The 55,738-nt window shown below is 71.3% G+C and carries 55 protein-coding genes and 1 pseudogene (1 of these 56 running past the window's edge); 30 read left to right on the top strand and 26 right to left on the bottom strand.

What is annotated here, in order from left to right; genetic code table 11:
• From hisG to IE195_RS20270, 3 genes are all read right to left on the bottom strand, one after another.
• Window positions 1-442: the 5' portion of an ATP phosphoribosyltransferase gene (gene hisG / locus IE195_RS20280; protein WP_191273941.1), read on the bottom strand. 413 nt of this gene lie to the left of the window's left edge; only the first 442 of its 855 coding nucleotides appear in the window; the start codon lies at window positions 440-442; the stop codon falls past the left edge of the window.
• A gap of 91 nt (window positions 443-533) precedes the next feature.
• A complete protein-coding gene (locus IE195_RS20275; protein ID WP_191273940.1) occupies window positions 534-797 on the bottom strand; it encodes a phosphoribosyl-ATP diphosphatase in 264 nt (87 codons plus the stop codon).
• Window positions 798-903: 106 nt separating this feature from the next.
• Window positions 904-1,734 (bottom strand): SDR family NAD(P)-dependent oxidoreductase, encoded by an 831-nt coding sequence (locus IE195_RS20270; RefSeq protein WP_191273937.1) that lies wholly within the window; start codon window positions 1,732-1,734, stop codon window positions 904-906.
• 172 nt (window positions 1,735-1,906) lie between these two features.
• Here IE195_RS20270 and IE195_RS20265 point away from each other — a divergent pair, with 172 nt between their 5' ends.
• The 7 genes from IE195_RS20265 (at window position 1,907) to IE195_RS20235 (ending at window position 12,024) form a co-directional block, all read left to right on the top strand.
• Window positions 1,907-2,623, top strand: a complete 717-nt coding sequence (locus IE195_RS20265) for a class I SAM-dependent methyltransferase (protein ID WP_191273935.1) — start codon at window positions 1,907-1,909, stop codon at window positions 2,621-2,623.
• A gap of 513 nt (window positions 2,624-3,136) precedes the next feature.
• Window positions 3,137-5,515 carry a trehalase-like domain-containing protein gene (locus tag IE195_RS20260; protein ID WP_229826338.1) on the top strand — a complete coding sequence of 793 codons (2,379 nt, stop codon included), beginning with the start codon at window positions 3,137-3,139 and terminating at the stop codon, window positions 5,513-5,515.
• 118 nt (window positions 5,516-5,633) lie between these two features.
• Window positions 5,634-6,740, top strand: coding sequence for a winged helix DNA-binding domain-containing protein (locus tag IE195_RS20255; RefSeq protein WP_191273933.1), 1,107 nt, complete (start codon window positions 5,634-5,636; stop codon window positions 6,738-6,740).
• A 73-nt stretch (window positions 6,741-6,813) separates the two neighbouring features.
• Window positions 6,814-8,544, top strand: coding sequence for a hypothetical protein (locus IE195_RS20250; protein WP_191273931.1), 1,731 nt, complete (start codon window positions 6,814-6,816; stop codon window positions 8,542-8,544).
• 130 nt (window positions 8,545-8,674) lie between these two features.
• Complete coding sequence (locus IE195_RS20245; RefSeq protein WP_191273929.1) at window positions 8,675-9,637, top strand: DedA family protein; 963 nt, start codon at window positions 8,675-8,677, stop codon at window positions 9,635-9,637.
• A 126-nt stretch (window positions 9,638-9,763) separates the two neighbouring features.
• Window positions 9,764-11,170, top strand: a complete 1,407-nt coding sequence (lpdA, locus tag IE195_RS20240; RefSeq protein WP_191273927.1) for a dihydrolipoyl dehydrogenase — start codon at window positions 9,764-9,766, stop codon at window positions 11,168-11,170.
• 164 nt (window positions 11,171-11,334) lie between these two features.
• Complete coding sequence (locus IE195_RS20235) at window positions 11,335-12,024, top strand: hypothetical protein (RefSeq protein ID WP_191273925.1); 690 nt, start codon at window positions 11,335-11,337, stop codon at window positions 12,022-12,024.
• A 175-nt stretch (window positions 12,025-12,199) separates the two neighbouring features.
• Here IE195_RS20235 and IE195_RS20230 read toward each other — a convergent pair whose 3' ends face one another.
• On the bottom strand, window positions 12,200-13,792 hold the full coding sequence (locus IE195_RS20230) for an OmpA family protein (RefSeq protein WP_191273923.1): 1,593 nt from the start codon (window positions 13,790-13,792) through the stop codon (window positions 12,200-12,202).
• A 241-nt stretch (window positions 13,793-14,033) separates the two neighbouring features.
• On the opposite strand from IE195_RS20230, the gene IE195_RS20225 reads away from it, so the two are divergent.
• The 5 genes from IE195_RS20225 (at window position 14,034) to IE195_RS20205 (ending at window position 18,644) form a co-directional block, all read left to right on the top strand.
• A complete protein-coding gene (locus IE195_RS20225; RefSeq protein ID WP_191274636.1) occupies window positions 14,034-14,648 on the top strand; it encodes a fasciclin domain-containing protein in 615 nt (204 codons plus the stop codon).
• An 89-nt stretch (window positions 14,649-14,737) separates the two neighbouring features.
• Window positions 14,738-16,426, top strand: coding sequence for a molybdopterin-dependent oxidoreductase (locus IE195_RS20220; RefSeq protein ID WP_191273920.1), 1,689 nt, complete (start codon window positions 14,738-14,740; stop codon window positions 16,424-16,426).
• Window positions 16,427-16,523: 97 nt separating this feature from the next.
• A complete protein-coding gene (locus tag IE195_RS20215; protein ID WP_191273911.1) occupies window positions 16,524-17,174 on the top strand; it encodes a fasciclin domain-containing protein in 651 nt (216 codons plus the stop codon).
• A gap of 145 nt (window positions 17,175-17,319) precedes the next feature.
• On the top strand, window positions 17,320-17,910 hold the full coding sequence (gene sigK / locus IE195_RS20210; protein ID WP_191273902.1) for an ECF RNA polymerase sigma factor SigK: 591 nt from the start codon (window positions 17,320-17,322) through the stop codon (window positions 17,908-17,910).
• Entirely contained in the window at window positions 17,904-18,644 is a 741-nt protein-coding gene (locus IE195_RS20205) for an anti-sigma factor (RefSeq protein ID WP_191273899.1), read from the top strand. Before sigK ends, IE195_RS20205 begins: the two co-directional genes overlap by 7 nt.
• 140 nt (window positions 18,645-18,784) lie before the next feature.
• Here IE195_RS20205 and IE195_RS20200 read toward each other — a convergent pair whose 3' ends face one another.
• Entirely contained in the window at window positions 18,785-20,065 is a 1,281-nt protein-coding gene (locus IE195_RS20200; RefSeq protein WP_191273897.1) for an MFS transporter, read from the bottom strand.
• Between the two features lie 371 nt (window positions 20,066-20,436).
• Window positions 20,437-21,720: an MFS transporter gene (locus IE195_RS20195; RefSeq protein ID WP_191273895.1), complete on the bottom strand. Its 1,284-nt coding sequence runs from the start codon at window positions 21,718-21,720 to the stop codon at window positions 20,437-20,439.
• Between the two features lie 188 nt (window positions 21,721-21,908).
• Between IE195_RS20195 and IE195_RS20190 the strand changes: the two genes are divergently transcribed.
• The 3 genes from IE195_RS20190 to IE195_RS20180 all read left to right on the top strand — a co-directional run bounded on the left by IE195_RS20190 (window position 21,909) and on the right by IE195_RS20180 (window position 25,150).
• The gene (locus IE195_RS20190) at window positions 21,909-22,397 is read left to right on the top strand and encodes an Lrp/AsnC family transcriptional regulator (protein WP_191273875.1); all 489 of its coding nucleotides are present in this window, start codon (window positions 21,909-21,911) and stop codon (window positions 22,395-22,397) included.
• A gap of 198 nt (window positions 22,398-22,595) precedes the next feature.
• Complete coding sequence (locus IE195_RS20185; protein ID WP_191273873.1) at window positions 22,596-23,486, top strand: amidohydrolase family protein; 891 nt, start codon at window positions 22,596-22,598, stop codon at window positions 23,484-23,486.
• A 92-nt stretch (window positions 23,487-23,578) separates the two neighbouring features.
• Window positions 23,579-25,150 carry a long-chain-fatty-acid--CoA ligase gene (locus IE195_RS20180; protein WP_191273870.1) on the top strand — a complete coding sequence of 524 codons (1,572 nt, stop codon included), beginning with the start codon at window positions 23,579-23,581 and terminating at the stop codon, window positions 25,148-25,150.
• 61 nt (window positions 25,151-25,211) lie between these two features.
• On the opposite strand, the gene IE195_RS20175 is transcribed toward IE195_RS20180, so the two are convergent.
• Together IE195_RS20175 and IE195_RS20170 are read right to left on the bottom strand one after the other, a co-directional pair.
• A complete protein-coding gene (locus tag IE195_RS20175; RefSeq protein ID WP_191273868.1) occupies window positions 25,212-26,006 on the bottom strand; it encodes a VOC family protein in 795 nt (264 codons plus the stop codon).
• A 65-nt stretch (window positions 26,007-26,071) separates the two neighbouring features.
• Window positions 26,072-26,908 carry a VOC family protein gene (locus IE195_RS20170; RefSeq protein ID WP_191273866.1) on the bottom strand — a complete coding sequence of 279 codons (837 nt, stop codon included), beginning with the start codon at window positions 26,906-26,908 and terminating at the stop codon, window positions 26,072-26,074.
• A gap of 207 nt (window positions 26,909-27,115) precedes the next feature.
• Here IE195_RS20170 and IE195_RS20165 point away from each other — a divergent pair, with 207 nt between their 5' ends.
• Entirely contained in the window at window positions 27,116-28,054 is a 939-nt protein-coding gene (locus tag IE195_RS20165; RefSeq protein ID WP_191273864.1) for a PfkB family carbohydrate kinase, read from the top strand.
• 128 nt (window positions 28,055-28,182) lie between these two features.
• Window positions 28,183-29,556, top strand: coding sequence for an alpha/beta hydrolase domain-containing protein (locus tag IE195_RS20160; protein ID WP_191273862.1), 1,374 nt, complete (start codon window positions 28,183-28,185; stop codon window positions 29,554-29,556).
• A 61-nt stretch (window positions 29,557-29,617) separates the two neighbouring features.
• Here the strand turns inward: IE195_RS20160 and IE195_RS20155 are convergent, their stop codons facing one another.
• Window positions 29,618-29,932, bottom strand: coding sequence for a hypothetical protein (locus IE195_RS20155; protein WP_229826335.1), 315 nt, complete (start codon window positions 29,930-29,932; stop codon window positions 29,618-29,620).
• An 88-nt stretch (window positions 29,933-30,020) separates the two neighbouring features.
• Window positions 30,021-30,443: a hypothetical protein gene (locus IE195_RS20150; RefSeq protein WP_191273857.1), complete on the bottom strand. Its 423-nt coding sequence runs from the start codon at window positions 30,441-30,443 to the stop codon at window positions 30,021-30,023.
• 163 nt (window positions 30,444-30,606) lie between these two features.
• On the opposite strand from IE195_RS20150, the gene IE195_RS20145 reads away from it, so the two are divergent.
• Window positions 30,607-30,873 (top strand): GntR family transcriptional regulator, encoded by a 267-nt coding sequence (locus IE195_RS20145; protein ID WP_191273855.1) that lies wholly within the window; start codon window positions 30,607-30,609, stop codon window positions 30,871-30,873.
• 166 nt (window positions 30,874-31,039) lie between these two features.
• Window positions 31,040-31,279, top strand: a complete 240-nt coding sequence (locus IE195_RS20140; RefSeq protein ID WP_191273853.1) for a winged helix-turn-helix domain-containing protein — start codon at window positions 31,040-31,042, stop codon at window positions 31,277-31,279.
• A gap of 26 nt (window positions 31,280-31,305) precedes the next feature.
• Here the strand turns inward: IE195_RS20140 and IE195_RS20135 are convergent, their stop codons facing one another.
• Window positions 31,306-31,824, bottom strand: coding sequence for a GNAT family N-acetyltransferase (locus tag IE195_RS20135; RefSeq protein ID WP_191273851.1), 519 nt, complete (start codon window positions 31,822-31,824; stop codon window positions 31,306-31,308).
• A 149-nt stretch (window positions 31,825-31,973) separates the two neighbouring features.
• On the opposite strand from IE195_RS20135, the gene IE195_RS20130 reads away from it, so the two are divergent.
• Window positions 31,974-32,405 (top strand): DUF5946 family protein, encoded by a 432-nt coding sequence (locus IE195_RS20130; RefSeq protein WP_191273849.1) that lies wholly within the window; start codon window positions 31,974-31,976, stop codon window positions 32,403-32,405.
• A gap of 12 nt (window positions 32,406-32,417) precedes the next feature.
• Here IE195_RS20130 and IE195_RS20125 read toward each other — a convergent pair whose 3' ends face one another.
• The 5 genes from IE195_RS20125 to IE195_RS20105 form a co-directional block, all read right to left on the bottom strand.
• Window positions 32,418-33,527, bottom strand: a complete 1,110-nt coding sequence (locus tag IE195_RS20125; RefSeq protein ID WP_191273847.1) for a Kelch repeat-containing protein — start codon at window positions 33,525-33,527, stop codon at window positions 32,418-32,420.
• 282 nt (window positions 33,528-33,809) lie between these two features.
• Window positions 33,810-34,295, bottom strand: coding sequence for a hypothetical protein (locus IE195_RS20120; RefSeq protein ID WP_191273845.1), 486 nt, complete (start codon window positions 34,293-34,295; stop codon window positions 33,810-33,812).
• Window positions 34,292-34,621, bottom strand: coding sequence for a plasmid mobilization protein (locus tag IE195_RS20115; RefSeq protein ID WP_191273843.1), 330 nt, complete (start codon window positions 34,619-34,621; stop codon window positions 34,292-34,294). The genes IE195_RS20120 and IE195_RS20115 overlap by 4 nt, the downstream gene beginning before the upstream one ends.
• A gap of 70 nt (window positions 34,622-34,691) precedes the next feature.
• Window positions 34,692-34,943 (bottom strand): Smr/MutS family protein, encoded by a 252-nt coding sequence (locus tag IE195_RS20110; protein ID WP_191273841.1) that lies wholly within the window; start codon window positions 34,941-34,943, stop codon window positions 34,692-34,694.
• Window positions 34,880-35,914 carry a hypothetical protein gene (locus IE195_RS20105; RefSeq protein ID WP_225942290.1) on the bottom strand — a complete coding sequence of 345 codons (1,035 nt, stop codon included), beginning with the start codon at window positions 35,912-35,914 and terminating at the stop codon, window positions 34,880-34,882. Before IE195_RS20105 ends, IE195_RS20110 begins: the two co-directional genes overlap by 64 nt.
• 102 nt (window positions 35,915-36,016) lie before the next feature.
• Between IE195_RS20105 and IE195_RS20100 the strand changes: the two genes are divergently transcribed.
• On the top strand, window positions 36,017-36,643 hold the full coding sequence (locus IE195_RS20100) for a MerR family transcriptional regulator (RefSeq protein WP_191273839.1): 627 nt from the start codon (window positions 36,017-36,019) through the stop codon (window positions 36,641-36,643).
• Between the two features lie 72 nt (window positions 36,644-36,715).
• On the opposite strand, the gene IE195_RS20095 is transcribed toward IE195_RS20100, so the two are convergent.
• Together IE195_RS20095 and IE195_RS26725 are read right to left on the bottom strand one after the other, a co-directional pair.
• Window positions 36,716-37,183: a GNAT family N-acetyltransferase gene (locus tag IE195_RS20095; protein ID WP_191273837.1), complete on the bottom strand. Its 468-nt coding sequence runs from the start codon at window positions 37,181-37,183 to the stop codon at window positions 36,716-36,718.
• Between the two features lie 10 nt (window positions 37,184-37,193).
• Window positions 37,194-38,030: pseudogene (locus tag IE195_RS26725) on the bottom strand (TIGR02452 family protein).
• Window positions 38,031-38,161: 131 nt separating this feature from the next.
• Between IE195_RS26725 and IE195_RS20085 the strand changes: the two are divergent.
• The gene (locus tag IE195_RS20085) at window positions 38,162-38,704 is read left to right on the top strand and encodes an RNA 2'-phosphotransferase (RefSeq protein ID WP_191273835.1); all 543 of its coding nucleotides are present in this window, start codon (window positions 38,162-38,164) and stop codon (window positions 38,702-38,704) included.
• A 10-nt stretch (window positions 38,705-38,714) separates the two neighbouring features.
• Here IE195_RS20085 and IE195_RS20080 read toward each other — a convergent pair whose 3' ends face one another.
• The 3 genes from IE195_RS20080 to IE195_RS20070 form a co-directional block, all read right to left on the bottom strand.
• Window positions 38,715-39,539: a class I SAM-dependent methyltransferase gene (locus IE195_RS20080; RefSeq protein ID WP_191273833.1), complete on the bottom strand. Its 825-nt coding sequence runs from the start codon at window positions 39,537-39,539 to the stop codon at window positions 38,715-38,717.
• 24 nt (window positions 39,540-39,563) lie between these two features.
• Window positions 39,564-40,460: an SURF1 family cytochrome oxidase biogenesis protein gene (locus tag IE195_RS20075; RefSeq protein ID WP_191273831.1), complete on the bottom strand. Its 897-nt coding sequence runs from the start codon at window positions 40,458-40,460 to the stop codon at window positions 39,564-39,566.
• Between the two features lie 176 nt (window positions 40,461-40,636).
• Window positions 40,637-41,680: a chaplin gene (locus IE195_RS20070; RefSeq protein WP_191273829.1), complete on the bottom strand. Its 1,044-nt coding sequence runs from the start codon at window positions 41,678-41,680 to the stop codon at window positions 40,637-40,639.
• A gap of 871 nt (window positions 41,681-42,551) precedes the next feature.
• Here IE195_RS20070 and IE195_RS20065 point away from each other — a divergent pair.
• Complete coding sequence (locus IE195_RS20065; protein WP_191273827.1) at window positions 42,552-43,673, top strand: CapA family protein; 1,122 nt, start codon at window positions 42,552-42,554, stop codon at window positions 43,671-43,673.
• Between the two features lie 76 nt (window positions 43,674-43,749).
• Here the strand turns inward: IE195_RS20065 and add are convergent, their stop codons facing one another.
• Window positions 43,750-44,784 (bottom strand): adenosine deaminase, encoded by a 1,035-nt coding sequence (gene add, locus IE195_RS20060; RefSeq protein ID WP_191273825.1) that lies wholly within the window; start codon window positions 44,782-44,784, stop codon window positions 43,750-43,752.
• 55 nt (window positions 44,785-44,839) lie between these two features.
• On the opposite strand from add, the gene IE195_RS20055 reads away from it, so the two are divergent.
• A complete protein-coding gene (locus IE195_RS20055; protein ID WP_191273823.1) occupies window positions 44,840-45,490 on the top strand; it encodes a hypothetical protein in 651 nt (216 codons plus the stop codon).
• 45 nt (window positions 45,491-45,535) lie between these two features.
• Here the strand turns inward: IE195_RS20055 and IE195_RS20050 are convergent, their stop codons facing one another.
• Window positions 45,536-46,996, bottom strand: coding sequence for an aldehyde dehydrogenase (NADP(+)) (locus IE195_RS20050; RefSeq protein WP_191273821.1), 1,461 nt, complete (start codon window positions 46,994-46,996; stop codon window positions 45,536-45,538).
• Window positions 46,997-47,446: 450 nt separating this feature from the next.
• Here IE195_RS20050 and IE195_RS20045 point away from each other — a divergent pair, with 450 nt between their 5' ends.
• The 3 genes from IE195_RS20045 to IE195_RS20035 all read left to right on the top strand — a co-directional run bounded on the left by IE195_RS20045 (window position 47,447) and on the right by IE195_RS20035 (window position 49,746).
• Window positions 47,447-48,037, top strand: coding sequence for a TetR/AcrR family transcriptional regulator (locus IE195_RS20045; protein WP_191274631.1), 591 nt, complete (start codon window positions 47,447-47,449; stop codon window positions 48,035-48,037).
• A complete protein-coding gene (locus IE195_RS20040; RefSeq protein WP_191273818.1) occupies window positions 48,031-48,909 on the top strand; it encodes an alpha/beta hydrolase family protein in 879 nt (292 codons plus the stop codon). The genes IE195_RS20045 and IE195_RS20040 overlap by 7 nt, the downstream gene beginning before the upstream one ends.
• Before the next feature lie 204 nt (window positions 48,910-49,113).
• Complete coding sequence (locus IE195_RS20035; protein WP_191273817.1) at window positions 49,114-49,746, top strand: HD domain-containing protein; 633 nt, start codon at window positions 49,114-49,116, stop codon at window positions 49,744-49,746.
• A 12-nt stretch (window positions 49,747-49,758) separates the two neighbouring features.
• Here the strand turns inward: IE195_RS20035 and IE195_RS20030 are convergent, their stop codons facing one another.
• From IE195_RS20030 to IE195_RS20020, 3 genes are all read right to left on the bottom strand, one after another.
• On the bottom strand, window positions 49,759-50,517 hold the full coding sequence (locus IE195_RS20030) for a sulfite exporter TauE/SafE family protein (RefSeq protein ID WP_191273815.1): 759 nt from the start codon (window positions 50,515-50,517) through the stop codon (window positions 49,759-49,761).
• A gap of 145 nt (window positions 50,518-50,662) precedes the next feature.
• Complete coding sequence (locus IE195_RS20025) at window positions 50,663-51,589, bottom strand: SPFH domain-containing protein (protein ID WP_191273813.1); 927 nt, start codon at window positions 51,587-51,589, stop codon at window positions 50,663-50,665.
• 268 nt (window positions 51,590-51,857) lie between these two features.
• Complete coding sequence (locus tag IE195_RS20020; protein WP_191273811.1) at window positions 51,858-52,643, bottom strand: ABC transporter ATP-binding protein; 786 nt, start codon at window positions 52,641-52,643, stop codon at window positions 51,858-51,860.
• 56 nt (window positions 52,644-52,699) lie between these two features.
• Here IE195_RS20020 and IE195_RS20015 point away from each other — a divergent pair, with 56 nt between their 5' ends.
• The 3 genes from IE195_RS20015 to serB all read left to right on the top strand — a co-directional run bounded on the left by IE195_RS20015 (window position 52,700) and on the right by serB (window position 55,518).
• Window positions 52,700-53,455: an Rv1486c family protein gene (locus IE195_RS20015; protein ID WP_191273809.1), complete on the top strand. Its 756-nt coding sequence runs from the start codon at window positions 52,700-52,702 to the stop codon at window positions 53,453-53,455.
• A 139-nt stretch (window positions 53,456-53,594) separates the two neighbouring features.
• Window positions 53,595-54,215 carry a DUF1707 SHOCT-like domain-containing protein gene (locus IE195_RS20010; RefSeq protein WP_191273806.1) on the top strand — a complete coding sequence of 207 codons (621 nt, stop codon included), beginning with the start codon at window positions 53,595-53,597 and terminating at the stop codon, window positions 54,213-54,215.
• Window positions 54,216-54,306: 91 nt separating this feature from the next.
• Entirely contained in the window at window positions 54,307-55,518 is a 1,212-nt protein-coding gene (gene serB, locus IE195_RS20005) for a phosphoserine phosphatase SerB (protein ID WP_191273804.1), read from the top strand.
• The last annotated feature ends 220 nt before the right edge of the window (window positions 55,519-55,738 follow it).

The raw sequence follows: 55,738 nt of genomic DNA, 5'->3' as shown, positions 1-55,738 counted from the left end.
GCACCGAGCTCTCGACCGCGCCGTCCAGGTGGATGACGCGCGCGTCGACGCCCTGCTGGTCCAGGTAGGCGGTGAGCAGGCCGTCGAAGGAGGTGGCGATGCGCTTGCCCTCCAGGTCGGAGACCTTCATCCGGCCGCCGCCGGGGGCCGCGAAACGGAAGGTGGATCCGCCGAAGCCGAGCGGAAGGACCTCGTCCACCGGGGCGCCGGAGTCCAGCAGCATGTCGCGGCCGGTGATCCCGGCCTGGAGGATGCCCTCGCCGACGTAGACGGCGATGTCCTTCGGACGCAGGAAGAAGAACTCGGTGTTGTTGTCGGGGTCGACCAGGACGAGGTCGCGGCTGCTCTTGCGCTGCCGGTATCCGGCCTCGCCCAGCATCTGGACGGCGGGTTCGGAGAGCTGGCCCTTGTTGGGCACGGCGATTCTGAGCATGTCGGGCATGGTGGGTTCCTTGGTTGTTCCTGCTGCTTCGGGGACGTCCGGTGGGCCGGTCCGCGTCCGCGCCCGGGAGGGGCGGCGGCGGGAGGCGGCCCTAGAGATGCTTGTAGACGTCCTCGAGGCGCAGCCCACGGGCCAGCATCAGAACCTGGAGGTGGTAGAGGAGCTGCGAGATCTCTTCGGCGGCCTGCTCGTCCGACTCGTACTCGGCGGCCATCCAGACCTCAGCGGCCTCCTCGACGACCTTCTTGCCGATGGCATGGACGCCGGCGTCGAGTTGGGCGACGGTCCCGGACCCCTCGGGGCGGGAGCGCGCCTTCCCGGACAGCTCGGCGAACAGCTCTTCGAAGGTCTTCATGGTGTCTTTCCTCGACCGACAGTGCGGTACCAGAGTAGGCGCATCCGACTCCCCGTGACCAACCGGGGACCGGAAGTCTCAGCATTCGAGAGGTCCTGGGCGCCTCTCAGGCCATCCGGCGGGCGAGCGCGCGCACCAGCGAGCGGGGCAGGACCCGCAGGACGCCGTCGGCCACCTTGTACTGGCCGCCGGGGACGACCGCCGAACGCCCCGCGGCCCAGGCGGCCAGCGAGTCGCGGACGATGCGCTCCCTGGGTACGAAGGCGAACTCCGGCAGCCCCTGGTCCTGGACGCCCCGGGTCATGTCGGTGCGCACGAAGCCGGGCAGGACCGCCGTGACGTGGACGCCCTGTCTGCGCACCTCCGCGGCGACGCTCTCGCTCCACAGGGTGACGAACTTCTTGCCCGCTCCGTAGACCGAGCCGCCGGGGTTGGCGGGGACCTCCCCGGCCATCGAGGACACGTTCAGGACGCCGAGCCTGCCCTCGTACCCGGCGGCGCGGCGGGCGATCTGGACGGGCAGCACGGCGCGGGCCAGGTGGAGGACTGCGCGGACGTTGAGGTCGATCATGGCGTCGATCTCGCCGGGGTCCTGCTCGGCGAAGGTGCCGCCGTCGCCCCGCCCCGCGTTGTTGACCAACAGGTCGATCGGGGCCGCGCTCCCGGTGCCGTCGGCGGCCAGGCGCTCGGCGACGGAGGCGAGGCCCTCGGGGGTGCCCAGGTCGGCGGCGAGGACCTCGACCCCGTTCCCGAAGCGTTCCCGGAGGTCCTGCGCGAGGTCCGTCAGGAGCTCCTCCCTGCGGGCGACCGCGACGAGGTCGTAGCCGCGCTGGCCGAGCCTGCGGGCGTACTCCTCACCGATACCGCTGGAGGCCCCGGTGACCAGTGCGGTCCTGGGGTGGTCGGGGGCGGCGGGGGCCTTCTCGGTGTCGCTCATGCCCCTCAGCGTAGGCTGTCCGGTTCCGGCTACCGGAGGCCCGCGTGCCCCGGCGGAGGGCTCGAAGGGGTGCGGGGTTCCCGCCCGGGCGGTGGTGATGGCCACGCGGTGTTTCCCGGACAAAGGGCCGCACGGACTCCCCCGGGCAACACTGAGGCGTTAGCGTTCACTCATGTCCGAGATCCAGAGCCCCGCCGGACCCTTTGCCGCCCTCAGGCTGGACGAGCGTCTGCGTGACACCAGACTCTTCTTCAGCCAGGCGCTGCGTACCTTCCATGCGACGGGTTCCATCGTGCCCAGCAGTAGCGCACTGGCGCACGCCATGGCACACCACGTCCGTTTCCGCACCGATCCCGACCAGCCCCTGCGCATCCTGGAGGCGGGTGCCGGGACCGGCGCCATCAGCCGCGGGATCGCCGCCGCGATGCGCCCGGGGGACACCGCGGACCTCGTGGAGGCCAACCCCGAGTTCGCGTCCTACGTCGAGAGCCTCCTGGAGAGCGATCCGGTGCTGTCGGCGGTCGCCGACAGCACCGAGGTGCACGCCTGCCTCGTGGACGAGATGGGCACCGACCGCGCCTACGACGTGATCGTGTCGGGCCTGCCGTTCGCCAACTTCACCGCCGACCAGGTGAAGGGGATCCTCGACTACTACTTCACGGTGCTCCGCCCCGGCGGCACCCTGTCCTTCTACGGATACCTGTACACCAAGGAGGTCAAGGCGGTGATCGCCCGGCGGGAGGACTATCTGCGCCAGGCGAGGACCAGTTGGCTGGTCCAGGACTGGATCGACCGCTACGGGGTCGGTTCGGAGAAGGTGTTCGCCAACATCCCGCCCGCGTGGGTGCACCACCTGCGCAAACCGGAGTGGGAGTCGTCCAGCTCCTGAGCCGCGGAGCTTCGCCCCCGCGGTCCCGGACCGCCCCGCCGCACCGGCCGTGAACGGACGTTCGCGCCGGGGCGGTGTCCGTTGTGCGCGGAGTGTCCCAACACACGTCGCCTGACGCGGAGCGCACGCCCTGACCCGCGGGCGCCGGGAACCGCCGTGGAGGCGGCGGCCCGGACGTCCTGTGACCGGCGCGGACCTCGTCCAGTTTCGGACATTCCGTTATTGGTGACCTGCATCACACAAAACTCGTGTCCCACCTGCCGCGGGGCGCGGGTAGTCTCGCGTTGACTTCTGGGGTACCTGACTTTTTCCAGAACAGCCGGAACAACCGGTTCGTCCGCTTGTACGTTAAATGTTCCTTAAGTCTGTTCAAAGTCCCCCGAGGCTCATCCCGCGCCACCATCCCTGGATCTACGTTCGACACACCGAACCCGTGTGAACCGGACCTATGTGCGCGGAGTCCTGAATCTCACCTATTTCCCAGGTCGGCAGTGGACCAGTGGAGGAGGCAACGTGACGCTCACCCAGATGGTCGAGACGGCTCCGGCGGACCCGCAGGGGTCCGACACGACCCTTGAGGCCATGCCCCTCGACGTCCGGCAACGTGTCTCCGCCCTCGCCCGCACCTCACGCCTGCTCGTGGCCTGCGACTACGACGGCGCCCTCGCACCGGTCGACTCCGACCGCAGGGGTCCGCTGCCCGAGGCCGTCCGCGCCCTGCGCGACCTCGCGGACCTGCCAGGCACCGTGTGCGCGGTCATCTCCGCCCGCCCCCTGCGCGACCTGGCCGCGCTGTCCCGGCTGCCCGCCGAGATCCGCCTCGTGGGCGCCTACGGCACCGAGTTCGACACCGACCTCACCATCGACCCGCACCACTCCGGCACCGGCCCCGACGCCCCGCCCGCGGACAAGGCCGCCGCCCTGGAACTGCTGCGCGGACAGGTCGAGGCCACCGCGATCCTCTACATCGGCGGCGGCGACGGCGAGGAGCCGGTCTTCGCCAACCTCAACGCCGGCGCCGACGCGGGCGTGCGGGTCGGCGAGGAGCCCACCGCAGCCGCGCACCGCGTCCCGGACACCCCGACCGCCGCGACCCTGCTGTCCCTGCTCGCCACCGAACGGCGCTCCTGGGTGTTCGGTGAGCGCCCCACCCCCATCGAGCGCATGTCCATGCTGTCCAACCAGGCCTCCGTGGCCCTGTTGGGCCCGGACGCGCGCCTGTCCTGGTTCTGCCACCCCGAACCGGACTCCAACGCGCTCTTCGCCGAGGTCCTCGGCGGCCGCCAGGCGGGCGTCTTCGCGATCTCCCCCGCGCACGGCGGCCTGCCCCTCGGCCAGCGCTACCTGCCCGGCACCATGGCCGTGCGCACCCGCTGGTCGCGCCTGGAGATCACCGACTACCTGGCGCACGGCACCGGACCCGGCCGCACCGACCTGGTGCGGGTGATCGGCGGAGTCACCCCCGCGACCGTCGAGTTCGCCCCGCGCCCCGACTTCGGCCGCGCACCGATCCGCATCACCGTGGAACCCGAGGGCCTGCGGATCCAGGGCGCCGACTTCCCCATGGTCCTGCGCTCCCCCGGCGTGGAGTGGCACGTGGACCACGACGGCACCGACGACGTCGCCCGGGCCACCGTCCACCCGCGCTCCGAGCGCCCGGTCGTGCTGGAGATGCGCTGCGGCACCGACTCCCTGGCGGTCGGGGAGCACACCGAGGCCGAGCGCCAGGAACAGGCCGCACGGCACTGGTCGTCCTGGTTGGAGACCCTGGAGCTCCCCCTCACCGAGAAGTCCCTCGCCGCCCGTTCCGCGCTGACCCTGCGCGGCCTGTGCACACCGACCGGGGGTGTGATGGCCGCGGCCACCACCTCCCTGCCCGAGGAGGTCGGCGGCGTCCGCAACTGGGACTACCGCTACTGCTGGCTGCGCGACGGCGCCCTGACCGTCCAGGCCCTGGTCTCACTCGGTTCGACCGCCGAGGCGGAGGCCTTCCTGGACTGGGTGCACCGGGTCGTGGAGTCGCTGCCCGGCCCCGAACTGCTGCGCCCGCTGTACAGCCTGCGCGGTACCGGTCTGGGCCCGGAGGAGGTCATCGAGTCGCTGTCCGGCTACGCGGGTTCTCGGCCGGTCCGCATCGGCAACCTCGCCGACCACCAGGTGCAACTGGACGTGTTCGGCCCCGTCGTCGAACTCGTCGCGCAGCTGGCCGGTGTGCGCGGCGAGCTCTCCGACCGTGACTGGGACCTGGTGCGCTCCATGGCCGAGGCGGTGGCCCGCCGCTGGCACGAGCCCGACCACGGCATCTGGGAGGAGCGCGACGAGCCCCGCCAGCGCGTCTACTCCAAGGTGATGTGCTGGGTGACGCTGGACCGCGCCCTCGCCCTGGCCGAGCGGTACGGCCGCACCGTGGACCCGACCTGGGCGGGCCTGCGCGCGCGGATCGCGGAGGAGGTCCTGGAGAAGGGCTGGAACGAGCAGGCCCAGGCCTACACGACCGCCTACGACGGCGTGGACCTGGACGCCGCCTCGCTGCACATCGGCCTGTCCGGGATGATCGACCCCTCCGACGAGCGCTTCCAGGCGACCGTCACCGCGGTGGAGGCCGAACTGCGCAGCGGCCCGACCGTCTACCGCTACCACCGCGACGACGGCCTGCCCGGCGGCGAGGGCGGCTTCCACCTGTGCACCACGTGGCTGATCGAGGCGTACCTGCTGACCGGGCGCCGCGCGGAGGCCGAGGAGCTGTTCAAGCACCTGGTGGACTGCGCCGGGCCGACGGGGCTGATCCCGGAGGAGTTCGACCCGGTCACCGAGCGGGCGCTGGGCAACCACCCGCAGGCCTACTCGCACCTGGGCCTGATCCGCTGCGCACAGCTCCTCGACCGCTTCTAGGACCCGACCGCTCCCGGGCACGGGGCGTGCGTCCCGCGCCCGGTCCGGGAGGCCACCGCCCCGTCCGACCCTGCCGGTAGGGTTCCGGCACACTCCGGAACCACGGGAGGGACCCCTCGTGTCCGCGACCCTCGGCCGACGCGCGCTCAACCGCGCCACCCTGGACCGCCAGCTCCTGCTGAGCCGCGTGGACTGGTCGGCGGCGGACGTGGTCGGCCGCCTGGCCGGACTCCAGGCGCAGACCACGCACAGCTGGTACGTCGGACTGCAGAGCCGGATGGAGGACCCGGACCCGCACGGGGTGGGGCGGCTGCTCACCGACGGGACCCTGGTCAGGATGCCGCTGATGCGCTCCACCCTGCACCTGGTCTCCGCCGAGGACGCCCGCTGGCTGCGGCCGACCACCCAGGAGGTCGTCGAGCGGGACCTCGCGCACAGCACGCACGGCAGGGCCACCGCCGGGGTGGACCGGGAGGCACTGGTGGCCCTGGGCCGGGAGCTGTTGGAGGAGCGCCCGCTCACCACCAGGGAGCTGGGAGAGCGGCTCGGCGAACGGTGGGAGGGCGTACCCGGGAACCACCTGTCCTACATGGTCCGCTGCCTGCTGCCGGTCGTGCAGGTACCGCCCCGCGGTGTGTGGGGCGCCTCGGGTCCTGCGGCGCTGGCCCCGGCCGACACCTGGACCGGGCGGCCGATGGCACCCGGACCGGACCGGGAGGCGCTGGTCCTGCGCTACCTGGCGGCCTTCGGCCCGGCGAGCGTGCGGGACGCGCAGGCCTGGTCGGGGCTGACCCGGTTGAGGGGCGTACTGGAGGGCCTGCGCGAACGGCTGGTCTCCTTCCGCGACGAGGAGGGCACGGAACTGTTCGACCTGCCCGACGCACCGCGTCCCGCGCCGGACACCCCGGCGCCGGTGCGTTTCCTCTACGACTTCGACAACCTGCTGCGCGGCCACGCCGACCGGAGCCGGGTGATCTCCGCGGAGAACCTCCGGCGCATCTCGGCGCGCAACGGGATGCCGCCCGCCACGGTGCTCGTCGACGGCGAGGTCGGCGCGGCCTGGCGGGTGGACCGGAGCCGCCGCGCGCCCTCCCTCGGCGTCACACCCTTCCGGCCGTTGAACAGCTTGGAAACCGAGGAGATCACCGCCGAGGGGATTCGTCTTCTCGCCTTTCTCTCCCCAGGTCAGAAAGGCGGAGAGGTCCGTTTCACCGACCCCGCCTGAGTTTTCGTCCGCCCGTTTTGTGCACGTGCGTCCTGACCACGGAGAGCACGGGCGGGTATGACAGGATTCTGGGGTGACTGAAGAGTTCCGCGCCGCGTTCCAACGTGTGCTCGACACCGCCGCCAGCCAGGCACCCGACTTCCCGGAGGCCGTACACGACGTGTTCCGGCTCTCCTCCGAAGTGCCCCGGGAGGAACTCACCATCGCGTTGGAGGCGCTGACTCCGGTCCTCAGCGACTGCGAACCCCACTCGGGTGTCGCGGCCGACCTGTCGGTCCTGGCCGGAGCCCTCGTGGAGTCCGGCGCCCCCGCTGGCCAGGTGGGCCTGGAGGTGCTGCGGCAGCTCGGCAGCTACGGCCAGGCCGCCGCGGCCTTCATGCACGCCTGGGAGAAGACCGGCGGCGGGCCGCTGCCCGCCCCGAACGACGCGGGCGAGGCGGAGGAGAAGCGGGTCGAGGAGGTCCTCGGCGACAACGCCCCGCTGGCCACGGCCGGCTGGTGGACCTCCCTGCGGTACGGCCTGGCCGCCAAGGCCATGCTGGGCGATGCCGGGGTGCGCTCGGCGGTGCGCGCGGACCCCGGCGCGCTGAACGAGCTCGGACAGATCGTGCACGCCCTCTCCACCCGGCTGAGCGAGTTCGGCGAGGTGGCGGAACTGCTGCGGATGTCCGAGGTGAGCCGGATCCTGGTCCTGGACCGGGCCTCCTGGCGGGGCTTCCGGGTGCACTTCGACGGCGTGAGCGACAACTTCCAACTGCACACCCTGCTCGCCGACGCCCTCATCGGCAAGGAGGGGCGCCGCCTGCCCGGCACCCGCCCGGACCCCCGCTGGGTCGCCGCCTCCCTGGACGGCCCGGTGGACCCGCTGGCCGACGTGGTGCGCGGCGAGTGGGACCTGGTCGGCGGCGACGGCACCTGGGTCGGGAACGAGGCCTGCCCCGGCGACATCCCGCTGGTGGACGGCGAACGCGTCCTGGTCCTGGAACCGCAGTCACTGATGCACTCCTGGCGGGCGGGGCGCCGGAACCCGCACATCACGGGCGCCCTCACCGTCCTCGAGGAGCTGCACCCGGACGAGGCCGCCGCGTGGTGGTCGCGGATGCACCCGGCGGGCTCGGTCCGCCACCCGCAGGCCCCGCCGATCGAGAACGAGGACACCGGCGCGCACCGTCGGCCGCCCCGGCACTTCGGGGTGGCCGCGCACTTCGCCGAGGTGGACTCCGGTCCGATGTCGGCGTCGTTCGGCGCCCTCGACCCGACCCTGGACGCACCCGAACCGGGACTGGCCCCGGCGTTCGAGGACGTCCCGATCGGCCCGGGTCCCGCCTCCGCGTCCCCGACCGCGTCCGCGGCCGAACCGCCCGGCGGGCCGGATGAGTCCGACGAGCCCGACGACTTCTCCGTCCCCGCTCCCTGGTCCGCCTTCCCGACCGCTGTCGAACCGGACTCCGACGAGCTGGGGCCGATCGATCCCGTGTCGGCCGGGCCGGACCCGGACGAACCCGTGTGGCGTTCCCCCCGGCCGCTCCGGGACCCCGATCCGCTCTCCGCTCCGGATCCGTTCCAGGAACCGGACCCCTTCCAGGAGCCGACCCCCGTGCGGGAGCCGGACCCGTTCCAGAAGTCGGAGCCCTTGCAGGAGCCGGAGCCCTTGCAGGAACCGGCCCCGCCCCGTGCGCCCGCCCCGGTCGACGACGGCCTCCCGCCCGGTGCGCGCCTGCTCCCCCCGATGCCGCCCGGGGTCTCCGACAGCAGCACCTGGGCCCCGCACTGGAAGTGGCCGATGCGGCCGCCCGAGCGCTGAGGAACCAGTCGTCCCCGGGCCCGGGCGACCGACACCTGACACTTGTCATGGGCAGGGCCACGCGTACCTCACTGCGGTGCGATGACGACGACATCTACCGGGGACTCCCCGGTCGCGGGAGAGTACTGGCATGACCTCGAACACCGCCCCCCGGCAGAGCGAACCGGACGCCTCCCGCCCCACCCGGGAGGAGGCCCTCAAGGCCGCCAGGCAGCGGTGGGACCGGGAGGAGGCCGAGCGCGGCAAGGCCCAGTGGAAGGGCATGAAGCCCTGGCAGGGCAGCATGAAGCGGCAGGACAAGGTTCTGCTCTGGCTCCTCCTCGGCATCCCGGCGTTCTTCCTCCTGACCATGCCGCTGCGCCCGCTCTTCGTCGCTGACCACCCGGTCCCCCTGGCGTTCGTCACGGGCAGCCACGCCGCGGTCGGAGCGGCCTCCGCCTTCGCCGGCGTCGGGCAGGGCTCGATGTGGCTCGTGATCGTCGCCGGAGTGGTCGGCAAGGTGAAGATCGACTGGCTCTTCTGGTGGGTGGGCCGCCGCTGGGGACGCGGCATCGTGCACTTCCTCGTCCCGAGTGAGCGGGGCCGCCGGTTCGCCGAACGCCTGCAGACGATGAACCCGTGGATCATGCGGCTGTTCATCCCGCTGAGCTACCTGCCCGGCGTCCCCGGCGGCGTCCCGCACGTCATCGCCGGGGTGAGCGGGATGCGGCTGCGCACCTACCTGCTGTTGGACGTGATCGGCGCCCTGATGATCACCTCCGTCGTCGCCTTCGTCGGGTACCACTCGGGGCAGGCCGGGGTGGACGTGGTCCTGCTCGTGGACAGGTACGCCGTCTGGCTCACGTTCGCGCTCATCTTCGGCATGGCGGCGATCCCCGTCCACACCAGCGTCAAGGACCAGCGGGAGCGCAGGGCGCGGGCCCTCGAAGAGGCGGCCGAGGCCTACGACGCCGAGACCGCCCGGCTCGCCGCCGGGAGCGAGGGCCCCGCCGGAACCGGGGACTCCGCCGGGGCCGGAGGTGCCCCGGGAACCCCCGCTGACCCCACCGAGACGGATCACGACCCCGTGACCAGCGAGGACTCCCGAAAGTAGGGTCGCGGGCGCGCATGGTCACGCGCGGAGGCGGGGTCCGCGACTAGGCTGGCGTTCGGCAATCCGACACCCCGGGCAAGCCGGCTGCACTGGGTGCGTCACAAACACACTCAAGGAGATCCCGTCATGGGACAGCAACACTTCGACCTGGTCGTCCTCGGCGCCGGGCCGGGCGGTTACGTCGCCGCGATCCGCGCGGCACAGCTCGGCCTCAGGACCGCCGTCATCGAGGAGAAGTACTGGGGCGGGGTCTGCCTCAACGTGGGCTGCATCCCCTCCAAGGCGCTCCTGCGCAACGCCGAACTCGCCCACCTCTTCCACAACGACGCCGACCTGTTCGGTATCAGGGTGGACGGGACGGTCGAGTTCGACTACGGCAAGGCGTTCAGCCGCAGCCGCGAGGTCGCGGACGGCCGGGTCAAGGGCGTCCACTTCCTGATGAAGAAGAACGGGATCACCGAGCTCAACGGGCGCGGCACCTTCGTCGACGACCACACGGTCGAGGTCAGGGGCGAGGACGGGTCGACCAGCACCGTCACGTTCGACAACGCGGTGATCGCCGCCGGGTCGTCCACGAAGCTGATCCCGGGGACCTCACTGTCCGAGCGGGTCGTCACCTACGAGGAGCAGATCCTCAGCGAGGAGCTCCCCGGGAGCATCATCATCGCGGGCGCGGGCGCCATCGGCGTCGAGTTCGCCTACGTGATGAGCAACTACGGGGTCGACGTCACCATCGTGGAGTTCCTCGACCGGATGGTGCCGATGGAGGACGAGGAGGTCTCCAAGGAGATCGCCCGCGCCTACAAGAAGCTCGGTGTGAAGGTCATGACCTCCACCAGGGTGGAGAAGGTCGAGGACACCGGTTCCGGGGTCAGGGTCACCGTCTCCGGCACCGACGGCAAGGAGCAGGTCCTGGAGGCCGGGAAGCTCCTGCAGGCGATCGGGTTCGAGCCCAACGTCGAGGGCTACGGTCTGGAGCAGGCGGGTGTGGCGCTGACCGAACGGCGCGCCATCGACATCGACTCCCGCGGCCGTACCAGCGTCCCGCACATCTACGCGATCGGCGACGTCACCGCCAAGCTCATGCTGGCGCACACCGCCGAGGCCATGGGGATCGTCGCGGCGGAGACCATCGCGGGCGCCGAGACCCAGGAGATCGACTACCGGTTCATCCCGCGGGCCACCTACTGCCAGCCGCAGATCGCCAGCTTCGGGTACTCCGAGAAGGAGGCCAGGGAGGCGGGCTTCGACGTCCAGGTGGCCAAGTTCCCGTTCATGGCCAACGGGAAGGCGCACGGCCTGGGCGACACCCGGGGCTTCGTGAAGATCATCTCCGACGGCGGGTACGGGGAGTTCCTGGGCGCCCACCTGGTCGGCCCGGACGTCACCGAGCTGCTTCCGGAGCTGACCCTGGCCCAGCAGTGGGACCTGACGGTGCACGAGGTGGCACGCAACATCCACGCCCACCCCACCCTCAGCGAAGCGGTCAAGGAGGCCGTGCACGGCCTCGCCGGACACATGATCAACTTCTGATCCGCCCACGGTCCGCGGGGCCGGTCCCGGGAGCTCCCCGGAACCGGCCCCGCCGCCGGGGGACGGGGAGGGCGCCCCGGGCCCGCCGGACTTGCTAGGTTTCCCTGTGTCCCCCGCCGGAGCCCCCTCCCACAGCCCGGCGCACCCCGAACCGAAAGCCACCCATGCGCCTGATCCCCTCCACACCCCTTTCGTGCCTGGGCACAGCCGTCGCCGCGGTCGTCATCGGCGGTGTCGTCCTCGTCGGCTGCGACGTGGTCGACCTCGACCTGGACCTGAACCTGTCGTCGGGCGACTCGGACGCCCCCGCGGAGGAGGCGAGCGCCAGCCCCAGCCCCGAGGACGCGGAGGAGGGCCAGGAGGAGGCCGCCTCGTCCTACGGCCTCCCCGAGTCGTGTGAGGCCGCGGGCGCGGCCCAGATCGTCGAGGGCGTGGCCCCGGGGACGGTCCTGACCGAGGAGAGCGGTCCCGTCGAGGGGATCGAGGACGCCGAGCAGCTCTCCTGCACGTTCAGCGAGGGGGGCACCGAGCCGGGCACCCCCTCGTTCACCCTCGTGTTCACCTCGGGCGCCGACCCCAGCGCCAACCCGGACGTCGTGCGGGTGCCCGGCTCCGAAGCGGAGATGAACTGGGAGGTGGACGTCGACGTGGACGTGGACACCTACCACACTGAGGACTCCGACGACCTCGGCGGCGACCTGGAGTACGTCGGAACCGTGGACGGTTCCAGCCGCCACCTGTACCTGCAGCTGCCCGGTGACTTCCACGTCACCGCGATCGCCTACTTCGACGAGGTCGAGCGCGGCGACCTCGAACGCGTCGTCCTCCAGGCCGCCGGCCAGATCCGGAACTAGGACTCCCCCGGAACACTCGCCCGGGGGCCGGGCCGGGGCCCTGGCCGGGAAGCCGCCCCGGGAACCCCGGCGAACACGAGGGGCCGCCGACGCGCTGTCGGCGGCCCCTCGCCCGGTGGCCGGGCCGGTCCTCGGCCCCGGGCCGCCGCTCCGCGCCGGCCCGGGCAGGACGCTGCTAGTAGTCGACCGGAATCTCCTCGAACTCACCGAACGGGCCGGCGCGCAGGGTCAGCCCCTCGACGTCCACCGGGGGCGCGGGGAAGACCGCGACCAGCTCGTGGGTGTTGCCGGGCTGGATCATGTGCACCTCCTCGGCGAAGCTGCTGTAGCGGTTCTCACCGAAGTCCATCTGCGCCACGTAGCGCACCAGTCCGCTCTCCGGCTCGAACAGCTGGAAGCCGCCGAGCGTGCCCTTGTTGAACTGCTCGGGGCCGCCCGCCACCGTCTCCGAACCGCCCAGTTCGGGGGTGAGGGGTTCGTCGGTGGTGTTGGTCATCGCCACGGTGCCGATCACGTAGGCGCCGTCCCTGCGGAGCGGGTAGACCTCCAGGCGGACCCCGTCCTCCTCGCCCTCGGCGACCACGGAACCCGGATCGTCGCTGTAGGGCGCGGGCCAGGTGACGTTGCGCTGGGCCACGCCCAGGCCGTCGTCGTCGTACTCCTCCTCCTCGGTCGCCTCGACCGTGGGGTTGAAGACGTAGGAGAACTCGACCCGGCGGTTTCGGGCACGTGCCTGCTCGTCGTCGGGGCCGCCCTCGCGCGCGATGGGCTCGCGCTTGCCCCGCCCCTCGACCTCCAGGCTGTAGTCGGTACCGAGTTCCTCCGCGAGCAGGTCGCGCACGGACTCGGCGCGCTCCACCGACAGGTTGTCGTTGTAGGCGTCGTCCCCGATGCCGTCCGTGTGGCCGATGACGGTGATGGTGGGGTCGTCGGGGTCGACGTTGTCCGCCAGCGTGGTGGCCGCGCGCCGCACCACGTCGGCCGCGCTGTCGGTCAGGTCCGAGCGGTCGAACTCGAACATCACGTCCGAGTGCAGTGAGATGATCTCGCGGTCGCCGTCACGGGTGGTGGAGGCGACCTCGGAGTCGACGAAGCTCTGCACCCACCCCTCGTCGGCCTGTGCGTCCCCGTCGGGGACCCGGTTAGCGAAGGTGAGGTTCTCGCCTCGTCCGGGCGGATTGTCGAGGGTGAGGTGGTCCGGTCCGTTGGGGTTCTCCGGGGCCGCCCGCTCGGCCTCCACGTCCTGGATCGGGATACCGGTCATGGCGCCCAGGCCGCTGCCGACGAAGGTCACCTGCGCGACCTCGTCGGGGATGCGCGGGAAGTAGCGGGTGTACTCGTTGGTGACCCCGTCGTGCACGGGGTAGAGGCCGTCCCCGTTCGGGCTCTCCGAGCCGTACTTGAGGCCTTCCCCGTCGAGGAACTGCCGGTACACCCGGCCGGTGAGAGGGTCGACGAGGGTGTGCGCCATGCTCAGGTTCCGGTTGGGCCCGGTGAAGTCGTCCAGGTAGGTGACCTCGTAGTGCATGACCGTGTACTCGTCGGTCCGCTCCAGGCCGGTGATCGAGAAGCGCATCTCGGCGTCCTGACCGGTGTCCTGGAAGATGCGGCCCTCACGGACGTAGGGGAACTCCTCCCTGACCTCCGGCGGACCCGACGCGTCGCCGAAGGTCTCGGACCACCAGTCGGACACGGGGGTACAGCCGCTGAGCAGGAGGCTGCCCGAGACCATGAGCGCGACCACGGGGAGGGGCGTCTTCCGCGCCATGTGGGGGAACTCCGATCGTTGAGGAGACGTACGGGCAACATCCTGCAGCACTCGCGGGGTCGAACCGACCACAGCGTCCCGGTAAGACCATCCTCAACCGTCCTGGCCAGGGGTGATCCCTATGGGGGATTCTTCGGTTACCGGTACCCGCCGAAACGGGTGAGTCGGGCACCGCACAACGAGCATTCGTCACGTAGAGTTACAGATCTGTTACCCAGGGAGAACCCTCGGAGGCGTGACGATGCGCAAGACCACCCTCGCCACGGCCGCGTCGGCCCTCGCACTCGTCCTGGCTGCCTGCGGCGGCGGTGACCGGGAGCAGACCGGTGAGGGGGCCGCCCGGGAAACCCCGCAGAAGGCTTCGGCCGACGCCGGAAACGCGGCCGAGCCCTTCGGGCCCGGCTGCTCGGACTTCCCCGGCGGGGGAGAGGGAAGCCTCGGCGAGATGTCCGGTCAGCCGTTCGCCGCGGCCATCGCCGACAGCCCGGTCCTGGGCAACCTGTCCGAGGCCCTGGAGCGGGCCGGACTCAGCGAGGAGCTGGACGCGGCCGAGGAACTCACCGTGTTCGCACCCACCGACGACGCCTTCGACATGTATCCGGACGGGGAGATGGACGACATCCTCGGGAACCCGGAGGGCCTCGCGTACGTGCTCAACCAGCACGTGGTCGAGGGGCGGGTCCCGGCCGAGGAGCTGGACGAGGGCGTGTTCGACTCCCGCAACGGCGGGCTGCTGCGTGCCACCGCCTCGGACGGCGAGTACACCGTCAACGGCTACGCGCCCGTGGTCTGCGGTGACGTCCGGACCGCCAACGCCACGGTCCACGTGGTGGGCATGCTCCTCCTCCCCTCCTGAGCGGAGCCCGCGGAACCCGCCCGGGGCACGCCGAAAAAGAAACCGAGAAAAAAGCCATGCCCACCAATCCGTTCCCACACCGGCCCCGAATGCCCCACGTGAACACCAGGACACGTGGGGAACAGAACCGGTCACACGGCGGACGACGAACGGTCGCCGGTGTGGCGATCGGCCTGCTGGTCGTCGCAACGGCGCTCGGTTTCGGCGAACTCGCCGCCGGGCTCCTGCGCGCGACCTCTCCCGTGGTCACGGTCGGCGACGCGCTCGTCGACAACAGTCCCCCCTTCCTCATGGAGTGGGCGATCTCGCTCTTCGGTACGGCTGACAAGGCCGTCCTGATCACCGGAGTGCTGGTCATCCTCGTGTTGGTCGGGGCGGTGCTCGGTGTCGTGGCTCTGCGCCGCCCCCTGGTGGGGTACGCGGGACTGCTGGTGTTCGCGGCGGCGGGGCTCGCCGCCGTCGTCCTCCGCCGCGCCGACGACCTGGGGGCGGCTTCGGCCGTGGTCGTCGGCGCGGCGGCGGCAGCCGTGGCCCTCGCCCTTCTGCTGAGGAAGGCGCGCGCCCTCACCGGCCCGGAGAACGGGACCGGGGAGGAGGGCGCCCCCGGGACCGCACAGGGGACCGGCCCCGTGGGCGCGGAAGGGGAGGACGAGCCGCCGGCGGACGCGGAGGGCGCCACGGCCGCCGTCCCCGCTCCCGGACCGGACCGCGGACCCGGCAGACGCGGTTTCGTCCTCACCTCGGCGGGGGTCCTCGCCGCTGCCGGATCCGCCGGCGCCCTCGGACGCTGGCTGCCCTCCCTCACGGGCGGTGCGGGCTCCCGGGCCGAGCTGGCCCTGCCCGCCCCCGCATCGGCCCTGCCCCCGCTGCCGGCCGGCGCCGACCTCGGCATCCCCGGGCTGGCCCGCTTCACCACCCCCAACCAGGACTTCTACCGGATCGACACCGCGCTGACCATCCCGAGGCTGGACTCCACCCGGTGGACGCTGCGCGTGCACGGCATGGTGGACCGGCCCTTCGAGATCGACATGGACGAACTGCTGTCCCGTCGGCTCGTCGAGGCGGACATCACCCTGACCTGCGTGTCCAACCAGGTCGGCGGGGACCTGGTGAGCAACACGCGGTGGCTCGGTTTCCCCCTGGCCGACCTCCTGCGCGAGGCCGGGGTCCGATCCGGCGCCGACCAGATCCTCAGCACCTCCAGCGACGGCTGGACCTGCGGAACCCCCACCGAGGTCGTCATGGACGGCCGCGACGCGCTCCTGGCGGTCGGCATGGGCGGGGAGCCCCTCCCCCACGTCAACGGCTACCCCGCGCGGATGGTGGTGCCCGGGCTGTACGGGTTCGTCAGCGCCACCAAGTGGGTCACCGACATCAAACTCACCCGCTTCGCCGACGAACAGGCCTACTGGGCCCAGCGCGGCTGGGGGGTGCGGGCTCCGGTCAAGACCATGTCCCGGGTCGACGTGCCCGCCCCGCTCGGCCGGGTCGACTCCGGCGAGGTCGTGCTGGCCGGGGTCGCCTGGGCGCAGCACCGCGGGATCGACGCGGTGGAGGTGCGGGTGGACGACGGCGACTGGTGGGAGGCCGAACTCGCCGCCGTCCCCGGGATCGACACCTGGGTCCAGTGGGTGGCCGAGACCACCGTCGACCCCGGCAACCACTCCGTTCAGGTCCGGGCCACCGACTCCACCGGGTTCACCCAGCCCGCCGAACGGGTGGATCCGATCCCCGACGGCGCCACCGGCTGGCACCGCATCCAGTTCACGGCTGCCTGAGGTCCGACCCCGGGCCGCCGGAGAGAACAGGAAACCAACAGACCATCACGGACAGCAACAAAGCGAACACGAAGCAGTAATAACAAGGGAGATAACGATGATCCGCAAGCACGCGCTCACCACCACCGCCGCGGCCGCCGTCCTCGCCTTCGGCCTCACCGCCTGCGGCGACATGGACGACAGCGGCACCGAGGAGAACACCGAGACCGGTAGCGCCGAGGAGACCGAGGGCACCGGCATGGACGAGGGTATGGACGAGGGCACCCAGGCCGCGGGCGAGAACTTCGGCCCGGGCTGCGCCGAGGTGCCCGAGGACGGTGACGGCAGCTTCGAGGGCATGGCCCAGGACCCGGTCGCCACCGCCGCCTCCAACAACCCGCTGCTGTCCACGCTGGTCACGGCCGTGGGCGAGGCCGACCTGGTCGACACGCTGAACTCGGCCGAGGACATCACCGTCTTCGCGCCCACCAATGACGCGTTCGACAAGATCCCCGAGGAGGACCTGAACGCCCTCCTCGAGGACCAGGAGCAGCTCACCGAGGTGCTGACCTACCACGTGGTCGAGGGCGAGCAGGCCCCCGACGCGCTGGAGGACGGCACGTTCACCTCGCTCCAGGGCGACGACGTCACCACGGAGGGCTCCGGCGAGGAGTTCACGGTGAACGGCAACTCGAAGGTGGTCTGCGGCAACGTCCAGACCTCCAACGCGACCGTCTACCTCGTCGACACGGTCCTGATGCCCTCCTAGTGGGAGGCTGTTCCGGCCTGAGGCCCCCGGGCGGTCCGAGCGTTGATGCCGGGCCGTCCGGGTCCCGGTCCGGGACCCGGGGGCGGCGTCAACGCCGTCCCCGTTCCGAACGAAGAGCCGTACCCCCGAGACGAGAAGGGTTCAGATGGACAGGGCAGCAGCGGTACCGCAGGAGGCGGCCGATGCCGTTCCACCTGGGCTGGAGGAGCTGCTGCTCCTGGTCGCACGCGGCGACGAACGGGCCTTCGGCCGGGTCTACGACCTGATCAGCCCGTCCGTCTACGGTCTGGTGCGCCGTATCCTGCGCGATCCGGCCCAGTCGGAGGAGGTCGCCCAGGAGGTCATGGTCGAGGTGTGGCGCAGCGCCTGCCGCTACGACGCCCGCAGGGGGAGCCCGCAGGCCTGGGTGATGACCCTCGCCCACCGCAGGGCGGTGGACCGGGTGCGGTCGGAACAGGCCAACAGCGACCGCGAGGCCAGGGCGGCCGCCGCGGGCACCGAGCGCCCCTACGACGAGGTGGCCGAGGAGGCCACCAACAGGCTCGAACGAGAACGGGTGCGCCGATGTCTGGACACCCTGACCGAACTCCAGGAGCAGTCGGTGCGGCTGGCCTTCTACGGCGGGTACTCCTACCGCGAGGTGGCCAAACTGCTGTCCGCGCCGCTGGGAACCATCAAGACGCGCATGCGTGACGGACTTATCAGGCTACGGGACTGTTTGGGGGTGGAATGGTGAGAAGGACGCTCAACCAGGACCTGCACACGCTGTCGGGCGCCTACGCGCTGAACGCCCTCACCCCGACCGAGAGCGTCCGCTTCGAGGACCATCTCGCCGACTGCGACTCCTGCGTCCAGGAGGTCCGGGGTTTCACCGAGACCTCCGCCCTGCTGGCGTCGGCGACCGCTCAGACACCCCCCGCCGAACTGCGGGAGCGGGTGCTGGAGGAGGTCGCGCGGACCCGTCAACTCGCCCCGGCGCCCGAACGCCTGCCCGAGCCCCGGCGGCGCGGCTGGCCCTGGGCTCTCGGGCTGGCCCTGGCCGCATGCCTGGCCGCGGTCCTGGCCCTGGGTGCGCTGGTGGTCGAACAGCGCCGCCAGGTGGAGGAGCTCCGGGCCAACGAACAGCAGATCGCCGCGGTGATCTCGGCACCGGACGCGGTCTCCACCAGCGCCCAGCCCATGGAGGGCGTGAACGTCACCGTCGTGCACTCGGAGAGCCTGGGCAACCTGGTGTTCAGCGCGCACGGTCTGGAACAACTGCACGACGAGGACTACCAGCTCTGGCTGACCCGGGACGACGGCACCGTGTACTCGGCCGGCCTGATCTCCGTCGACGACTCGGGGTTCGTGCTGCCGGTACTCGCGGAGCCGGACGAGCTGACCGAGGGCGTCGCGGTGACCATCGAGCCCGAGGGCGGTTCGGAACAGCCCACCGCCGAGCCGGTGATGGCGATGCCGGTCACGGGCTGACCCCGCCCGTCCGGAGAGTCCCCTCCCGCGGCCCCGCCCCTCGGCGGGGCCGCCTCGTTTCCGGGGTCGCGCCGCTGACGGGGGATCCGGCCCGGGAGGGAGTGTGTCCGGGGAGGGGCTCCGGTCGGGCCGGTACGCGGTCAGGGCACCGCGATCTCCTCCGGCCGGGGCAGGTCCCGCATGGTGGGGCCGAGCGTGAACAGGGCTGCCAGCGCCGACACGACCGCCATCATCAGGAACACCGGGGACGGGCCGGCCAGGTCGAAGACGATCCCCACGGTGAGGATCCCGACCGGCTGGGACAGCAGGGACATGAACGTCACCGCGCCGAGTGCTCGCCCCTGGTGGCGGTCGGGCACGGAGGTCGTGACGTAGCCGTAGAACACCGCGTTCACGCACGGAACCGCGGCGAACACGCAGCCCGCGATCAGCCCGAGCGAGAGCACGCCCGGGGCGGCCAGGAGCGCCAGCGCGCACACGGGGGCGAGCCAGGCGGTGAAGAGCAGGATCACTGTGGGCCGCACCCAGCGCACGACGATCCCCGCGGCCAGGGCGCCGACCAGGCCGCCGGTCCCCGCCAGGGAGACGGTCAGGCCGACCACGAGGTTGGCGGCCCCCCGGTCGTCGGCCGTGGCGATGAGCGCCAGGAACACCCCGGTCTGGGTGAAGGCGACGTTGAAACCGACGATCCACAGCATCATCGGCCGCAGGATCGGGTGCCTGGCCAGCAGTGCGAAGCCGCTCACCGAGCCGCGCAGGCTCCACCGCTCCGGCTCGGCCGGGCGGTCGGCCTGCAGAGGCCTGCGGATGCGCAGGATCAGGGACGCGGACAACAGGTAGAGGAAGGCTTCGCCCAGGAAGGGAAAGGCCCGGCCCAGGCTGAAGAGGAACCCGGCGACGGGTGCGCCGAGAGCGGTCGTGGTGAAGAAGCGGATCTGGTTCTGCGCGGCCGCGTCAGCCATCTGCGACGGCGGCACGAGCTGTTTGACCGCGGCCATGGCGACCGGGTTGGAGACCCCCATAAGCGCCGAGGACACCACCGCCGCACAGACCACCAGGGGGACCGTCGCGTAGCCGCCGAGCAGCGCGGCGGCGAAGGAGACGAGGAGGACCAGACGGCCGAGGTCGCAGACCAGCAGTACGGTGCGCCGGTCGACCCGGTCGGCGAGTGCCCCGCCGAGCACCGCCGTGACCATGGCGGTGGCCACCTGGGCGGCGCCGACGGCTCCGGCCTGGGCCGCCGAACCGGCCAGCAGCAGCATGAGGAGGGGGTAGGCGACCTCACCGCTCTCCTTGCCCAGGCCCGCGAGGAAGCGGCTCGTCCACAGGGCCTGGAAGTCCTGGTTGCGCAGGAGGGGTGCGGCCGCACCGTCCACCGGCGGGGCCGGGAGCGGGTGCGGCTTTCGCCGTTCCATCGTCATGGCGTGTGGGCCCCCGTCGTGTTCCCCGAGGGGGTCGGGACGGCCCGGGATCCCGCTCCGGGCGTCGGTCCTGTCGCCCCCGGCACGGTGTGCATGCGGTTCGCGGGCGTCAGGTGCGGAATGCGGAAAGCACGAAGGAGGGTGTTCCGGGGGGTGGGTTGCTCATGTCGCCATTATGCGCCTGTTGTGGGTATCAGCGGGCTTCTGAGTAAGTATGTGGCGCCTATTCCGGGAAATGGCCACTATCGGCCTCATGTGCACCGTCCGGGGCTTCGTGCGTCGGGTGACCGGCAGCGCCCTCCGGAAGATGCCGCCGCTCCGGAGGGCGCCGTACCGGGTCCCGCCCGCGACCCGGCCGTGCGGTCCGCGGCCTAGTCGTGCAGGAGCTCCCCGGCCCGGCGGCCGGGGAGGTGCCCCTGCGCCGCGGCCTCGATCGTCCACGGCGTGCGTTCGACGTAGGCGACCGCGAAGGCCACGAGCAGCGACCCTCCGGCGATCAGCGCGTAGGAGGCGGTCCACCCGCCGGTGAGTTCACCGAGGAGGCCGAACAGCAGCGGACCGCCCAGGGCGATACCGCTGCCCGCGCCCTGGACGAACCCGGAGAGGGCGGCGGCGCCCTGCGAGGTGGCGCTCCGCGCGTTGATCATGGTCATGGTGACCACGAACAGGCTGGTGCCCAGGCCGAGGAAGAGGGCCCACACCGGAACGAACTGCGGCGCCAGAGCCACACCGAGGTAGCCGACCGCGTAGCCGCCCAGCCCCAGGGCGACGATCGGGAAGGTGTTGGCCGCCCGGAGGGTGACGGTGGGCGCAACGAGGCCGAACAACAGGCTGGTGCCGACCATCAGCGAGACCATGCTCCCGGCCATGGCAGCGCTGTGCCCGGCGTCGGTGAGCAGGGCGGGGAGCCACGTGAACAGCGTGAAGACGTTCCAGGTGACCATGCCGAACAGCAGCGCCATCCGCCAGGCCATGCCCACCCGCCAGATCGGGCGGGCCAGGGCCGCCCCGCCGGAGGGGGCGGGGGCGCGGGGCGCGGCGGACCCGGACCCGGACCCGGCCCACTGGAAGGTCCACAGCACGGCCGCGGCCAGGGCCAGGAGGGACCAGGACCCCAGGGCCACCCGCCATCCGGCGACCTCGGCCAGAGGGACGGCGACCAGGGGCGGGAAGAGGGCGCCGATGTGGATGGCGACCATCTGAACGGTGCTCAGGGCGGCCAGCCGGTCCGGGAAGTACTGCTTGATGAGCGGAGGCAGCACGACGTTGCCCAGGGCGGCGCCGGTGAGCGCGACCCCGGTGAGCAGCAGCAGGGTCCCGGTGTCGGGCGCGAAGGCGCGCAGGACCTGGCCCGCGCCTGCCAGCAGCATGCTGAGCGCGGCCGTGGCCTCGGGCCCCAGGCGGCGCATGATCGCGGGGGTGACCAGGCCGAAGACCGCGAAGGCGATCAGCGGCAGGGTGCCGAAGACGCCGACGACGGTGGCGGCGAAGCCGAACTCCGCCCCCACCGTGGTCAACAGCGGGGAAAGCGAGGTGACGACGAGGCGCAGGTTGAGCGCCGCGCAGACGATGGCGACCAGGGCCAGGATGCGGCCCCGTAGTTCCGGGCGTACCGACGATCGGTCGGTGACGGCCACGACAGAGGAAGGTCTCATGGTGAAGGACGTCCCTTTGTGTTGCGGTGGTGCGGCGTTGCACCAGAGCGGGGCCGACCGGCGGGCGACACTGCCGTCCAGGGAAGGGTCTCTTCCTGGCGAGCCAAATACGACCTTTTCGCTTAAATGTTACGCATGCTCCGGAGTCAAACACAACAACCCGTATTAAGTACGGGTAAACTGCGATCATGGCTGATCTTGACGAACTAGATACGGCGATCCTGGCCGAACTCCAGTCAGACGCACGAAAAACCAACCGCGACGTGGCCGCAGCGGTGGGCGCATCGCCCACGACCACGCTGGATCGGACCCGCGCGCTGCGGGAGAAGGGTGTGATTCGGGGCTCACTGCTGGACGTGGACCTCGAACTCATCGGCCGTCCGGTCCAGGCGCTCATCACCGTGAGTGTGGTGAAGCCCTCCCGGCACAACATCGAGGCCTTCCGCGACTGGGTCCGGGCCCTGCCGGACACCCTGTCCGTCTTCGTCACCTCCGGGAACGAGGACTTCCTGGTGCACGTGGCCCTGCCGGACAACAACAGCCTGTACGCCTTCGTCGTGGACAAGCTGACCGAACGCCCCGAGGTCGCCGACGTGCGCGCCTCGATCGTCTACGAACACCTGCGCAACAACCGGATCGCCCCGGCCAACGCCCGGGCCCACCGCCGCCACCACTGAACCGGCGACCCCGCGCCCGGCCCGCCCCTCACCCCGGGGCGGCCGGGCGCGACCCGGGGGCTGGCCTTGCGGCGCCGTCCTTCCCCTCCCCGAGACACCCGACGACCCCATCCATCGTCACCGCGGTCCTGTTCGGTGAGGCGCTGCCCCCGGGACCCAGCTCCGAGCACGGTTCCGGTCCGTCGTAGGCTGGCCGATGTGACTGGAGTCTCATCACCTCCCGGGACCGACGAGAGCGCCGAGATCCGCCGGCTCTGGCAGGACCTCGGGCTCCCCGGCCTCGTGGACGTGCACACGCACTTCATGCCCGCCAACGTCCTGCGCAGGGTGTGGGACTACTTCGACGCCCTGGGTGAGGGCGTCTGGCCCATCACCTACCGGGAGTCGCAGGAGGAGCGCGTCGCCCTGCTGAGGGGGTTCGGGGTCCGGTACTTCACCACGCTCTCCTACCCGCACCGGCCCGGCATGGCCCGCTGGCTCAACGACTGGGCCGCCGACTTCGCCGCCCATCACCCCGACTCGCTGCGCAGCGCCACCTTCTTCCCCGAACCCGGGGCCGGGGACTACGTGGCCGAGGCGATCGGCGCGGGGGCGCGGATCTTCAAGGCCCACCTCCAGGTCGGCGCCTACGACCCGAGGGACCCCCTGCTCAGCGACGTCTGGGGAGCCCTCGCCGACTCCGGGACCCCGGTCGTGGTGCACTGCGGTTCCGGGCCCCTGCCCGGTGAGTTCACCGGCCCCGCGCCCTTCTCCGAGGTGCTCCGGGCCCACCCGGACCTGACCGCCGTGGTCGCCCACGCGGGCGCCCCCGAGTACTCGGCCTTCCTGGACCTGGCCGAACGGTACGACCGCGTCCACCTGGACACCACCATGGCGTTCACCCCGTTCATCGAACGCCTGGCCCCCTACCCCCGGGCCGAACTCCCCCGGCTCCGGGACCTGGGGCACCGGGTCCTGCTGGGCACCGACTTCCCGAACATCCCCTACCCCTACGGCGAGCAGCTCCGGGTCCTGGCCGAACTGGACCTGGGCCCCGACTGGCTCCGGGGGGTCCTGCACGACAACGCCGCCGGGCTCTTCGGGCTGTGAACCCGGACGACCCGTCCGGCACGGCGCCACCGGGCCGCACCACGCACCGCACCGTCACAGCACCACAGGCAGCACCACACAGAGAGGGCACGATGGAACTCACCCTGACCCCCCTGGAGTTCGCCCGCCGCACCCGCAGGCTGTACCCGCGGCGTGAGGCGGTGGTCGACAGGGAGTTCCGGCTGACCTACGAACAGTTCTTCGACCGCTGCGACCGCTGGTCGTCCGCCCTCCAGGGCATGGGCGTGGAGCACGGCGACCGGGTCGCCTACATCGCACCCAACACCCACGCGCAACTGGAGTCCTTCTACGCGGTGCCGCAACTGGGCGCCGTCCTCGTCCCGGTCAACTTCCGCCTGACCGCCGACGACTTCGTCTACATCGTCAACCACTCCGGCGCCAAGGTGCTGTGCGTGCACTCCGACCAGCTCGACGCGGTCGACGGCGTACGCGACCGGATGCCGGACGTGGAGCGGTTCGTGGCCCTGGAGGGCGCCCGCCCCGGCTGGGAGGACTACGAGTCCCTGGTCGCCGCGGCCGCCCCCGGCTTCACACGCCCGGAGATCGCGGAGACGGACCTGCTGACCATCAACTACACCTCGGGGACCACCGCCCGCCCCAAGGGTGTGATGATCACCCACCGCAACGCGTACATGAACTCGGTGGGCACCCTGCTGCACCTGCGCATCGGGCTCGGCGAGAGGTACCTGTGGACCCTGCCGATGTTCCACGCCAACGGCTGGACCTACACCTGGACGGTCACGGCGGCCGGAGGCACCCACGTGTGCCTGCCCGCCATGGACCCGGCGAAGGTGTTCGAGCTGATCCGCACCGAGGAGGTCACCTGGCTGTGCGCGGCCCCCACGGTGCTGATCATGCTCTCCAACACCCCCGACGCCACCCGCGGCCCCGTTCCCGCCGGGGTGCACGTGGTCACCGCCGGAGCCTCGCCCGCGGCCGAGACCATCGAGCGGCTGGAGGAGGACTTCGGCTGGACCGTCACCCACGTGTACGGGCTCACCGAGACCACGCCCTTCATCACCGTCTGCGAACCCCGCCCCGAGCACCGGGACCTGCCCGTACGCGAACGCGGTGCGGTCAAGGCCCGCCAGGGCGTCGAGCTGATCACCTCCGGCGAGCTCCGCGTGGTCGACGGGTCCGGTGCCGAGGTGCCCTGGGACGGGACCACGGTCGGCCAGATCACCGTGCGCGGCAACGTCGTGATGAAGGGCTACTACAACGACCCCGAGGCCACCGGGAAGGCGATGGGTGACGGCTGGTTCCGCACCGGCGACGCCGCCGTCACCCACCCGGACGGCTACGTGGAGATCCAGGACCGCATCAAGGACGTGATCATCTCCGGCGGGGAGAACATCTCCTCGGTCGAGGTGGAGGGGGTCCTGCTGCGCCACCCGGCGGTGCTGGAGGCAGCGGTCGTGGGCGTCCCGCACGAACGCTGGGGCGAGACCCCGCGCGCCTCCGTGGTACTGCGCGAGGGGGCCTCGGCGACGGAGGAGGAGGTCATCGCCTTCGCCCGCGACAACCTCGCGCACTTCAAGGCCCCCACCCAGGTGGAGTTCGTCCGGCAGCTGCCCAAGACCGCCACCGGCAAGATCCAGAAGTTCGTACTGCGCGGCGGCGCCTCCGCCGTGTCCCGGCAGTAGGGGACGGCGGCGGCCCGTCCCGGGGCGGCCCCGACGCACGACGGCGGGGCCGCTGCCCGGGCTAACCGGGGTCCGGGGTGAGCAGGACGAACACCGCGGAGGAGGGGTCGGCGCACATCGCCAGCCGGCCCACCCCCGGTACGTCGTCCGGGCCCATGTACACCCGGCCCCCGGCGGCCTCCGCCTCGGCGGCGGACCTGTCGCAGTCGGCGGCGTGGAAGACCGGGTGCCAGTCGGCCCGCCCCTGCGTCTGCGGCAGGTCGGCCGGGGCGACGCCCATGATCCCGCCGAAGTACCGGTCCCCGCCCAGCCCCGCCGGGCGGACCGTCGAGTAGACGCCCTGGCCGCCGGGCAGTCCGACGTCGTTGAACTCCCAGCCGAACAGAGCGCCGTAGAACTCCTTGGCGCCCTGCGCCGAGGGCGTCCACAGCTCGGTCCACATGACGGTGTTCGGGTCGTCGGTCCGCTCCATGCCCGGCAGTGTTCCGGCCTCCCAGAGCGCGACCGTCCCGCCCTGCGGGTCGGCCAGGTGGGCCGTCCGGCCCAGCCCCATCACGTCCACGGGTTCAACGAGGGCGGTCGCGCCGAGCTCCCGGGCCCGTTGGAAGGACATCTCCAGGTCCGGTGTGTTGTGGTAGACCGACCAGGTGACGGGTTGGGCCGCGTCCGTCCGAGGCCCGAGCCCGCCGATCAGCGCCCCCTCGTACAGGAGTTTCCGGTACCCGCCGGCGTCCGGTCCGGCCGACTCGGCGGTCCAGCCGAACACCCTCCCGTAGAACTCGACCGCGCGGTCCGCGTCCGAGGTGGTCAGCTCGACCCAACAGGGCGAACCGATCACGTAGTCGGTGGTGATCATGCCTGCCTCCCGTAGTGACTCCCCACGAGTGTGCCCCGGGGCGCCGACGGTCCGGGGCCGCCCCCTCAGGACCGGCCCGGTCCCACCAGTCCCTCCTCCGGGTGGAGCCGACCCGCGCCCGGGTCGAGCACGACGAACCCGGCGGAGAAGGGGTCGGAGCACACCGCCAGCCGCCCCACCCCCGGCGCGTCCTCGGGGCCCATGTGCACCCGGCCCCCGGCCGTCTTGACCGCGGCGACGGCCTCGTCGCAGTCGGCGACCTGGAACACCGGGTGCCAGTCGGCCCGCCCCTCGGCCTGCGGCAGCTGGTCGGCCGCCACGTCCATCAGTCCGCCGAAGTACCGGTCCTCTCCCAGCCCCGCCGGGCGGACCGTCGAGTAGGTCCCCTGGTCCCCGGGCAGTTCGACGTCCTTGAACTCCCAGCCGAACAGACCGCCGTAGAACTCCTTGGCACCCTGCGCCGAGGGTGTCCACAGCTCCACCCAGCAGAGCGTGTTCGGCCGGTCCACGGCCTGCGCGCTGGTGAAGGTTCCGGGCTGCCAGAGCGTGAACCAGCCGCCCTGGGGGTCGGTGATGTGTGCCAGCTGGCCGAACTCGTAGAGCACCGTCGGCTCCACCAGGACCGTCCCGCCGAGCTCCTGGGCCCGCAGGGCCGCGGCCTCGATGTCGGGGACCCAGAACTGTACGCCCCACTCGGGGGGTTCGTCCTCGTCGATACGCGGACCGATCCCCGCCACGGCGGCGCCGTCGGAGTTCATGACCCTGTAGCCGGCCATACGGGCACCCGCGGACACGGCCTGCCAGCCGAACACCCTCCCGTAGAAGTCGGCCGAGGCCTCGATGTCCGTGGCTCCCAGATCAAGCCAGCAGGGCGAGCCCGTGACGAAATCGGTCGTGATCATGCTGCCTCCCGTCGCTGCTCTCCTCCGAGTCTGGGGCCGGACACCGCTCCCGTGCGGGAACGTCGCGGCAAAAACTCGACAACCGGCCCTGAGCCCGGACGCCGGACACCGGTCGCCGATGATGCGGGATGATCCGGTGGCGGACCCGCCCGCCCCGTCCGCAGACCGCTCCCGGCCACCGGCCGCACCCGACGAAAGGGCCCCGCCGTGTCAGGACTCCTCCACCACGTGGGACCGGTGATCATCGACGTCGTCATGACCGTCGACGCCCTGCCCGAACGGGGCGGCGGCGTGTTCGCCGACACCGCCCGAACCCTGCCGGGCGGCGGGTTCAACGTGATCGCCGCCGCGGCCCGGTCGGGCATGGAGGTGGTCTACGGCGGGGCGCACGGCACCGGCCCCCGAGGGGATGCGGTCCGCTCCGCCCTGCGCGGGGAGGGGGTGGGGGTGGCGCACCCGCCCAGGCCCGAGGACACCGGTTTCTGTGTGGCCCTGGTCGACTCCTCCGCGGAACGCACCTTCGTCACCCACCTGGGCGCCGAGACGGACCTGCCCCTGTCCGACCTGCGCACCCTGTGCCCGGCGGAGGGGGACTTCGTCTACACGGTGGGGTACTCGCTGCTGCCCGGGCCGCGCGCGGACGAGCTGGCCACCTGGATCGGATCGCTCCCGGAGGGGGTCCGCCTTGTGCTGGACCCCGCCCCCGTGGCGGGTGAAATCCCCGCCGCAACCCTGGGCCCGGTGCTGGCCCGCACCGACGTCCTCAGCCTCAGCGCCGCCGAGGCCGCCGCGGTCACCGGCGTCGCCCCTCGCGACGCCGACGGCCTCGAACACGCCGCCGCGCTCCTGTCCGAACGGATCCGCCCGACCGGGGTGGTGGTCCTGCGCGACTCCGCCGAGGGCTGCCTGGTCGCCACCGCGGGTACGGTGCCCCGACGGGTCCCGGGTTTCGCCGTGACCGCGGTCGACACCAACGGTGCGGGCGACGCCCACGTGGGCGTGTTCACCGCCGCCCTGGCCTCGGGCCTGACGCCGCTGGCGGCCGCCCGCCGCGCCAACGCGGCCGCCGCTCTCGCCGTCACCCGGCGCGGTCCGGCCACCTCCCCCACCGCGGAGGAGATCACCGCGTTCCTCGCGCTCCGCTGACGGACCCCATCGGTGCTTCCACCGGTCCTGCCCGCGGAGGAAAAGCGGGCTCCGTAACTCCTTGTCGCCCCGGACACCCCGGCCTAGCATCCACGCAACACCGAACCACTCCTGAGGTGAACCTGCGGATGTCCCCCCGATCCCCCCGTCGTTTCGGCGCCCTCCTGCTCGCACCGACCGTCTCCCTCGGTCTGCTCGGAGCGGTACCGGCCCGGGCCGAACCCGTGGACGGCGCCACCGCCACCGTGTCCGGCCCGGTCCCCGTCACCGCCGACTCCTATCCCTTCATGTCCGCCGACGGCCCCGAGGTCCCACCGATCCAGGAGGGCGACCCCATCGAGGCGGACCTCGCCGCGCACGACTACGTCGAGGAGGAGTTCCTCCTCGAAGGCACCGCCGAACACCCCGACGCGGGGCCCGTCCCCTACCTCACCCGGATGGTCGTCCGGCGCCCCGCCCGAGCCGACGACTTCAGCGGAGCCGCCTTCCTGGAGTGGAACAACGTCAGTTTCGGCCAGGACATCGAGATCGACTGGTTCCTGTCCCACGAGTACTTCATGGACGAGGGGCACGTCTGGGTGGGGCTCTCCGCCCAGTGGGTCGGGGTCGACGCCCTCCGCGCCTGGGACCCCGGCCGTTACGGGGACCTGACCGTCGGGGGCCCGGAACTGTCCGACGCCCCGGCGTTCGACATCTACTCCCAGACCGCGAGGGCCCTGCGTGCGCCGTTGGGCGTCGACCCGCTGCCCGGGTTCGGCGTCGACACGGTCGTCGCCACCGGGCACTCACAGTCGGCCGGGTACCTGGCCGAGTACCACAACCGGTTCCACCCCGACCACGAGGCCGTCGACGCCTTCGTGATCCACGGGGCCTCGACCGCGCTGGACGAGAGCACCACACCGGTCATGCGGCTCATAGCGGAGACCGACGTCCGGTTCAGGGCCCAGAGCCGGGAGCCGGACTCGGAGCACTTCCGCCGATGGGAGGTCGCCGGGACCGCGCACGTGGGCCACACCGAGTACCGCACCTTCGCCCCGCTCATCGCCCGGGAGAACCCGGGGACCGAACCGCAGCGGTGCGACCGGCCCCCGTACAGCCGGGTCCCGTTCCACTACGTGCTGAACGCGGCCTACGACCACGTGATCGACTGGGTCGAGGGCGGTACGGCGCCCCCGGTGGCGCCGCGCCTGGAGTGGGACGACGCCACCACGGCGAACCGTGACGAGCACGGCAACCAACTCGGCGGGATCCGGCTGGTGGAACACGAGGTCGCCACCGCGCTCAACCACGGCGACAACACCGGCGACCCGTTCTGCGTCCTGCTGGGCACCCACGTCCCCTTCGAGGAGGAGACCCTGCGGGAGCTGTACCCGCGCCGGGGAGGGTACGCCGCCCAGGTGCTCCAGACCGTGAACGAGGCCCGGCGCGAGGGCTACATCCGGCACGAGGACGCGCACGAGTCCCGTAGGAGTGCGCTGGAGGCCAGCTACCCCTGGTGGTAGCCCGACCGATGGGAGAGGGGCCCGCCGGCTGTGGTGCCGGCGGGACCCCTCTCCCGGGCGGCTACCGCTGCCAGGGTTCGGGGAGCGGTCCCCCTGAGCGCAGCACGGTGTCGAGCTCGTGCCAGTCCGCGACCGCGCGGCGCAGCGAGGCGAAGGACCGCAAGGGCCCGCCCACCTCGCGGAGCGACTCGGACACGGAGTCATAGAGCACGGTCACGTGTTCGTGTCCGTTCCCGTCCCGTTCCACCGGCCAGCGGGACGGGAGTGGGGCGCCGTCGCGCATCAGTCGGTCGAGGACGTCGAACGCACTGTCGGCGCGGCGGAGGTTGGCCGCACTGTCCCCGTAAGTCCCGGGCGTCGCGAGCAAGCGGGACACCTCCGCCACCATGATGTCCGTCGGGAGCTCGGGGCCCCAAGCCCCGTGCCCGTGCTGTCGAGCTCGTGAGCGCCGTGGTTCGCGGTCGTCATGCGGCCTCCCCGTGCTCAGCGATGGTGTGGAGCACGGCCACACCCGGCCGGGACCGGTCCAATCGGCGGAGTGCGTCCTCGCGCTCCCACTCGCGGTAGTAGCCCCGCACGAGGTCGGCCGGAGCCTGCACGGCGTACGGGCCCACCCGGGGGCCGTGGTCGGCGGGAACGGGAACCAGCGTGCGCCGCAGGTCGTCGGCGGGCTGGCGCGGAGCGGGGACGGGCGGGGCCGGTTCCGTACTCGGTCCGGTGTCAGCGATGAAAGGGACTGTTTCCGCATAGCGGCGCACCCGACGCGCACGGTTGCGGCGGAGCTCCGCGAGCAGTTCGCGGAGGTATCCGTAGGGGCTCGTGTGCGCACCCCTGGTGGGACGGACCGTGCGAAAAATCAGGCACAGCAAAGCAATAGGGTTGGGCATGTCGTCCTGCTTTCATCAGGTCGGCCACGGCCCCGGGGCGTGTTGGTAGCACGCCGCCGGGGTCCCGCTATGCGCGGACCTTCTTAGTGCATCGACTCGCATCGATACGTCTAGCCTTGTATCTCTTGGGATCGCCTTGACTAGGCACGAATAGCTTCGGAGCATGACGTTTGATCCCGACGCAGAGATCCAGCACGACGGCCCCGTAACGCCGTATCGCCAGTTGGCGGGCATCATCCGGGCGCGCATCGCTCGCGGCGACTGGGCGCCCGGCCAACGCATCGCCACGGAAAAAGATCTTGTGCAGGAGTTCGGCCTGGCTCGCTCGACCGTCCGACGCGCGATGGCGGTCCTCGTGGAGGAGGGCGACGTGTACACCGTCCCGCAACGCGGGTCCTATGTTTCGGAGCGACCGGAAGCTGAGGGCTGAGGCGCCTGTCCCCTGACGTTCCGCACTGCCAGCAGACGAAGCCCTCTGGGTGGTCAGCAACCAGTATCTGCAGTTGCGCCTCCGACCTGCGAGCTTCATGCCGATTCATAGCGTTATGAAGCTGCCGGGAGTTTCACCAGGCTCACGGACGTCCTACGGTGCTCCCATGACTGAGGTTCCAGACTTCGACCCGTCCCCGGACAGCTACGTCTACGCCGGGCTCGCCGACCATGTGGCAGCACGTATCGCCTCCGGTGACCTTCCCTCCGGGGCGAAGCTTCCCGGAGAGCGGGAGCTCGCGGAGACCTACGGCGTTGCCGTGGGAACCGCACGGCGCGCGACGAAGGAACTCCGCGACAGGGAACTGGTCAAGACGCTCCCCGGCAAGGGGACCTTCGTCGTCTGACCGCGCAGGCGTACGCGGCCCCGTGCTCAGACGCGGTCGGGCAGGGCGACGTGGACCCGGTGCGGGCCGCCGTAGTGGAAACCCTCGCCCACGGGGAGGAAGCCCAGCCGCTCGGCCAACCGGAGGCTGGGAACGTTGTCGACGTGGACCAGCGCCCAGACCGAGGCGAGCCCGAGCCCGTCCAGTCCGTGGTGCAGCAGGGCCCGCGCGGCTTCGGTCGCCAGCCCCCTCCCCCCGTACCGGCGGCCCAGGTACCAACCGATCTCCGGCAGGTCCCCCGGGAGTTCCCGGGAGGGCCGCAGATGCGCCAGGCCGACCACCCGCCCCTGGCCGAGGATCGCCCAGTGGCCGAGCTCCGGGGGCCCGTCGTAGGCCAGCCGGTTGTCGACCATGGTCCGGGCCAGTCCGCCCGTCGAGAGGTCCGCGCCGAGATGGGCGCTCATCGCGGGGTCGCCGAACAGCTCAACCACGTCGTCGGCGTGCCCGGCCGCCAGGGGCTCCAGCCGTAGCCGCCCGGTCTCGACCACGGCCTGCTTCCCGCCCACGGCGTCGCCCCGGTCGGTGTCGGAATCAGACGAAGAGACGGCAAGCCTCTTCCTGCGGCCACACCCGCGTCAACCCCGACAGCCCCTCCTGATCCGGTGCCGCGCGAAAACTGCTCGCGTTCCCGGGGCACGTGCGAAAGTATTCAGGAATGGACACCTGCCCGGAATGCAGGGCCGCCGGTGAGGTCCCGTGCGAGGAACTGTTCGGACGGCTGCTGGCCCTGGACCACTCCCGCCAGGAACCGTGGGGGCCGCTGCACGGCGTCGCCGTCGCCTGTTACCGCCTCCAGCACCCGGCCTCCCTCACCGAGGGCTCGCACACCTTCCTGCTGGAACTACTACGGGCCTACGTCGGGGGCGGGGCCGAGGCTGCGACCCGGCTGACCGAGCACGCCCGGCGCGCCAACTCCCACCGGGTGCTGCGGCGGGACCGGACGGACGACACTCCCGGCCCAAGGGCTCCCACGGGGTTCGCGTTCACCGTCGCGGAGGTCGCGGCGGACGGCGCCTTCCCCGCCGAGGGCCACCCCGAACGTGTCCGCGCCTGGTCGGAGGCGACACTGGCCGCGTGGCGGGGCTGACCGCCCGGGAGCCTAGGCTCGCAGGTCGATCCTGACCCCGCCGGTCTCGCACCGGCCGCCCCAACCGATCAGGACCTCCGCGCCGACGGGTTCGACGGGGCCGCAGTAGCCGTCGAGTGCCTCGTGCCCGGACCAGTGGGTCAGGCCGGTGTCCGCGTCCCACACGCTGAACTCACCGGCGTTGGTCGAGAGCACGCCCAGCCCCTCCACGAAGGCCATCTCCCCCGACAGCAGGGGGTAGGAGACCGGGTACACCGGCGGCTGGAAAGCACCGGCGTCGTGCACCGTCGCGGCCTGCCCCGGACCGTCGAGCTCGTACAGGTGCCCGTCGCGGCCCTCATCGACCGCCAGGAGCGCCCCGTCCCCCGGAAGGGCCGCCAGTCCGAGGTACGCCCCGTACGGGTCCTCGACGTCCACGAACTCGGCCATGGGCGCGCTCGTGTCACCCACCCGGAACCGCCCGGTGAACATGCGGTCGGACGAGGCCCCGGCCAGAACGACCTCGTCGTCGACGGCCACCAGGTCGAACATCCGGAACCGCTCCCCGGCACCGGTCACCGGAACGGAGTTCCAGGTGTCGTCCTGCAGCGAGTACACCAGGAGATCGCCCTCGTAGCCGCCTCCCCCGAAGACGACGTGGTCGCCCGCCACGGTGACCGGTGCCAGGTCCCTCGCCTCCGGAGCGTCGGCGATCGGTTCCCAGGAGTCGGCTCCGGGGTCGTAGATCGCACCGTCCCTGGCCATGCGGCCGTCCTCGTCCCCGGAGAACGTGTCGGTGACGCCTCCCCAGACGAGTACCCGCTGGTCCCCGAGGACCGCGGTGGTGTGTTGGGCGCGCGCTTCCAGGTCCGCGTCCGCGATCACGCGCCAGGAGTCGGTGTCCGGGGAGTAGGCGGCGCCGTCGGCGTGGGGACCATCGCTGCTCCCGCCCCAGACGAACAGTTCCGCACCGGTCCACACGAAGCTGTGGTCGACACGTGTGCCGAAGGGTGCCGGGGGCAACTCACCGACGGAGACGGCCACGTCCCACTCCTCGGACTTGAGCGCCGTGCAACCCGTGGCCGCCAGGGCTGCTGCGGCCAGGCAGGCCGCGAGGGACGCCGATCGGCCCGTGACGCGCATGCGATCGCTCCAACATTCGATGGGGGATGGCAGGGGGAAGCAGACGGCGGAAGGCCCTGCTTCTGCGGAGCCGACCCGTCGTACCCACACCAGTACCAGAAAGGGCGAGGCGGACCGGGGCCCGGGCCGGGCGCGCACCAGAACGTCGAGGTCGGGGCGGAGCAGGCGTTCGTGCTCCTCACCCGTCGAGCCGCCGGAGGCCAGTGCCTGAAGTGGATGAACAGCCGGCCGAAATACGTGAGTGCGCACACCTACCGACGACCCGCACGGGAGCCATGGGGCTCATACCGTGACCAAGTGGACGTCATCGGCACCGATCGCGTCCACGTACGCGGCGATGTCACCAGGGTCACTGGTGAACACCACGGCGCTTCGGTGCTTCACGGCCGTCCAGGCGACAAGGGCGTCCACCGCGTCCGGACGCTTCTTCGCGGGGAGGGCCGCCACCCCCAGGACCGCACCGATACGCCGCCAATCGGTGATGTCCGGAGCGGCCGCACACGCGATGCACTCCGGCTGTCCCGCGCTCGTGGGCCGCAAGGCAGCTGGAGACGACCGGGCTTGGGGAACCGTGCACTCCTTCAGGACCGCGCTCATGGCGTGCACGGTCGCAGGATCCGGGCGCCACACCTGAGCCAGGACAGGACCGGTGATCACGGGGCGGTGCGGGGACCGTACGAGCCCGCGGTGCATCTGTACCGCCTTGGACTTACGCGCCGCCAAAGCGATGAGCATCCCCGTGTCGTAGACGGGTACGCGAGCGCTCACGCCACCTCGCCCCGGCTTCGGGTCCGGGTTTCCCCAGCACCGTAGACCAGGCTCATCGCCTCGTCGACCTCACGGCGCTCATCCGCGTTCAGAGAGTCATCACCGGTCTCGTCAACAGACCCGTAGTGCTCGGCTCGCCCTTCGGCATCGGCGATCAGCGCGTCGACACCCGCGAACTCCGCCTCGGCCAACTCAGCATCGCCCATCTGGCGAATCGCGGCGTTGACGAAGTAGGACGACACGTCCATCCCCGCACGGTCCGCGTGTGACCTGACGCGCTCGGCTTCGTCCGGGTCAAGGCTGATACTGATTCTCACCTTCGCCATGCCACGATCGTAATACGAGTATTACGCAATGTCCACCAAGCACTGAGCGTCAGGATTCTCCGCCCCCACATCAGTGCCTGAAGTGGATGAACAGCCGACCGAAGTTCCTCGAGTCCTTCTCGACCCGGTGGTAGCGCGCCTTGACGTCCTTGCGGTCGAGGAAGCGCAGCACCCGCTTCTTCAACTGGCCCGAACCCTTGCCCGGGATGATCTCCACGGTCTTGGCCTTCTTGCGCTCGGCCTCGTCCATGATGTCGTTCAGGGCCTGGTCGATGCTCCGCCCCTTGTTGAAGATGTCGTGCAGGTCGAGTTTGAGTCGCACTCTTCGTCCTCCCGGTCCGCCTGCCCGGATGATACGCGCAGGGCCCACACCAGCCCCGGAACGGCGAGAACGGTGACCGCTCCGCCGGCGGCGAGGGTGAGCGCGTCGGGGGAGACCACGGACTGGCCGCGCAGGGCCTGCCAGACGGTCAGCGCGGTCAGGCCCGTGTAGGCGGCGCCGACCACGGCCACCAGGCGGCGGCGCGTGCCGTCGTCACGCAGGCGGGGGAACCGGGCCGAGAGGACGCCCAGGACCAGCACGAGCAGGACCATGACCTGGAGCCCGTGGATGCCCAGGAAGTGGCCGACCCGCAGGTCTCCGCCGACCGTGCTCCATCCGACGAGGGGCAGGCCGGGGCCGCCGTCGGCCGGGCCGACCGTGTGCGCGCCGACGACGTCCGGGACTCCCCCGGAGGACTCCTCCAGTTGGGCCGGGGTCGGGCTGGTCATGAGGGGCCCCACGCCCATCCCCAGGAGCGCGATCCCCACCCCGATCCGGATCGCCCAGCCGGTGGAGCGCTCACGGATCCGCTGGAACAGGAGGATCGCCCCGATGGCGAAGGTCGCCGCCCACAGCACGGTGATCATGGTGCCCATGACCGTGTAGACGGCGGAATCGAACGCGGTCGAGTTGTTGAAGTGGCTCATCTCGCCCCGGGCCACCTGGGTGATGATCAGCGCCATCTCCCCCAGGGACATGGCCGCGACCACCGCCCCGAGCCACCAGCCCGCCCGCCGCCAGCGGACGACCAGAGAGAGCAGCCAGGCGAGGGTGGCGTTGTAGACGATGATCGACAGCGAGAACTTGAACGGTTTCAGCCAGGCCGCCTCACCGTTGACGACACGGTCGTCGACGGCCAGGCCGACCGCGCTCACGGCGAGGAGGAGGACGCAGGCGTAGGCGGCCGCCATGAGCGGCCGGTGCCAGTGGTGAGCTGCCCGGAACCCCCGGGCGGCGGACGACGGTAACATGAGGACCCCTCAGGTAGATACTCACACTATCCACTACGGATAAGCTAACTATCCATAGTTTGGGGCGCGGGCGCAAGGGGCCTCCGCCCCCGAAGGAACGGCATGCGCATCTCGGAACTGAGCGAACGCTCTGGAGTCTCCGTACCGACCATCAAGTACTACGTGCGGGAGGGGCTCCTGCACCGCGGCGAGCTCACCAGCCCCAACCAGGCCCGTTACGACGAGAGCCACCTGGACCGGCTCCGCCTGATCGGCGCGCTCACGGAGGTCGGCGGGCTCTCCGTCGCCGCCACCCGGGACCTCCTCCAGGTGATCGACGGCGACCAGCGCCCCGAACTCGGCGACCTCATGGGCCTCACCCTGAAGAGGGTCGACGGCGGTCCCGGGGACGGCGGCGACGTGAGCGAGGAGGACCTGGCCGCCGCGGACGCCCTGGCCGAACGGCACGGCTGGCACGTCCACCCGGGCTCCGCCCTGCGCGAGGAGCTGGCCCGGGTGATGGCAGCCCTGGAGGGCTCCGGCTTCGAGCTCACCCCGGAGTGGCTCGACGGCTACGCCGACGCCGCCGGACAGACCGCCCGGCTGGACCACGACTACGTGGAGGGCGTCACCAACCTGGACGGTGTCCTGAGGACCGTGGTGGTCGGCACCGTGCTGGGGGAACGGCTCCTGGCCTCCCTGCGCCGCCTCGCCCAGGCGAGCGAGGCCCGCCGCCGCCACGGGGGCTGAGCCGGAACCCGCACCGCCCCGCGTCCTCCGGGCCCGTCCCGGCCATCGCACCGGGCCCGGGACCGGTCGTCCTCAGAGGCGCAGTTCGAAGCACATCCGGTCCACGCCGGGGCCGTCGTGGTCGGTGTGCGGTCCGGTCACGGTGAAGCCGAGCGACCGGTGGAAGGCGATCGAGCGGTCGTTGGTCGGTGCGGTGACCGCCCGCACCACCGAACGGCCCTCCGCCCGGGCCGCCCCGGCGAACCTCCGGTACATCCGTCGGCCCAGCCCGCTACCCCGGTGGTCCGGGGACACCGCGGTGAAGTGCACGTAGGCCTCCTCGGGCCGGGCGGGCGAGGGGAAACCCACCAGGAAACCGGCCAGCGCGCCCTCGGCCTCCGCGGTGAGGCTGGTGGTGTGGAAGTGGTCGAGGAACAGCCTCGGGAGGATGTGCGCGACCGGTTTGCCCCACCAGTCGTCACAGACCGCGAGGATCCGCCCGTGGTCCTGCGGCACCGCCGCCCTGATCCGCACGCCGTCCGCGTCCGGTTTCTCCTCCATAACGCCACCCTCAGCTCACGCGCCCCTCGGGGTACTCCCCGAAGCGCTCCTCGAAGGGCCGCCGTACCTCCCCGTCGCGGTCGAGCACCGCGAACACGACCCTGGCGAACACCCCCTCGAACTCCCCCCGGAGAGGTCCGGCAAACACCTCGGCCACCTCCGACGGACGGTTGCCGAAGACGCCGCAGCCCCACGCCCCAGGACCAACCGCTCGGTGCCGTGGTGGGCGGCGACGGCCAGCACCGCGCGAGCTCGCCGGTCGAGCGCCCCCGGCACCCGGGAGGACAGTTCGGGCTGGTCGCGTTCGATCATCCGCCGGTTGGGCGCAGCCGCGGTGAGGAAGTCGACGGCCACCGTCTCGGCCAGCCACCCGGCGCGGTCGTCCCGGTACACCGGGACACTCGGCGACCAGATCACCCGGTCCGTGTAGAGCAGCCCCCGCTCCGCCCGGTGGTACTCGTAGTACTCCGGGCACCGGGTCAGGGAGCGTACAGCGCGCTGGACCGGGCCAGGCTCTCCTCCTGGGCCTGCGCCCCGTTGAGTACGCCACCGCCGGGTTTGCGGGCCGAGGCGAAGTTCAGCGCCGCCACCCGGAGCGGCTCCGGCCCCTCCCCGCCAACCGCCGGACCGCCTCCAGGGTGCTCTCACCGGTGACCTCGAACCGGGTGTGGTGCCCGCCCTCCGGAACGACCGCCCCGGCCGTATCCTCCGGCAGGTGGAGCCGCGTCCCCGTGCGCATCACCGCCAACAGACCGGTCAGGTCCACATCCCGGCCGCCCACACGGTAGCTCCCACGTTCACAGGCCTCCCTGGTCCGGTTCCACACCTCACGCAACCGCTGCGACACACCGGCCTCCTCCCGTAGGGGCACGAAGCTATCGCTCCGCCCCGCCGCCCCAGGGGGTTTACCGCCGCGGAGGGCCCGGGGCAGCCGAAAACCCCTGGAACCGACAGCTCCCGGTCCGCACCATGGAATCCATGAACGACAAGGAACTCCACCGCGCGTCCAGATTCCTCGCCCTGGTCCTGCGGCACGACCCCGCCCGGGCCGGGCTGACACTCGACCCCCAGGGCTGGACCGGGACCGACGCCCTCGTCTCCGGATGCCGCCGCGCCGGTCTGCGCCTCACCCCCGAAGGGCTGCGGGAGATCGTGGAGACCAACGACAGGAAACGCTTCGCGCTCAGCCCGGACGGCCTGCGGATCCGCGCCCAGCAGGGGCACTCGGTCCGCGTCGATCTCCGACTGGAGCCGACAGCACCGCCCACCCGCCTCTTCCACGGCACCGTGGGCCGCTTCCTGCCCGCGATCCACCGTGAGGGACTACGCCCGATGAACCGGCACCACATGCACCTGTCCCCGGCCCCGGAGACCGCGCGCAGGGTCGGCGCACGCAGGGGCACACCGGTCGTGGTCACCGTCGACTCCGCGCGCATGCACGCCGAGGGCCACGAGTTCCGCCTCACCGGGAACGGGGTCTGGCTGGCCGACGCCGTCCCGCCCGAGTACCTGGTCGGCTGAACAACCGCCCTCAGACGGGTTTGACCGCCTGGAAGATGGCCGTGCCGGGAACCATCCTGCCGCGCACCGGCCCCCAGCCGCCCCACACCTGGTCGTTGTCCTGCGGCCACTCCGGCTCGACCATGTCCTGCGGGACCAGGCCGGCCGCGACGATCCCGCGCAGCCAGTCACCAACGGTGTGGTGGTGCTCGACGTAGACCGCCCGGCCCGCGCCGTCCTCCTCCACGTAGGCCCGGCGGTCGAAGTAGGACTGGTTGACCGTCATCCCCTGCTCGGTGGGGTCGTCGGGGAAACACCACCGGATCGGGTGGGTCACCGAGAACACGAACCGCCCTCCGGGCCTGAGCACGCGCCCCGCCTCGGCGAGGGCGGACTCGGCCGCGGGCACGAACGGGAACGCCCCGAAGGCGGAGAAGACCACGTCGAAGGAGTCGTCGGCGAACGGCATCCGCTGGGCGTCGGCCTGGACCACGGGCAACCGGTGCCCGGTCTGCTCGTCGATCCGCCCGGAGTGCTGGAGCTGCCGCCGGGCCAGGTCGAACCCGACCACCTCGCGCACCCCCCGGGAGCGCAACCACCGGCCGCACTGGCCCGCGCCGCAGCCGACCTCCAGGACCCTCTTCCCGCTCACGTCGCCGAGCAGCCCCGCCTCGGCCTCGTCCACCCCCTCGGGGGACCAGACGAAACCCGCGTCGCGGAGGAAGTCCCCGTGTTCGGCCTGGTAGGCGTCGGCGGCACCGTCCCACCAGAGCCGCCCGGCCCGGGCGCTCTCCGCGCCCCCCACCGCGCGCCGTTCCACCTGTCCGGGCTCCGGGTAGTCCACCTCGTCGTACACGATGCTCCTAGGTCCGGGGCGGGTTCAGGCCCGGGTCCGCCCGGGCCCCTCCTCCGCCGGTGCGGGGCCCTCCTCGGGCCCCTCCCCAGTGTCCCCGTTCCCGTGGGCCGCTCCGGCCCCCGGCTCGCCGCCGCTCCGGCGGTCCCCGCCCTCCGCTCCGGCTTCGCCGCCCGCCGCGCCACTGCGCGCGTCGCGCAGTTCACGGCGGATGAGGACGACCCATCCCACGACGGCGACGACGGCGAACACCCACCACTGCACGGCGTAGGAGGCGCTCATGCCGGTGTCCTCCTCCTGGAGGGCGACCCGCTCCGGCGCCGGGTCGGGCACGGGGTCCTGCCCGGTGAGCTCCACGTAGCCGCCGTAGATCGGGTAGGGCAGCTCCTCCGCCAGCATGTCCACGTCGACGAACATGATCTGGCCCTCGGGCATGCCCTCGCGGTTGTGCAGCCCGGTGTTCTCCTCGGTCTCGCCGAACTGGAGGCGCCCGGTCACCTCGACGGTGCCCTCGGGCAGGGGCGGGGCGTCCGGGGTGTCCTTCGCGTTCTCCCCGCGCTCGATCCACCCCCGGTTGACCAGGAGACCGGTACCGTCCTCGGTGACCAGCGGGGTCAGGACGTGGAAGCCCACACCCCGGGAGCCGTCCCGGTTGCGCAGCAGCACCTCGTGCTCGGGGTCCCAGGTTCCGGTGGCCTCGACCGTGCGCCAGCGGTCGGCCGGGTCGACGTCGCCGCCCACGGAGGCGAGTTCGCCGACGGGGACGGGGTCGGCCGCGACGTTGTCCCGCTGGAGGTCGACCGCCGCGCTGCGCATCTCGGCCCGGTCCAGTTGCCAGAACCCCAGCCAGACGAAGGCCGGCACGAGAACCACGACCATCGCGTGGAAGGCCGTCATGCGTGAGGAGAACAGGACTTTGAGCACGTCTTCGAGGTTATGAGACGCTCCCGGCCGACCCGCACCGCCCCCGTCTCCGGAGCCTCGCCCGCCGCTCCCGCCAGCGGCCCCACCCCGCCCGAGCGGAGGGCCTCCCCGGACACGCGGGCGGGGCCGCCGGTCCTGCCGGCGGCCCCGTGTGGCATACGTCCTGCTCTGCGGGCCTACTCCTCGTCAGCGACGGCCGCGGCGGCCTTGCGCTTACGGGCGAAGTACAGACCGGCACCGCCGGCGCCCACCGCGGCCACGGCCGCGGCGACCAGGCCGCTCAGCGCGCCACCGGTCACGGCGAGCTCCTCGCCGGCCTGCTCCTCGGGTGCGGGCTTCTCGTCGCCCTTGTCGGAGCCGTCCTCGTCCTTCTCGTTACCGGGGTCCTTCGGCTCCTCGGTCTCGCCCGGCTCCCCGGGGTCCTTCGGCTCCTCGGTCTCGCCCGGCTCCTCGGGGTCCTTCGGCTCCTCGGTCTCGCCCGGCTCCTCGGGCTCCTCCTCGTCGGAGATCTGCTCGACGCAGGCGGCCTCGGCGATGCCGAGCACCGCCACGGCGTTGCCGCAGATCTCGACGGCCGCGTCGACCGGGACCACGACCTGGTTGCCGCTGGCCACACCGCCCGAACCGTCGGTGGCGGGGGCGGCCTCGTTGTCCGGGGAGGCGTGGATGATGTTGATGATCGTGTTGCACTGAGCGCTGGAGGCGCCCAGGACGGCCACGGAGTTGCCGCAGATGTCGATGGCGGCGTCGACCGGAAGGACGATCTGGTTGCCGCTGGCCACACCGCCGGAACCGTCGGTGTAGGTACTGGGGGCGTCGTCGGCCTCCTCCTCCAGGTCCTCGACGACCTCGACGCAGTCGGCCTTGGAGATCCCGGCCACGGCCACGGAGTTGCCGCAGATGTCGATGGCGGCGTCGACCGGGACGACGATCTGGTTGCCGCTGGCCACACCGCCGGAACCGTCGGTGGAGGCGCCCTGGCCGCTGCTCTCGTAGAGGACCTCGGACACCTGGGTGCACTTGGCCTGGGAGATCCCGAGCACGGCCAGTGAGTTACCGCACAGGTCGGCCTCGACGTCGACGGGGACGAGGACCTGGTTGCCGCTGGCCACACCGCCGGAGCCGTCGGTCTCGGCGTCGGCGAACGCGGCGCTGAACGGCGCGAGCACCAGCCCCGCGGTCAGTGCGGTGGCGAAGGAGTAACGGAACGTGTTTCGCATGGTGCGGCTTGGACCTTTCACGAAGACTGCCAGGGGATGCGCTGAGCGGGGCGCGCCTGCCGTGTGCCCGAGCCCGGCGCCGTGGATGCGGCGACCCGGGTCGCACGAGGGGCGGGCCCGTCCTCGAAGTCGTCGGGACGGCGGTGTGGCCCGCGTGCACAGGCAGAGATGGCGGTTCGGTTCTTTCGGAGTTCTTTCCGACTGGAACCGCCAACAGACCGAAACGCTAGCAGCCATACAGGGCGCGCAGGCCTTTTCTTGAAATGTTTCCCCAAGCCCTGGACACCCTATGCTTTTGCATAATTACACAGAGGCATAGTGGCTGTTCAAAGGGCTTTACTTAACAACTTTAAGCATTCAGATGACAACTCAAAGTAACGGAGTGGGTCGAAAAAAATCCATCCGAGCATCCACAGAAGAAAACTAAAAGACTTCGTAGATTCGTTTTCCTGCCTCCTCGGAGCGCCTAATACCTTATGCAACGAATGCCGCTAACACCCTTTTTGCCAGAGAAGGAGTTGTCTGCACCACCGAAGACGCGAACCGACACCCCAGCGAACGCCCCACCACCCCCCGGCCCCTCCGGCAGTTGACCGGGAACGACGCGCCGAAATCAGAGGGAAGAACAAAACCGCTGGTCAGAACCGTTTACCCTGGCTCCGGCGAGCCATCTCCCGACCAAGGGCCCGCCAACACCGGACAAGCGATCCCACAGACACCCTCCGTGGACCACGCGCAACGGAGGGCGAAAGAACGATGACGGGCCGGGGCCTGCCGAAGGCCTCTGTCCGGTCACGACGGCCAACCGGGATCAGCGGGGACGCGTCCTACCGGACGGACAGGCCCCTGATTCCCCCTCACTGGAGCGTGTATGAACCCGGAAGACCCACGCCCGCGTACCCACAGGATCCTCGCGGCCGGTGCCGCGACCCTCGCACTGGCACTCGTTGCCGCCTGTTCCTCGACGGACGACCAGGAGCAGCTGGACGAGGGGGCCGTAACACCGGAGGAGGGGACTGCCGAGCCCCAGGCCTCCTCCGAGCCCGCTTCCGAACCCTTCAGCGTCGCCTTCGGCGGGGACGTGATGTTCGAGGGGCTGCTCCGGTCCCGCCTGAACGACCCGGCGACCGCGCTCGGCCCCGTCTCCGAGCAGCTCTCCGCCGCCGACCTCGCCATGGTCAACCTGGAGACCGCGGTCACCGAGGGCGGTACGCCCATCCCCGGCAAGGACTTCGTCTTCCGCGCACCCCCCAGTGCGCTGGAGGCCCTGGACGCCGCGGGCGTCGACGTGGCCACCATCGCCAACAACCACGGCATGGACTACAGCGAATCGGGGCTGATCGACACCCTCGACAACGGGGAGGAATCCCCCGTCACGCTCGTGGGCGCGGGCCGGGACGCGGACGAGGCCTACGCGCCGCACGTCGCCGAGGTCAACGGACAGAGCATCGCCATGTTCGGCGCCACCGACGTGCTCGACGACCACCTCATCTCCGCCTGGACCGCCGACGACGGCAAGCCCGGGCTCGCCTCCACCAAGTCCGAGTCCAAGGACCGGATGCTCCAGGCGGTCTCCGAGGCCGCAGCCGAGCACGACAACGTCGTGGTCTTCCTGCACTGGGGGCTGGAGGGCTCGCACTGCCCGCTCCCGCACGCCCCCCAGCTGGCGGACGACCTCATCGAGGCGGGCGCCAGCGCCGTGGTCGGCGGTCACGCCCACGTGCTCTCCCCCGGAGGGTTCCAGGGTGACGCCTACGTGCACTACGGGCTCAGCAACTTCGTCTTCTACAACTTCAGCGGCCCGACCGCGGAGACCGGCGTCCTCACCCTGACCTTCGATCAGGGGAGCGTCCTGGAGTCCGACTGGGCCCCCGCCCAGATCCAGGGCGGCGTCCCGATCCCCTACGAGGGGGACGCGGCCGACCGGGCCCAGCAGAACTGGGTGGACATGCGCCAGGAGTGCGGGCTGCCGCTCAGCGACTCCCCGGCCTAGACCGTGGGCGGGGCCGGTACACCGGGGGCCGGTGCGTGCACCGGCCCCGGCCCCCGGGCCTCAGGGCCTCAGGGCCTCAGTGCGCTGACACCCCGTGCCGAGCGGCCACCTCGTCGATCTCCGCCAACAGCTCCCGACGCCGGGCCGCGCCGAGGTAGGAGGCGTGCACCCCGTTGCGGGCCAACCGCACCAGCCCCTCGGCCCCCACCAACCCGTGGGCGACCCCGTACTCACCGCTCAGGTCGCTGCCGAACATGGTGGGGTCGTCGCTGTTGAGGGTGACCAGCAGGCCGGCGTCGAGCATGGCGGGAAGCGGGTGCTCACCGATCCGCCGCACCGCACGCGTGCAGATGTTGGACGTGGGGCTGACATCCACCGGCAGCTGTGCCGCCACCAGCCGCTCGACCAGCTCGGGGTCCTTCATCACGTCGATGCCGTGCCCGATCCGCTCGGCCCCCAGCAGGTCCAGGGCCTCACGGATCCGTTCCGGTCCGCCGTGCTCACCCGCGTGCGGAAGGCTGGCCAGCCCGGCCGCCCGGGCCCGGCCGAACACGTCGGCGTACTGGCCCAGCGGGGTCTCCACACCGCCGACCCCGAACCCGACCACACTCGGCGGTCCGTCCCGGAGCACGGCCTCGACCGTCCTCTCGGCCGCCTCCACCCCGAAGTCGGCGGGGAAGTCGGGGATCCACCTCAGCCGGATGCCGTGCTCGCGTTCGGCGTCCAACCGGGCGCGCTCGATCCCGTCGAACACCACTTTCGACGGTACGCCGCGCATCAGGTGGGCGTAGAGGCTCACGTGGACCTCCGCGTAGCGCACGTTCTGCGCGGCCAGCCGTTCGGCGACGACCGAGGTCAGCAGCGCGAAGTCGGCCTCCTCCCGCAGAGTGCGCACCGACGCCAGGTAGACCTCGACGAAGTGCGGGAAGTCGGTGAAGGCGTACCAGTCCCTGAGTTCCTCCAGGGTGTCGGGGACGCCCTCCACCCGATGCCGTCCGGCCAGCTCGAAGAGGGTCTCGGCCGGCATGGAGCCCTCAAGGTGAACGTGTAGTTCCACCTTGGGCAGGTCCTGGACGAGCGACCTGACGAAAGTGGGGGAAATCTGATCCATAGAGCCAACATAAGAGCGTGGTGGGACCGGGGACCACCGCCGTACCTTCATGGACATGAGCTTCCAGAGGAACAACCCTCAGCCAGACGGTCCCCACGCCCCCCGCCCCAGCGGCTCCCAGATCACCGGGGCCCGGATCCAGCTCTACGCCCAGAACCACCCCGCGGGCTTCGCGCTCCGCGGTGCTGCCCTGGCCGCGGTGGCCACCACCGCCCTCGCCATCGTCGCCGCCGCCCCGTCCCTGACCGATCCGACCAACATTCCGGGTTGGACCCTGGTCGGGGTCCTCGTCGCGGCGTTCGTCGGCGCCCTCCTCGTCGCCGTGCCCATGTACTTCCACGGGAGGAACCTGCCCGAGGTGGAGGAGTCAGACCCCGTCCGGTACGCCTCGGCCAGGCTCCAGGCGGCCAGCGGACGGCTCGGACCGGACCCGGACATCAACCACCTGGCCCGCCGGCTGTCCGACAGGCTCGTGTACAACAGCAACCCCAACTACTACATGGGCGGGCTGTTCGTCGTCATGGTGTTCGCCGCCCTGCTCCCCCTGGCCGACGTCATCGGCCCCGGGTTCGATGCTCAGCACCTGTTCCAGCTCGCACCCGCCACCGTGTTCCTCATGGTCTTCGTCTTCGTCTACTCCTACGCCAGGGGGCAGCACACACGATTCAAGGCCTTCCGCGAGGCCTACGACGCCTCCGCCTCCTGAGCGTTCGGAGAGCACCGGCTCTCCGAACGCCCGGGGACCGGAACCTCACTCCGACGGCAGCCCGCCGTTGACCCTCCGGGGCACGGCAAGCGGGTTGCCGTCCCGCAGTTCCGGGGGCAGCAGCGGCTGCGGCACCGACTGGTAGGTGACCGGCCGCAGGAATCGGCGGATCGCGGTACTGCCCACCGAGGTGTGCGAAGGCGCGGTCGTCGCCGGGTAGGGGCCGCCGTGGGTCATCGCGTGGGTGACCGCCACCCCGGTCGGCCAACCGTTCCAGACCACCCTCCCCGCCACCGAGGCGCCCAGGGCCAGGAGCGCCGGAGCCACCGGGTCGTCCTCCTCACCGTGCACGGTGACGGTGAGCTGACCGCGCAGAACCCCGCCCACCTCCAGCAGACGCCGTTCGTCGGGGTAGGTCACCACGAGTGTGGCGGGGCCGAAGCACTCCGCGAGCAGGTCCTCGGAGTGTTCCAGCAGGGAGTCCAGGTCGGTACGGAGCAGGCTCGGCGACCGGCCCTGTCCGGTCTCCTCCCCGCTGACCAGCACCTCCGTGGCGGGGTGTGCGGCCAGCGCGTCCAGACCCCGCGCGAACCCCTCGGCCACCCGGTCGTTGAGCAGCGGAGCCGCGGCCCGGGCCGCCAGGTCGTCGACCAGTGCGTCCAGCTTGGCGCCCTCGGGGACGAACACCACCCCGGGTTTGGTGCAGAACTGGCCCGACCCCATCGTGGCCGACCCCGCGTAACCCTCGAGGATCCCCTCGCCCCGGGCCCCCATCGCCGCACGGGTCACGAAGACCGGGTTGACGCTGCCGAGCTCTCCGTAGAACGGGATGGGCTCCGGGCGCGAGACGGCGAGGTCGTACAGGGCCCGCCCGCCGGGGATGGAACCGGTGAAGCCGACCGCACGCGTGAGCGGGTGCGTCACCGCGCGCCGCCCCGCCTCGAACCCGCTGACCAGAGCGAACACCCCCTCGGGCGCCTCCGAATCCGCCAGCGCCGCGATGACCAGGTCGGCGGTGCGCCGGGCCAGTTCGGGGTGGCCCGGGTGGGCCTTGACCACGACCGGACAGCCGGCGGCCAGGGCGGAGGCGCTGTCGCCTCCGGCGGTGGAGAAGGCGAAGGGGAAGTTACTGGCCCCGAAGACCACCACCGGGCCGAGCGGTACCAGCAGGCGCCGCACGTCCGGCCGGGGGGTGCCCCAGTCCGGGTCGGCCGGGTCGATCATCGCCTCCAGGTACTCGCCCTCCTCCAGTACGTCCGCGAACAGGCGGAGCTGGAAGGTGGTCCGGCCGAGCTCGCTCCGGCAGCGTGCCTCCGGGTAGTGGGCCTCGGCCATGGCGACGGGGACGAGTTCGTCGACCGCACCGTCCAGGGCGTCGGCGACGGCCCGCAGCGCGCGGGCGCGTTCGGCGGCGGGCAGGGCCGCGTAGAGCGGTGCGGCGTCGGCCGCGCGCCGCAGTACGGCGTCGAGCTCTTCGGGTGTGGTCTCGGGGGCTTCGGTGTTCACGCCAACCTCCTGGAGGGGTACGTGCGCTGCGTTGGGCACGGCCCCACAATGCCACGCCCTCCCGCCTGCAACACGAACCGGAATGCGACATTCCGACTACCGACAGCGACAACAGAGGGCGTGGAGGACAAAAGAGGCCACTCCGTTCCGCTTCCCTCACTCCCGCTTCCACCTCGAAGAACGTCGGCCGGTCCCGTCAAGGGCGGCCTCTCCCGGGGTTCTTTGGCACGAAACTGGAATTTCCCCGGAACCAGGTGATTCCGGAAAGGCATCATAGGTTGTGTGACGACTAATTCCCGAAGCTCAACGCCCCCGCGCGCACGGCGGTCCCCCGGTGCGGCCGACGGGACCACCGCGTCGCGTGAGAGCCGCGGACCCGCAAGCGTCGCCAACGACGAACTCGCGTTCGCACAGGCCCCTCTGCGCAGGCTCCCGGCCCAGCAACGCAGCATGGTCCGGGTCCAGCGAATGCTCGACTGCTGCGCCGACCTGCTCGACGAGGTCGGCTACGACAACCTCTCCACCACCCGGATCGCCGAACGCGCCGGGGTGGCCATCGGCTCCGTCTACCAGTTCTTCCCGGACAAGAAGGCGATCACCCAGGCCCTCGGGCTGCGTTTCCTGGACCAGTTCAGCGCCCGTGTCACCGACCGCCTGGCCGACACCTCGTTCACCCACTGGACCGTCGCCGTCGACACCATCATCGACGAGTACATCGACATGCACCGCAACGTGCCGGGTTTTCGCAGCCTGCACTTCGGTGACATAGTCGACCCCCGGCTGCTCAGCGGCGGCAGTGACAACAACCGGGTCATATCCGTACGGTTGCGCAGGATCATCGTCTCCGTCACCGGCATCAACGACGACGACGAACTCGACCGCGCCATCCACGTGGCCGTCGAGGCGGCGGACGCCGTGCTCAAGCTCGCGTTCCGCGACAGTCCCGACGGCGACCCCGCCCTGGTGTACGAGGCCAAGCGCCTCGTCAGCAGCTACCTGTCCCACTTCTCCGAACGCACTGGAGGTGACCTCCCGTGGTAGCCGACGCCCCGCCCCTGTCCGGTCCCGTCACCGGGACCGCCGCAGGCGTGCCCTTCCTCGCCCTGCCCCCGGCGGTACCCACCGAGTCCCCGGCACCGCTCGTCGTGGGCCTGCACGCCTTCGAGCCGCCGCGCAGCGAGTCGGCTCTGGCCGGAGCCGTGCCCATGGCCTCCCTCCCGGCCTGGCGGGTCTACCTCGGCCTCCCCCTGTTCGGAGCGCGCCTGCCAGAGGGCGGCGTCGCCGAGATCAACCAGCGCGGGGCCCGCGACTACCTCGTCGAACTCTTCGGACCCGTGGTGGAGGAGGCCGCGGCCGAGCTGCGCCGGGTCACCGAGGAGCTGCGTTCGGCCTTCCCCGTCTCCGACGCCCCGGTCGGTCTGGTCGGGGTGGGCGCCGGGGCCACCGCCGCGCTGCTGGCCCTGGCCGAGGACCGGATCCCCGTGGGCGCCGCCGCGGCCATCAACCCCATCGTCGACCCCTCGCTGCTGGTGGCCGCACGCGAACGCCGCACGGGCACTCCGTACCGCTGGAGCACCCGGGCCCAGCAGACCCGGGGCTGGCTGGACCTCTCCGGAAGGGCCGCCGAGATCTCCCGAAACGCGACCCCGCTGCTCGTCGTCAACGGCGGCCGGGACGAGGTGGTCCCGCCCGCACACGGCTCGGCCTTCCACGACACCCTGGCCGCACAGGGCTCGGGGAATGCGCTCCGTCACATCGTGGTCCCCGACCTGGCGCACGCGATCGGCCCCGAGCCCGGCCTCGAACCGGGCCCGCTCACCCCGGCCGGGGTCCTCACCGACCGGGCCCTGACCGAGTGGTTCCACCAGCACCTGGCCCCTTCCGCGCAGGTACGAGCGGCCACCGGCGCCTAGCCGGGCCCGTGCCCCGGCCCGGTGGGACCGGGTGGGGCGCGCAGAAGACCGGGGTTCACCCGGTCCACCCCTCGGGCTTCCCCCGCGGCCGCTTCCCGGACTCCGCCGCGACAGCCGGTACACGTTCCATGGGATCATCCAGGGGCGACCGCGCCGCGGTCCCATCTGACCCGTTTCGACTCATCCACCAGGAGGGCGAACCACGTGACGGAACCGGCACCGGTCCTTGCCAGCGGGGTCGACAACGAGCGGCTGAACGCGCAACTGCGCTTCCTCCTCGAAGCGGACAAACTCAAGCGCGTCCTGCGGCAGAACCTGCTGGTGGACGGCTCCCGGAGGGAGAACTCCGCGGAGCACTCCTGGCACCTGGCCCTGTCCGCCCGCACCTTCGCCGAGTACGCACCCGAGGGCACCGACATCGACCGCGTCACCGAGATGCTGGTGATCCACGACATCGTGGAGATCGACGCGGGCGACACCTTCCTCTTCGACCAGGTGGACGCCGAGACGCAGGACGAACGCGAACGCGAACGCGCCGCCGCCGACCGCCTCTTCCCCCTGCTCCCCGAGGACCAGGCCGCGCACGCCCGTGAGCTGTGGAACGAGTTCGAGGCCCGCCGCACCCCGGAGGCCCGGTTCGCCCGCGCGGTCGACCGGTTGGCCCCCATCCTGGCCAACTGGCACAACGAGGGCGGTGCCTGGGTACGTTTCGGGGTGACCCGGGCCCAGGTCACCGAGAAGGTGAAGCTGATCGCCGAGGGCTCCGAAGCCCTGGGGGCCTACGCCGGCGCCCTGATCGACGACGCCGACCGGCGCGGCTACTTCCGCGGTGCCTGAGCTTGCCCCGGGTCAGATCCGGCCCGCGACCAGCTGGACGGCGGCGGACAGCCCCACGAGCACCACGCACACGCGCAGCGCGGCCGGGCTGAGCTTCCGGCCGAACCGGGCGCCCAGGTAACCGCCGATGACGGTGCCGACCGCGATCAGCCCCACCACGGGCCACGCGGGCGCGGCGAGCACGATGTAGAAGGCCGCCGCGGTGGTGTTGGCGATGGTGGTCATCACGTTCTTCAGCGCGTTGATCCGCTGGAGGTCGTCGTCCAGCGCGGTACCCAGGAAACTCAGCAGGATGATGCCCTGCGCGGCCGCGAAGTAGCCGCCGTAGGTACCGGTCGCGTAGGCGCCCACCGGCAGCCAGGGGCCGCCGTCGGGGCTGGCGGGTTTACGGGAGCGGACCCACGTGGTGATGCGGGGCTGGAGGATGATCAGCACGCAGGCGGCACCGATCATGAACGGCACCACGGCCTCGAACACGCCGGAGGGCAGGTGGACCAGCAGCAGCGCTCCGGTCACCGCTCCGAGGAAGGACATCGAGCCGAGCCGGAGGACCCGGGACTTCTGCCCGGCGAGCTCACGCCGGTAGGCGATGGTGCCGCTGAGCGTACCGGGGGCCAGGCCGATGGTGTTGGAGACCGTTGCGGTGATCGGCGGATAGCCGAGCGCGAGCAGTACCGGGAAGGTGAAGAGCGTCCCGGACCCGGCGATGGCGTTGATCCCGCCGGCGGCCACACCGGCGAGCAGAATGACCAGGGCCTCCCAGAGTTCCATCGCGCCGCTTCCCGATATCCGTCGCTCCCCGACCGTCGAGGGCCAGCACAGCCTACGAGACCGGGTCATCGGATCATCAGGCCGGGGCTCGTACCGGCACGGGCCCCGGGCGACGAACGCCCGGGGCCCGACGGTGGTCCTCCGGTCAGGTCGGGATCTTCACGACCTCGTTCTGGATCCGCTCGAAGGCGCTGCTGACGCCCTGGAGCGCCTGCCCCATCTCGGCGGGCACGATCCACACCTTGTTGGCGTCGCCCTTGGCGATCTCCGGCAGCTTCTGCAGGTACTGGTAGGCCAGCACGTCCGGGTCGACCCGGCTCGTGTGCAGGGCCTTGAAGACCATGTGGATGGCGTCGGCCTCACCGCGGGCCCGCAGGGTCTGCGCGTCCGCGTCGGCCTTTGCGGTGAGCATCTGCGCCTCGGCGCTACCCTTCGCCCTCAGCACGGAAGAGGAGCGCTCACCCTCGGCCCGCAGGACGGCGGCCTGCTTCTCACCCTCGGCGCTGAGCAGTTGGGCGCGCTTCTCCCGATCCGCCCGCATCTGCATCTCCATCGCCTCCTGCACGGAGGACGGCGGCTCGATGCCCTTGAGCTCGATCCGGCTGATCTCGATGCCCCAGTCGCGGGTGGCCTCGTCCAGGACGGACTTGAGTTCGCGGTTGATCTGGTCGCGGGAGGTGAGCGTCCCCTCCAGGTTCATGCCACCGATGACGTTGCGCAGGGTGGCGAGGGTGAGCTGCTCGACCGCCTGGATGAAGTTGGCGACCTCGTAGGTGGCCCGGTAGGCGTCGACCACACGGATGTACACCGCCGAGTCGACCTCGACCGCCAGGTTGTCCTCGGTGATGGCCGACTGGGGCGGGAAGCTGACCACCTGGACGCGGCGGTCGATCCGTTCCCGGACCTGGTCGACACCGGGGACCACGATGTTGAAACCGGAGCTGAGCGTCCGGTGGAACTTACCGAAACGCTCGACCACGTCCTCCATCGAGTGCGGCACGATACGCACACTGCGCCAGAAGATGATCAACAGGACGGCGACGAACAGTACGACGATGATGATCGGGGCCATGGGTTACCGGACCCCCCCGGTATCGGACCGGGTAACGGTGTTCAGCAGCGGCATCTGAGGCGGCTCCGGATCTCCTGACGGGGGTGACAGGCAGCGTGGGGGGGCGGACCGCGCCCCACGGCTTCGCTCCAGGCGATGATCACAAAGCGCGCCGAAACAGAGCGATCCGCTCACTGAACGTTGACGCTACCCCATACCTATCCGGGTCGACCACATCCGGACGGAAATAGGATTAACGGACAATATATTGCCGCTATAAAAACAATCCCTATACGGCCCTGGCGGTCCACCGCTCCCCGTCACGCTCCACCTTCAGCGGCAGACCGAAGGTCTCACTGAGGTGGTCGGCGGTCATCACCTCGTCCAGCGGGCCGGCCTGCACGATCGCGCCGTCCCGCACCAGCAGGCCGTGCGTGAAGCCCGGCGGGATCTCCTCGACGTGGTGGGAGACCACGACCAGCGCGGGCGCGGACTCGCTGCCGGCCAGTTTGCCCAGCCGGCGCAGCAGGTCCTCGCGGCCGCCCAGGTCGAGCCCGGCCGCGGGCTCGTCCAGGAGCAGCAGTTCCGGGTCGGACATCAGCGCGCGGGCGATCAGCACCCTCTTGCGCTCACCCTCGGACAGGGTGTGGAAGTACCGTTCGGCGAGGTCGCCGACGCCCCAGTGCCCCAGCAGCGCCCTGCCCCGCCCGTAGTCGGGGACCCCGTACTCCTCCCGGAAACGCCCCAGGTAGCCGTAGGCGGCGCTGAGGACCAGATCCAGGACCGGGGTGTCCTCCTCGATCCGGCCGGACACGGAGGCCCCCGCGTAGCCGATCAGCGGCCGCAGCTCGAACACGTCCACGCCCCCGAGGTGCTCCCCCAGGATCTCCGCCCTGCCCGAGGTGGGGTGGAGCTGGCTGGAGGCCACGTTCAGCAGGGTCGTCTTGCCCGCACCGTTGGGGCCGAGGATGACCCAGCGCTCGCCCTCCAGCACGGACCAGTCCACTCCGTCGAGCAGGTTCTCCCCGCCGCGTCGTACCGTGACCCCGTTCAGGCCCAGAACACGCCCGTCCATCATCCTCCTTCTCGTCACGTCCCACGCCGGTGCACGGGCCGCCCTACCCTGAAGTAATGCATTTGACGTCCGCACCGCTCGTCGCCTGGGGCAACGCCTGGCTGTCCGGCTACGTCGGGTTGGACGACGCCGTCGACGCCGTCGAACGCCGGAGCGGCCCCAACCTGATCGGGACAGTACCGCCAGGAGACCTGCCGTTCGACGGCGGCGTACCGCTGCGCACCGCGTTGGTACACCTTCGCGGCCTGGGGTTGTCCGTGTTCCGGTTGGCGCTGCCCGCCTGGGGTGACCCGTTCGGGCTGGTGGGCCCGGCCGAACTCAACCAGGCCGCCATCGAGGCTCAGGAGGGGGTGCTGGTGCAGCTCGCCGAACGGCAGGTGGGCCTGGTGCCCTCCGCCGACCGGCGTGGTTCATCCTACGTGGGCGTTTCGTGGGCCCCGTATCCGGCGAACGACACCGTCCCCCAGATCCCCGACCTCCCCGAGGCGGAACGGCGGCTGAAGCTCACCCTGGTCGAGGTCGCCGAACAGCTCCAGGGCGTGAACGACGTGGCCGGGTTCGCCCCGACCGTGCACAGGGCCCTCGGCGACCCGGGGGTTCCGGCTCTGGCCCACGGCTACCCCCCGCGCGCCCACAGGGTGGCGGCACAGGCCGAGAGGCTGGCGAGGATGGTGGAGCTCGCCGAGCCCGGCTCCGGCCGGGGGCTCACCGCCCACCAGGCACGGCTGCGGCAGGAGGCCCTGCGCACGCTGGACGCGGCTGTGCGCCGGGCCCGGGTGGCCGCGCACGCGGCCATAGAGCTTCCCCGCTGAAAGTGGGACCCTGGTGGCGGTGCCGGGAATTCTCGGGGTGAAGCCAGGGGATTCACCTGATCCGCGACAGCACCGGTCGCACCGATACTGGGGTGAGAGGCCGTTCGTGGCCGACCCACAGAGGAGGAGAGCCGTCATCATGCAACCCGAGCACATCCGAGCTTCGGACGCGGACCGGGACCAGGTTGCCGAACGGCTCCGGGACGCCCTGGCGGAAGGCCGCCTCAGCCCGGTCGAACACGAGGAGCGGCTGGACACCCTGTACAGGGCCAAGACCATCGGTGAGCTCGGCCCGATCATCTCCGATCTGCCCGGAAACACCCCTGCGCACCGCGGCGGCCCCGACAACGGCATGGAGGTCCTCGGTAGCGAGGCCCGTGACCTGGCCGGCCAGAGCAAGGGTTCGGAGAACCTCGTGGCCGTCTTCGGCGGATGTGAACGCCGCGGCCGATGGCTGGTCGAACCCCGCACCAACGTGTCGGTCCTGTGCGGAGGGGTCGAACTGGACCTTCGCGAGGCGGTGCTGAGCCAGCACGAGGTGACCATCCAGCTCGCCGTGATCCTGGGCGGGGTGGACATCACCGTGCCCCACGGGGTCCGGGTGATCAACAACACGTCGGCGATTCTCGGTGGTGCGGACCTCCACGGAACGGACCAGGTCACAGACCCGAACGCCCCCGTCGTGCATCTGACCGGGACGTGCATGCTGGGCGGGGTGGACGTGAAGGCCAAGAAGGCGAAGAAGAAGCGCAAGAAGTGAACGTCTTTCTGTCCACATAGTGAACTAGCTGCGAAAACCTCCGCCCCTGCCAGTCACTCCCGTCCCATGGCCGAGTACCGTGGACAACGCCATGAGTGATGAATCCACGTTGTTGGTAACGGTGACCGGGCGCGACCGCCCTGGCATCAGCGCACGCCTTCTGAGCACCCTCTCCGTCTTCCCCGTCACCATCGTCGACCTGGAGCAGGTCGTGTTGGGCGGGCGGCTGGTCCTGGGTTCCGTCCTGGAGGTCGACGAGCGGGTAGCCCCGGGGGTGAGTCGCCAGCGGGTCTTCGAGGAGGTCCGCGCCGCCCTGGACAAGACCGCGATCGACCTCGATATGGAGGTCGAGTACGGCGTCGGCAACGGACGGGTGAACGAGACCTCCGCGGAGAGGCTGCACGTGACCGTCCTGGCCGCCCCGCTCCGCCCCGGCGCCCTGGGCGCCATCACCTCCTGTGTGGCCCGCTCGGGCGCCAACATCGACCGGATCGAACGGCTTTCCGGTTACCCGGTGACGTCCGTGGAGATGGAGATCTCCGGAGGCAACCCGGACCAGCTCCGTGCCGAACTGGCCATGGAGTCCGCCACCCAGGGCGTGGACGTGGCCGTCCAGTCCAGCGGCCTGCACCGCCGAGGCAAGCACCTCATCGTCATGGACGTCGACTCGACCCTGATCCAGGGCGAAGTCATCGAGCTGCTCGCCGCACACGCGGGCTGCGAACAGGAGGTCGCCAAGGTCACCGAGGAGGCCATGCGGGGCGAGCTGGACTTCGAGGAGTCGCTCCGCCGCCGCGTCTCCCTCCTCAAGGGCCTGGACGTGTCCGCCATCGACCTGGTCCGGGACGAGATCGAACTGACCCCGGGCGCCCGAACACTGGTCCGCACCCTGAAGCGCCTGGGCTACGAGTGCGGAATCGTCAGCGGCGGCTTCACCCAGATCACCGACGTCCTCGTGGAGCGCCTGGACCTGGACTACTCGGCGGCCAACACCCTCGAAATCATCGACGGCAAACTCACCGGCGAACTGGTGGGCCCCATCATCGACCGCAAGGGCAAAGCCACCACCCTCCAGCGTTTCGCGGAGGAGGCCGGCGTCCCCCTGGCCCAGACCGTCGCCATCGGCGACGGCGCCAACGACCTCGACATGCTCCAGACCGCCGGCCTGGGCGTGGCCTTCAACGCCAAACCCGTGGTCCGCCAACAGGCCGACACCTCGGTCAACGTGCCGTACCTGGACACGATCGCCTTCATCCTCGGCATCACCCGCGAGGAAATCGAAGCCGCCGACCTCCACGCCTGAACCCCCTGCCCAAGGGGTTTGGGCCCCGCCCTCCGCCGTAGCAAGCGGCACAGCACAGACCCCCCTTCACCACTGGGGTTCGGACGTGCGCTTTCAGGTGACAGCCCTCCAGGGGGTTGCCGCGCTCGTCAGGCCCCCGTGCCCCAGGGGGTTCAGGCCCCCACCACCCGCTGTTTGAAGCCGCACCCGGGCGGGTCCCTGCACCCCCACCCCACCCCCA

This window comes from Nocardiopsis terrae, from assembly GCF_014651695.1.
Classification (GTDB): Bacteria; Actinomycetota; Actinomycetes; order Streptosporangiales; family Streptosporangiaceae; genus Nocardiopsis; species Nocardiopsis terrae.
Note: the sequence above shows the minus strand (reverse complement) of the source record. Positions and strands in the feature narration are given on the sequence as shown.

What these genes read in the sequence shown, in the direction of transcription:
- IE195_RS20220 (WP_191273920.1), top strand. Translation starts at nt 14,738, where the DNA reads ATGCCCCACGTGAACACCAGGACACGTGGGGAACAGAACCGGTCACAC.
- IE195_RS20015 (WP_191273809.1), top strand. Translation starts at nt 52,700, where the DNA reads ATGCATTTGACGTCCGCACCGCTCGTCGCCTGGGGCAACGCCTGGCTG.
- IE195_RS20265 (WP_191273935.1), top strand. Translation starts at nt 1,907, where the DNA reads ATGTCCGAGATCCAGAGCCCCGCCGGACCCTTTGCCGCCCTCAGGCTG.
- IE195_RS20270 (WP_191273937.1), bottom strand. Translation starts at nt 1,734, where the DNA reads ATGAGCGACACCGAGAAGGCCCCCGCCGCCCCCGACCACCCCAGGACC.
- IE195_RS20180 (WP_191273870.1), top strand. Translation starts at nt 23,579, where the DNA reads ATGGAACTCACCCTGACCCCCCTGGAGTTCGCCCGCCGCACCCGCAGG.
- IE195_RS20095 (WP_191273837.1), bottom strand. Translation starts at nt 37,183, where the DNA reads ATGGAGGAGAAACCGGACGCGGACGGCGTGCGGATCAGGGCGGCGGTG.
- IE195_RS20150 (WP_191273857.1), bottom strand. Translation starts at nt 30,443, where the DNA reads ATGCCCAACCCTATTGCTTTGCTGTGCCTGATTTTTCGCACGGTCCGT.
- IE195_RS20170 (WP_191273866.1), bottom strand. Translation starts at nt 26,908, where the DNA reads ATGATCACGACCGATTTCGTCACGGGCTCGCCCTGCTGGCTTGATCTG.
- IE195_RS20275 (WP_191273940.1), bottom strand. Translation starts at nt 797, where the DNA reads ATGAAGACCTTCGAAGAGCTGTTCGCCGAGCTGTCCGGGAAGGCGCGC.
- IE195_RS20105 (WP_225942290.1), bottom strand. Translation starts at nt 35,914, where the DNA reads ATGTTACCGTCGTCCGCCGCCCGGGGGTTCCGGGCAGCTCACCACTGG.
- IE195_RS20205 (WP_191273899.1), top strand. Translation starts at nt 17,904, where the DNA reads ATGGTGAGAAGGACGCTCAACCAGGACCTGCACACGCTGTCGGGCGCC.
- add (WP_191273825.1), bottom strand. Translation starts at nt 44,784, where the DNA reads ATGGATCAGATTTCCCCCACTTTCGTCAGGTCGCTCGTCCAGGACCTG.
- IE195_RS20010 (WP_191273806.1), top strand. Translation starts at nt 53,595, where the DNA reads ATGCAACCCGAGCACATCCGAGCTTCGGACGCGGACCGGGACCAGGTT.
- IE195_RS20020 (WP_191273811.1), bottom strand. Translation starts at nt 52,643, where the DNA reads ATGGACGGGCGTGTTCTGGGCCTGAACGGGGTCACGGTACGACGCGGC.
- IE195_RS20160 (WP_191273862.1), top strand. Translation starts at nt 28,183, where the DNA reads ATGTCCCCCCGATCCCCCCGTCGTTTCGGCGCCCTCCTGCTCGCACCG.
- lpdA (WP_191273927.1), top strand. Translation starts at nt 9,764, where the DNA reads ATGGGACAGCAACACTTCGACCTGGTCGTCCTCGGCGCCGGGCCGGGC.
- IE195_RS20055 (WP_191273823.1), top strand. Translation starts at nt 44,840, where the DNA reads ATGAGCTTCCAGAGGAACAACCCTCAGCCAGACGGTCCCCACGCCCCC.
- IE195_RS20140 (WP_191273853.1), top strand. Translation starts at nt 31,040, where the DNA reads ATGACTGAGGTTCCAGACTTCGACCCGTCCCCGGACAGCTACGTCTAC.
- IE195_RS20175 (WP_191273868.1), bottom strand. Translation starts at nt 26,006, where the DNA reads ATGATCACCACCGACTACGTGATCGGTTCGCCCTGTTGGGTCGAGCTG.
- IE195_RS20130 (WP_191273849.1), top strand. Translation starts at nt 31,974, where the DNA reads ATGGACACCTGCCCGGAATGCAGGGCCGCCGGTGAGGTCCCGTGCGAG.
- IE195_RS20100 (WP_191273839.1), top strand. Translation starts at nt 36,017, where the DNA reads ATGCGCATCTCGGAACTGAGCGAACGCTCTGGAGTCTCCGTACCGACC.
- sigK (WP_191273902.1), top strand. Translation starts at nt 17,320, where the DNA reads ATGGACAGGGCAGCAGCGGTACCGCAGGAGGCGGCCGATGCCGTTCCA.
- IE195_RS20115 (WP_191273843.1), bottom strand. Translation starts at nt 34,621, where the DNA reads ATGGCGAAGGTGAGAATCAGTATCAGCCTTGACCCGGACGAAGCCGAG.
- IE195_RS20025 (WP_191273813.1), bottom strand. Translation starts at nt 51,589, where the DNA reads ATGGCCCCGATCATCATCGTCGTACTGTTCGTCGCCGTCCTGTTGATC.
- serB (WP_191273804.1), top strand. Translation starts at nt 54,307, where the DNA reads ATGAGTGATGAATCCACGTTGTTGGTAACGGTGACCGGGCGCGACCGC.
- IE195_RS20225 (WP_191274636.1), top strand. Translation starts at nt 14,034, where the DNA reads ATGCGCAAGACCACCCTCGCCACGGCCGCGTCGGCCCTCGCACTCGTC.
- IE195_RS20200 (WP_191273897.1), bottom strand. Translation starts at nt 20,065, where the DNA reads ATGACGATGGAACGGCGAAAGCCGCACCCGCTCCCGGCCCCGCCGGTG.
- IE195_RS20070 (WP_191273829.1), bottom strand. Translation starts at nt 41,680, where the DNA reads ATGCGAAACACGTTCCGTTACTCCTTCGCCACCGCACTGACCGCGGGG.
- IE195_RS20190 (WP_191273875.1), top strand. Translation starts at nt 21,909, where the DNA reads ATGGCTGATCTTGACGAACTAGATACGGCGATCCTGGCCGAACTCCAG.
- IE195_RS20065 (WP_191273827.1), top strand. Translation starts at nt 42,552, where the DNA reads ATGAACCCGGAAGACCCACGCCCGCGTACCCACAGGATCCTCGCGGCC.
- IE195_RS20030 (WP_191273815.1), bottom strand. Translation starts at nt 50,517, where the DNA reads ATGGAACTCTGGGAGGCCCTGGTCATTCTGCTCGCCGGTGTGGCCGCC.
- IE195_RS20045 (WP_191274631.1), top strand. Translation starts at nt 47,447, where the DNA reads ATGGTCCGGGTCCAGCGAATGCTCGACTGCTGCGCCGACCTGCTCGAC.
- IE195_RS20145 (WP_191273855.1), top strand. Translation starts at nt 30,607, where the DNA reads ATGACGTTTGATCCCGACGCAGAGATCCAGCACGACGGCCCCGTAACG.
- IE195_RS20215 (WP_191273911.1), top strand. Translation starts at nt 16,524, where the DNA reads ATGATCCGCAAGCACGCGCTCACCACCACCGCCGCGGCCGCCGTCCTC.
- IE195_RS20245 (WP_191273929.1), top strand. Translation starts at nt 8,675, where the DNA reads ATGACCTCGAACACCGCCCCCCGGCAGAGCGAACCGGACGCCTCCCGC.
- IE195_RS20235 (WP_191273925.1), top strand. Translation starts at nt 11,335, where the DNA reads ATGCGCCTGATCCCCTCCACACCCCTTTCGTGCCTGGGCACAGCCGTC.
- IE195_RS20085 (WP_191273835.1), top strand. Translation starts at nt 38,162, where the DNA reads ATGAACGACAAGGAACTCCACCGCGCGTCCAGATTCCTCGCCCTGGTC.
- IE195_RS20195 (WP_191273895.1), bottom strand. Translation starts at nt 21,720, where the DNA reads ATGAGACCTTCCTCTGTCGTGGCCGTCACCGACCGATCGTCGGTACGC.
- IE195_RS20230 (WP_191273923.1), bottom strand. Translation starts at nt 13,792, where the DNA reads ATGGCGCGGAAGACGCCCCTCCCCGTGGTCGCGCTCATGGTCTCGGGC.
- IE195_RS20125 (WP_191273847.1), bottom strand. Translation starts at nt 33,527, where the DNA reads ATGCGCGTCACGGGCCGATCGGCGTCCCTCGCGGCCTGCCTGGCCGCA.